55 protein-coding genes, 2 tRNA genes, 1 pseudogene and 1 riboswitch (2 of these 59 cut by a window edge) are annotated in these 55,151 nt (G+C 62.8%); of the genes and pseudogenes, 32 read left to right on the top strand and 26 right to left on the bottom strand.

The window, feature by feature from the left end:
- The 6 genes from ACZ9A3_RS00790 to ACZ9A3_RS00765 form a co-directional block, all read right to left on the bottom strand.
- Window positions 1–20, bottom strand: the start of a protein-coding gene (locus ACZ9A3_RS00790; protein WP_093387961.1) for a tetratricopeptide repeat-containing response regulator. It extends 1,588 nt beyond the left edge of the window; only the first 20 of its 1,608 coding nucleotides appear in the window; its start codon is at window positions 18–20; its stop codon lies beyond the left edge, outside the window.
- Window positions 21–255: 235 nt separating this feature from the next.
- On the bottom strand, window positions 256–2,976 hold the full coding sequence (locus ACZ9A3_RS00785) for a winged helix-turn-helix domain-containing protein (RefSeq protein WP_213602428.1): 2,721 nt from the start codon (window positions 2,974–2,976) through the stop codon (window positions 256–258).
- 205 nt (window positions 2,977–3,181) lie between these two features.
- Window positions 3,182–4,546 (bottom strand): DUF1329 domain-containing protein, encoded by a 1,365-nt coding sequence (locus ACZ9A3_RS00780; RefSeq protein WP_093388214.1) that lies wholly within the window; start codon window positions 4,544–4,546, stop codon window positions 3,182–3,184.
- A 27-nt stretch (window positions 4,547–4,573) separates the two neighbouring features.
- Entirely contained in the window at window positions 4,574–6,472 is a 1,899-nt protein-coding gene (locus ACZ9A3_RS00775; protein WP_045196041.1) for a DUF1302 domain-containing protein, read from the bottom strand.
- 334 nt (window positions 6,473–6,806) lie between these two features.
- Window positions 6,807–8,489: a fatty acid--CoA ligase gene (locus tag ACZ9A3_RS00770; protein ID WP_476252039.1), complete on the bottom strand. Its 1,683-nt coding sequence runs from the start codon at window positions 8,487–8,489 to the stop codon at window positions 6,807–6,809.
- Between the two features lie 129 nt (window positions 8,490–8,618).
- Window positions 8,619–9,248, bottom strand: a complete 630-nt coding sequence (locus ACZ9A3_RS00765) for a LysE family translocator (RefSeq protein WP_045196037.1) — start codon at window positions 9,246–9,248, stop codon at window positions 8,619–8,621.
- Window positions 9,249–9,395: 147 nt separating this feature from the next.
- Here ACZ9A3_RS00765 and ACZ9A3_RS00760 point away from each other — a divergent pair, with 147 nt between their 5' ends.
- From ACZ9A3_RS00760 to ACZ9A3_RS00740, 5 genes are all read left to right on the top strand, one after another.
- The gene (locus ACZ9A3_RS00760) at window positions 9,396–9,974 is read left to right on the top strand and encodes an NAD(P)H-dependent oxidoreductase (RefSeq protein ID WP_045196035.1); all 579 of its coding nucleotides are present in this window, start codon (window positions 9,396–9,398) and stop codon (window positions 9,972–9,974) included.
- A 12-nt stretch (window positions 9,975–9,986) separates the two neighbouring features.
- Window positions 9,987–10,355: a MerR family transcriptional regulator gene (locus ACZ9A3_RS00755; RefSeq protein ID WP_045196033.1), complete on the top strand. Its 369-nt coding sequence runs from the start codon at window positions 9,987–9,989 to the stop codon at window positions 10,353–10,355.
- A gap of 20 nt (window positions 10,356–10,375) precedes the next feature.
- A complete protein-coding gene (locus tag ACZ9A3_RS00750) occupies window positions 10,376–11,338 on the top strand; it encodes a 2-hydroxyacid dehydrogenase (RefSeq protein ID WP_045196031.1) in 963 nt (320 codons plus the stop codon).
- Window positions 11,339–11,389: 51 nt separating this feature from the next.
- Complete coding sequence (locus tag ACZ9A3_RS00745) at window positions 11,390–12,388, top strand: class I SAM-dependent methyltransferase (RefSeq protein ID WP_045196029.1); 999 nt, start codon at window positions 11,390–11,392, stop codon at window positions 12,386–12,388.
- Between the two features lie 38 nt (window positions 12,389–12,426).
- A riboswitch (yybP-ykoY riboswitch) is annotated at window positions 12,427–12,548 on the top strand.
- Between the two features lie 87 nt (window positions 12,549–12,635).
- Window positions 12,636–13,223 (top strand): TMEM165/GDT1 family protein, encoded by a 588-nt coding sequence (locus ACZ9A3_RS00740; protein ID WP_045196027.1) that lies wholly within the window; start codon window positions 12,636–12,638, stop codon window positions 13,221–13,223.
- Window positions 13,224–13,286: 63 nt separating this feature from the next.
- On the opposite strand, the gene ACZ9A3_RS00735 is transcribed toward ACZ9A3_RS00740, so the two are convergent.
- Window positions 13,287–14,102 (bottom strand): M48 family metallopeptidase, encoded by an 816-nt coding sequence (locus ACZ9A3_RS00735; protein ID WP_045196578.1) that lies wholly within the window; start codon window positions 14,100–14,102, stop codon window positions 13,287–13,289.
- Between the two features lie 155 nt (window positions 14,103–14,257).
- Here ACZ9A3_RS00735 and ACZ9A3_RS00730 point away from each other — a divergent pair.
- Window positions 14,258–15,544: pseudogene (locus tag ACZ9A3_RS00730) on the top strand (methyl-accepting chemotaxis protein); the annotation flags it as partial.
- Between the two features lie 12 nt (window positions 15,545–15,556).
- Window positions 15,557–16,399, top strand: a complete 843-nt coding sequence (locus ACZ9A3_RS00725) for a methyl-accepting chemotaxis protein (RefSeq protein ID WP_371128693.1) — start codon at window positions 15,557–15,559, stop codon at window positions 16,397–16,399.
- Window positions 16,400–16,457: 58 nt separating this feature from the next.
- Here the strand turns inward: ACZ9A3_RS00725 and ACZ9A3_RS00720 are convergent, their stop codons facing one another.
- From ACZ9A3_RS00720 to ACZ9A3_RS00710, 3 genes are read right to left on the bottom strand one after another with little or no spacing between them, the layout of a single operon-like run.
- A complete protein-coding gene (locus ACZ9A3_RS00720) occupies window positions 16,458–17,081 on the bottom strand; it encodes an SOS response-associated peptidase (RefSeq protein WP_045196024.1) in 624 nt (207 codons plus the stop codon).
- 12 nt (window positions 17,082–17,093) lie between these two features.
- Window positions 17,094–17,354, bottom strand: coding sequence for a putative signal transducing protein (locus ACZ9A3_RS00715; protein ID WP_038997143.1), 261 nt, complete (start codon window positions 17,352–17,354; stop codon window positions 17,094–17,096).
- A complete protein-coding gene (locus ACZ9A3_RS00710) occupies window positions 17,354–17,536 on the bottom strand; it encodes a CPXCG motif-containing cysteine-rich protein (RefSeq protein WP_045196022.1) in 183 nt (60 codons plus the stop codon). Before ACZ9A3_RS00710 ends, ACZ9A3_RS00715 begins: the two co-directional genes overlap by 1 nt.
- A 124-nt stretch (window positions 17,537–17,660) precedes the next feature.
- Here ACZ9A3_RS00710 and ACZ9A3_RS00705 point away from each other — a divergent pair, with 124 nt between their 5' ends.
- Complete coding sequence (locus ACZ9A3_RS00705) at window positions 17,661–18,824, top strand: 1-acyl-sn-glycerol-3-phosphate acyltransferase (RefSeq protein WP_045196020.1); 1,164 nt, start codon at window positions 17,661–17,663, stop codon at window positions 18,822–18,824.
- 48 nt (window positions 18,825–18,872) lie between these two features.
- On the opposite strand, the gene ACZ9A3_RS00700 is transcribed toward ACZ9A3_RS00705, so the two are convergent.
- A complete protein-coding gene (locus tag ACZ9A3_RS00700; protein ID WP_045196018.1) occupies window positions 18,873–19,133 on the bottom strand; it encodes a hypothetical protein in 261 nt (86 codons plus the stop codon).
- Window positions 19,134–19,302: 169 nt separating this feature from the next.
- Between ACZ9A3_RS00700 and ACZ9A3_RS00695 the strand changes: the two genes are divergently transcribed.
- Window positions 19,303–19,509, top strand: a complete 207-nt coding sequence (locus tag ACZ9A3_RS00695) for a hypothetical protein (RefSeq protein ID WP_045196016.1) — start codon at window positions 19,303–19,305, stop codon at window positions 19,507–19,509.
- 63 nt (window positions 19,510–19,572) lie between these two features.
- Here ACZ9A3_RS00695 and ACZ9A3_RS00690 read toward each other — a convergent pair whose 3' ends face one another.
- A complete protein-coding gene (locus tag ACZ9A3_RS00690; RefSeq protein ID WP_038997150.1) occupies window positions 19,573–20,157 on the bottom strand; it encodes a YajG family lipoprotein in 585 nt (194 codons plus the stop codon).
- 174 nt (window positions 20,158–20,331) lie between these two features.
- Here ACZ9A3_RS00690 and ACZ9A3_RS00685 point away from each other — a divergent pair, with 174 nt between their 5' ends.
- Both ACZ9A3_RS00685 and mqo read left to right on the top strand, forming a co-directional pair.
- Window positions 20,332–20,565 (top strand): hypothetical protein, encoded by a 234-nt coding sequence (locus tag ACZ9A3_RS00685; RefSeq protein ID WP_045196014.1) that lies wholly within the window; start codon window positions 20,332–20,334, stop codon window positions 20,563–20,565.
- Between the two features lie 605 nt (window positions 20,566–21,170).
- Entirely contained in the window at window positions 21,171–22,676 is a 1,506-nt protein-coding gene (gene mqo / locus ACZ9A3_RS00680; protein WP_045196012.1) for a malate dehydrogenase (quinone), read from the top strand.
- A 52-nt stretch (window positions 22,677–22,728) separates the two neighbouring features.
- On the opposite strand, the gene ACZ9A3_RS00675 is transcribed toward mqo, so the two are convergent.
- The 3 genes from ACZ9A3_RS00675 to ACZ9A3_RS00665 form a co-directional block, all read right to left on the bottom strand.
- Window positions 22,729–23,019, bottom strand: coding sequence for a PA4642 family protein (locus ACZ9A3_RS00675; RefSeq protein ID WP_045196010.1), 291 nt, complete (start codon window positions 23,017–23,019; stop codon window positions 22,729–22,731).
- 70 nt (window positions 23,020–23,089) lie between these two features.
- A complete protein-coding gene (locus ACZ9A3_RS00670) occupies window positions 23,090–23,557 on the bottom strand; it encodes a hypothetical protein (protein WP_476252038.1) in 468 nt (155 codons plus the stop codon).
- 86 nt (window positions 23,558–23,643) lie between these two features.
- Window positions 23,644–24,201, bottom strand: a complete 558-nt coding sequence (locus ACZ9A3_RS00665) for a hypoxanthine-guanine phosphoribosyltransferase (RefSeq protein ID WP_010225758.1) — start codon at window positions 24,199–24,201, stop codon at window positions 23,644–23,646.
- 164 nt (window positions 24,202–24,365) lie between these two features.
- Between ACZ9A3_RS00665 and upp the strand changes: the two genes are divergently transcribed.
- Entirely contained in the window at window positions 24,366–25,004 is a 639-nt protein-coding gene (gene upp / locus ACZ9A3_RS00660) for a uracil phosphoribosyltransferase (protein ID WP_045196006.1), read from the top strand.
- 2 nt (window positions 25,005–25,006) lie between these two features.
- Window positions 25,007–26,281, top strand: coding sequence for a uracil-xanthine permease family protein (locus tag ACZ9A3_RS00655; protein WP_093387948.1), 1,275 nt, complete (start codon window positions 25,007–25,009; stop codon window positions 26,279–26,281).
- 62 nt (window positions 26,282–26,343) lie between these two features.
- Here ACZ9A3_RS00655 and hemH read toward each other — a convergent pair whose 3' ends face one another.
- Together hemH and ACZ9A3_RS00645 are read right to left on the bottom strand one after the other, a co-directional pair.
- Complete coding sequence (hemH, locus tag ACZ9A3_RS00650) at window positions 26,344–27,357, bottom strand: ferrochelatase (protein ID WP_045196002.1); 1,014 nt, start codon at window positions 27,355–27,357, stop codon at window positions 26,344–26,346.
- Window positions 27,358–27,370: 13 nt separating this feature from the next.
- Window positions 27,371–28,276 (bottom strand): TIGR01777 family oxidoreductase, encoded by a 906-nt coding sequence (locus tag ACZ9A3_RS00645; RefSeq protein WP_476252037.1) that lies wholly within the window; start codon window positions 28,274–28,276, stop codon window positions 27,371–27,373.
- A gap of 186 nt (window positions 28,277–28,462) precedes the next feature.
- Here ACZ9A3_RS00645 and ACZ9A3_RS00640 point away from each other — a divergent pair, with 186 nt between their 5' ends.
- From ACZ9A3_RS00640 to ACZ9A3_RS00620, 5 genes are all read left to right on the top strand, one after another.
- Complete coding sequence (locus ACZ9A3_RS00640; RefSeq protein WP_045195999.1) at window positions 28,463–29,449, top strand: NAD(P)/FAD-dependent oxidoreductase; 987 nt, start codon at window positions 28,463–28,465, stop codon at window positions 29,447–29,449.
- Window positions 29,450–29,604: 155 nt separating this feature from the next.
- Window positions 29,605–30,573, top strand: coding sequence for a YbgA family protein (locus ACZ9A3_RS00635; RefSeq protein WP_258596397.1), 969 nt, complete (start codon window positions 29,605–29,607; stop codon window positions 30,571–30,573).
- A complete protein-coding gene (locus ACZ9A3_RS00630) occupies window positions 30,563–31,468 on the top strand; it encodes a MerR family transcriptional regulator (RefSeq protein ID WP_476252036.1) in 906 nt (301 codons plus the stop codon). The genes ACZ9A3_RS00635 and ACZ9A3_RS00630 overlap by 11 nt, the downstream gene beginning before the upstream one ends.
- A 9-nt stretch (window positions 31,469–31,477) precedes the next feature.
- Window positions 31,478–32,920 (top strand): deoxyribodipyrimidine photo-lyase, encoded by a 1,443-nt coding sequence (gene phrB / locus ACZ9A3_RS00625; RefSeq protein WP_213602457.1) that lies wholly within the window; start codon window positions 31,478–31,480, stop codon window positions 32,918–32,920.
- Window positions 32,917–33,639 (top strand): SDR family NAD(P)-dependent oxidoreductase, encoded by a 723-nt coding sequence (locus ACZ9A3_RS00620; RefSeq protein ID WP_045195990.1) that lies wholly within the window; start codon window positions 32,917–32,919, stop codon window positions 33,637–33,639. Before phrB ends, ACZ9A3_RS00620 begins: the two co-directional genes overlap by 4 nt.
- Window positions 33,640–33,663: 24 nt before the next feature.
- Here the strand turns inward: ACZ9A3_RS00620 and ACZ9A3_RS00615 are convergent, their stop codons facing one another.
- From ACZ9A3_RS00615 to hemA, 6 genes are all read right to left on the bottom strand, one after another.
- A complete protein-coding gene (locus tag ACZ9A3_RS00615; protein WP_093387937.1) occupies window positions 33,664–34,182 on the bottom strand; it encodes an acyloxyacyl hydrolase in 519 nt (172 codons plus the stop codon).
- A gap of 115 nt (window positions 34,183–34,297) precedes the next feature.
- On the bottom strand, window positions 34,298–35,098 hold the full coding sequence (murI, locus tag ACZ9A3_RS00610; RefSeq protein ID WP_093387934.1) for a glutamate racemase: 801 nt from the start codon (window positions 35,096–35,098) through the stop codon (window positions 34,298–34,300).
- The gene (locus tag ACZ9A3_RS00605; RefSeq protein WP_093387931.1) at window positions 35,091–35,846 is read right to left on the bottom strand and encodes a molybdopterin-synthase adenylyltransferase MoeB; all 756 of its coding nucleotides are present in this window, start codon (window positions 35,844–35,846) and stop codon (window positions 35,091–35,093) included. The genes murI and ACZ9A3_RS00605 overlap by 8 nt, the downstream gene beginning before the upstream one ends.
- Entirely contained in the window at window positions 35,840–36,670 is an 831-nt protein-coding gene (gene prmC / locus ACZ9A3_RS00600) for a peptide chain release factor N(5)-glutamine methyltransferase (protein ID WP_093387928.1), read from the bottom strand. The genes ACZ9A3_RS00605 and prmC overlap by 7 nt, the downstream gene beginning before the upstream one ends.
- Window positions 36,671–37,753 (bottom strand): peptide chain release factor 1, encoded by a 1,083-nt coding sequence (gene prfA, locus ACZ9A3_RS00595; protein ID WP_045195980.1) that lies wholly within the window; start codon window positions 37,751–37,753, stop codon window positions 36,671–36,673.
- Window positions 37,750–39,027 (bottom strand): glutamyl-tRNA reductase, encoded by a 1,278-nt coding sequence (gene hemA / locus ACZ9A3_RS00590; protein WP_045195978.1) that lies wholly within the window; start codon window positions 39,025–39,027, stop codon window positions 37,750–37,752. Before hemA ends, prfA begins: the two co-directional genes overlap by 4 nt.
- Window positions 39,028–39,203: 176 nt before the next feature.
- Between hemA and ACZ9A3_RS00585 the strand changes: the two genes are divergently transcribed.
- From ACZ9A3_RS00585 to ppk2, 9 genes are all read left to right on the top strand, one after another.
- Window positions 39,204–40,928 (top strand): tetratricopeptide repeat protein, encoded by a 1,725-nt coding sequence (locus ACZ9A3_RS00585; protein WP_213602459.1) that lies wholly within the window; start codon window positions 39,204–39,206, stop codon window positions 40,926–40,928.
- Window positions 40,929–40,932: 4 nt separating this feature from the next.
- Window positions 40,933–41,550 carry a lipoprotein insertase outer membrane protein LolB gene (gene lolB / locus ACZ9A3_RS00580; protein ID WP_045195974.1) on the top strand — a complete coding sequence of 206 codons (618 nt, stop codon included), beginning with the start codon at window positions 40,933–40,935 and terminating at the stop codon, window positions 41,548–41,550.
- Window positions 41,551–41,553: 3 nt separating this feature from the next.
- A complete protein-coding gene (gene ispE / locus ACZ9A3_RS00575) occupies window positions 41,554–42,405 on the top strand; it encodes a 4-(cytidine 5'-diphospho)-2-C-methyl-D-erythritol kinase (RefSeq protein ID WP_195885661.1) in 852 nt (283 codons plus the stop codon).
- 34 nt (window positions 42,406–42,439) lie between these two features.
- Window positions 42,440–42,514 (top strand) — tRNA-Gln (locus tag ACZ9A3_RS00570).
- Between the two features lie 48 nt (window positions 42,515–42,562).
- On the top strand, window positions 42,563–43,504 hold the full coding sequence (locus ACZ9A3_RS00565; protein WP_010225730.1) for a ribose-phosphate pyrophosphokinase: 942 nt from the start codon (window positions 42,563–42,565) through the stop codon (window positions 43,502–43,504).
- A 137-nt stretch (window positions 43,505–43,641) separates the two neighbouring features.
- Window positions 43,642–44,241, top strand: a complete 600-nt coding sequence (locus ACZ9A3_RS00560) for a 50S ribosomal protein L25/general stress protein Ctc (protein WP_045195970.1) — start codon at window positions 43,642–43,644, stop codon at window positions 44,239–44,241.
- Between the two features lie 77 nt (window positions 44,242–44,318).
- A complete protein-coding gene (pth, locus tag ACZ9A3_RS00555) occupies window positions 44,319–44,903 on the top strand; it encodes an aminoacyl-tRNA hydrolase (protein WP_038997179.1) in 585 nt (194 codons plus the stop codon).
- A gap of 21 nt (window positions 44,904–44,924) precedes the next feature.
- Entirely contained in the window at window positions 44,925–46,025 is a 1,101-nt protein-coding gene (gene ychF, locus ACZ9A3_RS00550) for a redox-regulated ATPase YchF (RefSeq protein WP_045195968.1), read from the top strand.
- 146 nt (window positions 46,026–46,171) lie between these two features.
- Entirely contained in the window at window positions 46,172–46,981 is an 810-nt protein-coding gene (gene ppk2 / locus ACZ9A3_RS00545) for a polyphosphate kinase 2 (protein ID WP_045195966.1), read from the top strand.
- A 13-nt stretch (window positions 46,982–46,994) separates the two neighbouring features.
- On the opposite strand, the gene ACZ9A3_RS00540 is transcribed toward ppk2, so the two are convergent.
- Window positions 46,995–48,164, bottom strand: a complete 1,170-nt coding sequence (locus ACZ9A3_RS00540) for an MFS transporter (RefSeq protein ID WP_093387925.1) — start codon at window positions 48,162–48,164, stop codon at window positions 46,995–46,997.
- 345 nt (window positions 48,165–48,509) lie between these two features.
- Complete coding sequence (locus ACZ9A3_RS00535) at window positions 48,510–49,727, bottom strand: MFS transporter (RefSeq protein WP_258596387.1); 1,218 nt, start codon at window positions 49,725–49,727, stop codon at window positions 48,510–48,512.
- Window positions 49,728–49,901: 174 nt separating this feature from the next.
- On the opposite strand from ACZ9A3_RS00535, the gene ACZ9A3_RS00530 reads away from it, so the two are divergent.
- The 4 genes from ACZ9A3_RS00530 to ACZ9A3_RS00515 all read left to right on the top strand — a co-directional run bounded on the left by ACZ9A3_RS00530 (window position 49,902) and on the right by ACZ9A3_RS00515 (window position 54,049).
- Window positions 49,902–50,423, top strand: coding sequence for an RNA polymerase sigma factor (locus ACZ9A3_RS00530; RefSeq protein ID WP_045195961.1), 522 nt, complete (start codon window positions 49,902–49,904; stop codon window positions 50,421–50,423).
- On the top strand, window positions 50,420–51,361 hold the full coding sequence (locus ACZ9A3_RS00525; protein WP_045195960.1) for a FecR family protein: 942 nt from the start codon (window positions 50,420–50,422) through the stop codon (window positions 51,359–51,361). The genes ACZ9A3_RS00530 and ACZ9A3_RS00525 overlap by 4 nt, the downstream gene beginning before the upstream one ends.
- 103 nt (window positions 51,362–51,464) lie before the next feature.
- The gene (locus ACZ9A3_RS00520; protein WP_476252035.1) at window positions 51,465–53,879 is read left to right on the top strand and encodes a TonB-dependent siderophore receptor; all 2,415 of its coding nucleotides are present in this window, start codon (window positions 51,465–51,467) and stop codon (window positions 53,877–53,879) included.
- Window positions 53,880–53,972: 93 nt separating this feature from the next.
- A tRNA-Met gene (locus ACZ9A3_RS00515) sits at window positions 53,973–54,049 on the top strand.
- Window positions 54,050–54,115: 66 nt separating this feature from the next.
- On the opposite strand, the gene ACZ9A3_RS00510 is transcribed toward ACZ9A3_RS00515, so the two are convergent.
- Window positions 54,116–54,730 carry a LysE family translocator gene (locus ACZ9A3_RS00510; protein WP_123564482.1) on the bottom strand — a complete coding sequence of 205 codons (615 nt, stop codon included), beginning with the start codon at window positions 54,728–54,730 and terminating at the stop codon, window positions 54,116–54,118.
- A 123-nt stretch (window positions 54,731–54,853) separates the two neighbouring features.
- On the opposite strand from ACZ9A3_RS00510, the gene ACZ9A3_RS00505 reads away from it, so the two are divergent.
- Window positions 54,854–55,151 carry the start of a LysR substrate-binding domain-containing protein gene (locus tag ACZ9A3_RS00505; protein WP_476252034.1) on the top strand. Its footprint extends 581 nt past the window's final position, so 298 of the gene's 879 nt are visible here — the first part of the coding sequence; the start codon lies at window positions 54,854–54,856; its stop codon lies beyond the right edge, outside the window.

Here is a 55,151-nt window from a genome sequence, read left to right as displayed (position 1 = left end):
TTTTGGCTGTAGACCTGCATCCACGAAACCTGTCATGGCAAATAAAAAAATAGACGCAGAGACACCTTCACGGACAGGCTCGGCTTCGCGGGTAGATTCGCTGCGGCGCTTAATCGGGCCGCACTCGCAGAGTATCGGCCACACAGGGCGATAGCTTGAGGCGTACAGAGCGCATATTTGCTGGACGCAAGTACCAGCAACGGAACAAATAATGGCATTGCGCCATCATCGAGGATGTTCACCGCCGAGTCAAAACTAGTGCAGCATGCCTAATGCCTTGGCCCGGGCCACCGCCTGGGTGCGTCGCTCGACGCCGAGCTTGCTGTTGATATGGCTGGCGTGGGTTTTCACCGTGTGCAGAGAGATGAACAGGCGCTCGCTGATTTCCTGGTTCGAGCAGCCCTGGGCGATCAGTTCGAGCACAGCCATTTCCCGGGCGCTCAAGGCCTCGCCGCTACCGCCCGCTTCAGTCGATTCAAGCGCGGGCAACAGCGCCAGCAAGCTGCTTTGCGCAGGCCCCTGGGGTTGCAGCAGCAACTGCTCGCGCAGCCATTGCGGGTGATCCTGCAACAGCCGCTGGAACGGCTGCAGGACGCCGCCGCGCGCGGAATCGAGCGCCAGCGCCAGCAGGCCGCGCGCCTGGGCTTCGTTGTTGTTGGCCAGCAGCAGCAACGTCCACTGGCACAGCGCAGTAACGCAAAGCATCTGCCCGCCACTGGCCTGGCCGCGCTCCACCAGTGCCTGCAAGCGCCTTGCGGCCTGTTCCAGGCGGCCCTGGGTGCGTTCGAGCAAGGCCTGCTGCAATTCGATATGCAGCGGCAGCAACGGGTGGAACTCCGGGGCGGCCGCCGCCTGCTCGCCCCCGTAGGTCTGGCCCAGGCGCAGCAGCCAGGATTCGGCCAGGTCGGTGCGCCCCTGGGCCAGCCACAGCTCGCATTTGACCAGGGTGATCATCGCCAGATAGAAAATCGGCGGCACGTCCCAGATGTGCATCAGCCGTTCGGCTTCAGCAAGCTCGGCAAAGGCTTCGGCAAAGCGCCCTTCACGGCCATCGAGCGAAGCGATCACGCAGTGGCCGATCAGTACGCTGATATCGCGACAGGCGCGCGCCTCGATCAACCCGGCCCGCAGGCGACTGCGGCCGGCCTCCGGTTGCAGCCGGGCCGCCAGCAGGTAGCCTTCGTACAGGGTCAGGCGTGCCCGCGCCGCGTACAACCGTTGCGCCGACAAACCCTGCAGGCGCTGCAGGCCCTGGCGCACTTCATCGAGGGCGCGCAACACCTCGCCACGGGCGTGCAGCACCCGTGCCCGGTCGTAATGGGCCAGGGCTTCGAACAACGGGTTGCCGACCCGCTGGGCCAGCTCCAGTGCTTCGCGATTCCAGCCACGGGCACGCCAGAAATCGGCATCGGCGATGGCCAGGTTGGACAACGTCGAGAGGCACACCAGGCGCTGCCCGTAACGCTTGAACGGCAAGCTGTGCAGCGCTTCGGAGCAATATTCGAGGGTACGCTGGCGGTCGCCGCGACCACGGGCGATCACCCCGCTGAGCGCCAGCCACTGAGCGAGCATGGATTTCTGTGCGGTGGCCGAAGGCGCCGGCAAGAAACGGCTCAGGTGGCTGGCCAGTTCTTCGGCGGCATCCAGCTGCCCGGCCAGGCCCAGGGCCCAGCTGTACAGCACGATCAACCGCGGTGTGCTGATCAGCAGGCTGTCGGGCAGGTCCATCTTCCAGCGCAGCAGCATGCCGACGTTCTGCTCGGCCAGCAGTTGCTCTTCGGAGAGGTTCTGCACCAGGTTGGCGGCCACGTCCAGGTGGCCGGCGCGCAAGGCCTGCTCAACGGCTTCATCGAGCAGGCCCTGGCCATGGAACCAGCGACAGGCACGCAAATGCAGGCTCGACAGCGGCAGGCTGGCCTGGCGGGTACGCAGCAGGTCGGAGAACAAATGGTGATAGCGAAACCACCGCCCATGTTCGTCCAGCGGCACCAGGAACACCTGGTGAGCCTGCAGGTAACGGAGAATCTCGGCGCTGTCGTGGCTTTCGCGCAGGGCATCGCAAAGCTCGGCGCAAAAGCGCTCCTGGCAGGCGGTGTCGTAGAGAAAGCCTTGCACTTCGGCGGGCAGCATCTCGATGACTTCTTCGAGCAGGTAGTCGCGAATCAGCCCCTCGCCACCGTGCAGGGCCTGGGGCAAGGCGCTGTCGGCACCGGCCTCGTTGGCCGCCAGCAGCCAGAAACGCAAGCCGGCGACCCAGCCATCGCTGCGCTGGATCAGGTTGTCCAGCGCCTGGCCGCGCAACACCGTCGGTTGCTGGCCCAGCACGGCGAGGGACTCATCGGTGGTCAGGCGCAGGTCCTGCTCGTTGAGTTCAAGCAACTGGCGCGACAGACGCAGGCGCGCCAGGTGCCAGTCCGGCCGCTGGCGGCTGGTGACCAGCAACACCAGGCCGGGCGGCAGGTGATTGAGGAAAAACTGCAGGCAGCGGTCAAGCACCGGCCCCTGGGCCAGGTGGTAGTCGTCGAGCACCAGTAGCAAGGGGTTGTGTGGCTGCAGGTGACGGGCCAGTTCATCGAGCAGGCCGTCGAGCCACTCTTCGAAGGCAAACGGCTGGTGCCGCTGGCGCATCTTCAGCAGGCCCAGGGCCTGGCCGCCGAGGGCCGGGCAGTATTGCTGCAAGCCTTCGAGCAGGCGCTCGAGGAAGCGCCCGGGGTCGTTGTCGCGCCGGCTCAAACCCAGCCAGAGGCTGCTCCAGTGGTTGGGCAGGCCCTGGCAGAACTCCACCGCCAACGAACTTTTACCGAAACCTGCCGGTGCATTGACCAGCAGCAAGCGCCCGCCGAGCCCCGCCTGCAAACGCTGACACAAGCGCGCCCGCGGCACATGGCCTTCGGGCAGCGGCGGGCGAAAGAAACGGCCCTCCAGGACGCTCATGGCCTGGCTGGCGAACCCTTGCGTACGGGACAGATCAGTCATGGCCGGCTCGTTTTTAGTTAGGGAATCGTCGGCAGTACGGATCAGCGCAGACTAGCGGGTTAAACAGCACATTTGAAGACAATTGCCGCGCTTTGCGGAAAAAAGACTACAACAAAAAACGACAAGGCTCAGCCGACACGGATGCGCAAACAGAAACGCCCCGGCAAGCCGGGGCGTTCTGGGAGATCACACGGAGGTTTGAAACTTAGCGCACACCTTCCTGGCGAAGCGCTGCAGGCTGGAAGTCAGCCTTGGAGGCAGTGAACCCGAAGTCGTAGGCTCGCTTTTCCTCGTTCTTCATGCCCAGGGCCAGGTAGCGACCGGACTGCAGGTCGTAGATGGCTTCCAGGGTGTACCACGGCACCTGGACGTTGTAGTAGTCCTGGGAGTGGGCTTCGGACACGCGCCACAGCTGGTTGCGACCGTCGTACTGGTCGATCACCGCCGCTTGCCAGGTGTCTTCGTCGATGTAGAAGTCACGCTTGGCGTAGATGTGGCGCTGGCCCGGTTTCAGGGTTGCGACCACATGCCATACCCGGCGCAGTTCGTATCGGGCGAGGTCCTGGTTGATGTGCCCGGCCTTGATGATGTCGGCGTACTTGAGCTTGGGATCGTCAAGCTTGTAGCTGTTGGAGGCAATGAACAGCTCTTTCTTGCCTTCCAGCTTCCAGTCGTAACGGTCCGGCGCGCCGTTGTACATGTCCAGGTTGTCGGAGGTGCGCAGGCCGTCGGCGGCGGTACCCGGGCCGTCGTAGGACACTTGTGGCGCTGCCCGTACCCGGCGCTGGCCGGCGTTGTAGACCCACGCCTTGCGCGGCTCCTTGACCTGGTCGAGGGTCTCGTGCACCAGCAGTACGGTACCGGCCAGGCGCGCTGGCGCCGTCACCTTCTGCTTGAAGTAGAACAGCACGTTGCCCGGGTTGGCCGGATCGTAATCTTTCATCCGGTCGCGGAAGACGAACTGGTCCTGGAAGTACACCAGGCTGAACGAGCCGTTCTGCTGCGGCGTGGCCTGGGTCACCAGGCGAGTCACGCTGCCGCCACGGTAGCGGGTGATGTGGTTCCAGATCACTTCGACGCCGCTTTTCGGAATCGGGAACGGCACGGCGGTGTCGAAGTTTTCCAGACCGTTGCCGCCGCCAACCAGGTTGGTGCTGGTGGCGTTCTTCTTGATCGCCGCGAACACCGCGTCCGGTACGGTAGCGCCCCGGTGGGTCGGGTACACCGGCATCTTGAAGGTGTCCGGATAGCGCTTGAACATGGCGACCTGGCCAGGGGACAGTTTGTCCTTGTACTGGTCGACGTTCTGCGCGGTGATGGTGAACTTCGGTTGTTCGCTGCCATAAGGGTCGGCAAGGAAACCCTTGCTATCGACGCTACCGGCACTTTTGGCAAGCGGCTTCCAGGCCGTGATCGAGCCGTCGGCGTTACCGGCCTTTTCAGCACCCATCGGCGTCAGGCTGGCGCCCAGCTTGGCCGCCTCGTCGGCGGAAACCGCCGCCATGACACTGGTCGCCAACAGGGACAGGCCCAGTACACCGGCTTGCAGCAGAGTCTTGGTTGTTTTCATCTTCATGGTCGTCCTGAATCCGAATTCTTAGAAGTTCACGCCGAAGCTGAGGGCGATGAAATCGCGGTCATCCACGGTGGTGTACTTGCCGTCGAAGAAGTTGGTGTACGACAGGCTGGTGGTGTAGGTGTTCTGGTACTCGGCATCCAGGCCCAGGCTGATCGCCTTGCGCCCTTCCTCGAAGTTGCTGCCAGGGCCTGGCGAGTAGCCAGACACGTCATGGGACCAGGCCACGCTCGGCTTGAGGTTGACCCCGGCGAATACATCCGGGTAGTCCCAGATGGCGCGCGCGCGGTAGCCCCAGGAAGTACTGGTGGTGTAACCGTCGTTCTCGCAGTTGCGGCTGCGGTTGGCGTCCGAAGCGCCAGGGCCTGCGCCGTTGATGGTGCCGGTGTTGATGATCGCCGAGCAGGTATCGAGATTGCCTGCCCCTGGGGTTGCCGGCAGCGGGCCTGGGCCGTAGACCGGGTCGCGGCCGTAACGCACATCGTGGGCGCTTTCCAGGCCGCCGACATGGGTCACGCCGACTTCACCCACCACGGTCAGGCGGCTGGCGCCCATGACCTGGTCGAAGAAGTGCGTCAGGGTGGTCTGGAACTGGGTGATTTCCTTGCGCCGGTAGCCGTTCAGGTCCTGGCCCGGCACCCCGTTGAGCAGCGAGGCGTTGGCCAGGGTGCCGCCAATCGGACGCACGCCGGCATACAGGATATCGGTGGTGTTGAGCTGCACCGGGGCGTTTGGCCGGTAGCTGATTTCACCGCTCCACGCCGTGCCGGTAGGCAGGGTGGTGGAGAAGCTCAGGCCGTACAGGCGGATGTCTTCCGGGTACTCGACAAAGTAGCTGGAGTTGCCGGCGACGATCAGCGGTGCCAACGGACGCAAGGCTGCGGGCAGCCCGGCCAGGCCGGCATAGACCCGCGGATCGGCACCGTGGGCGCTGAAGATCGGCGCACGGCTGTGGTAGTTCATGAAGTAGGCGCCGAACTCGGTGCCCAGCGGGTCGTACATGTAACGCAAGGCCACGCCGAACTGGCCGCTGTCTCGCGCATCGCGGTCAGGGCCACGGGCGACCCGCACACCTTCGCCATTGACGTCCACACCCTGGCTTGCGAGGAAGCCGCGGGCGGCCGCTGGCAACGCGTTGGCACTGTTGAGTACGCGCAGGTTATCGGTACAGCCGTCGGCAATGATGTCCGGCTGGGAGAAGAAGGTGCCGCAGTTGTCGACGACGGTCTGGTCCCATTCGAGCTGGTAGAAGGCTTCGCCCGAGAGATTGTCGGTCAGGCTCTGGGACACATAGAACATGTTGACCGGAATCAGGCCTTCCTTGATTTCGGCACCCGGACGGCGGAAGGCCGCCACGTCGATCGGGTTGATCGAGTTGATACCGTTACCGATGAAGGTACTTTCACCCCAGCTGACCACCTGCTTGCCCAGGCGCACCGAGCCCGGCTGATCGGCGATCGAGTAGTTGTGGTAGACGAAGGCGTCGAGGATCTGCCCGCCGGACGACTTGGCGCCCTCTTTGCGGTTGGTGTCGCTGATGTCCTTGAACTCGCGATGCTCATCCTTGAGTTCGAAGTCGTACCAGTACTTGCCACGGACGAATACCCCGGTATCGCCGTACTTGAGTTCCAGGTCGTGGATACCCTTGAAGATTTTCGAGAAGGTCTCACCGCGCTTGAAGTTCAGGTGGCCGTCATCGGAGGTCTGCGACAACCCCTTGCCGCCGTTGTTGACGCCGATCAGGTTCTTGTTCGGGCTGGCTGTCGACCAGCTCGCCCCCACCGACAGCGACGAGTCGAACGAGCCTTCGATTTCACCGATGTTGAAACTGACGCCGAATGCAGGACCGGCGAGCGTAGAAGCGAGGCTGACGGCCAGGGGCAGTTTCGCCCGGCGCCAGAACAGATTTGCTGATGTCATCGACGCTACTCCATGTACTTTATTTTTATGGCAGTGAGTCCTTTGCAGAAACGCATCGCTCGAGCGGTGTGAGCGCACCTTTTTGCTCAAACGAGTGGCTGGGCACATGCATGTGCGATCCCCCGTTCCTGAAAATCCCCTGAACCGACTATAGCCAGCAGGTTGAACTGCTTGATCCCTCTAAAGTGTGATTTGCATCCCAACCCCTCAGGCAGGGTCTGCATGACCGGCCACTACGCTGGCTGGGGGAAGAATGGCTTAATTTCGTCATTTGACAAGGCGCCCATGCGTCTGGCGTGCGGGTCGCGCCGCTTCAGGCGCGACCCGCCCGGCATTACAGGGTCGAGAGGAAGGTGCTGTTACTGGCTTGCCACTGGCTGATGTCCAGGCGAATGCGCTTCTTGTCGAGCTTGCCGACACTGGTCTTGGGAATTTCAGTAACAAGGGCGATCTGGCTGGGGATCGCCCACTTGTTGATGTGCCCCAGCTCCACGAATGGCTTGAGGTGTTCCTTGAGGACCTTGGCGTCGATGCTCTGGCCTTCGTGGATCACCAGCAGGGCAAACGGCCGCTCGCCCCACTGCGGGTCGGCGACACCGACCACCGCCACTTCGCGGATCGCCGGGTGGCGGCTGATCAGGTCTTCGAGCTCCAGTGACGAGATCCACTCGCCGCCGGTCTTGATCACGTCCTTGATGCGGTCACGGATATCGATCACGCCCATGCTGTCGAGGGTGGCGACGTCACCGGTGTGCAGCCAGCCGCCCTGCCAGAGTTCGGCGCCTTTCTCGGGCTCGCGGAAGTACCCCATGGTCAGCCACGGCGCGCGCAGCACCAGTTCGCCCTGGGTCTCGCCGTCGGCCGCCAGGAAGTTGCCGTTGCCATCGACAATCGCAGTTTCCACCAACGGCACCGGCACCCCGGCCTTGATCCGGTAGGTGATGCATTCGTCTTCGCTGCCAGCCAGCAGCTCGTCGTTGAGGTGAGCGCAGGACACCAGCGGGCAGGTCTCGGACATACCGTAAGCGGCGGTCAGCTGAATTCCGTGGGCCTTGGCCGCCTCGTACAGGGCGCGGTTCAGGGCACTGCCGCCAATGATGATTTTCCAGCCGCCGAAGTCCTGTTGCTGGGCACCCTTGGCATTGAGCAGCATCTGCAAGATGGTCGGTACGCAATGCGAGAAGGTCACCTTCTCGTTGCGCCACAGTTCGCAAAGCATCTCCGGCTCGTAGCGCCCGGGGTAGACCTGCTTGATGCCGAGCATGGTCGCCACGTAGGGAATGCCCCAGGCATGGACATGGAACATCGGCGTGATGGGCATGTACACATCATTGCTGCCGAGCAGGCGCACGCTGTCGATACTGCCGGTGACCGTCGCAGCCGCCAGAGTGTGCAGCACCAGTTGCCGGTGGGTGAAATACACCCCCTTGGGGTTACCGGTGGTACCGGTGGTGTAGAACGTGGTGGCAACCGAGTTCTCGTCGAAATCAGGGAAGTCATAGACCGGGCTGGCCGCCGCCAGCAATTGCTCGTACTCGCCGACCAGGTTCGGCAGGTCGGCGGTTTTCTGCTCGCCATCGGTCAGCAGCAGGGTTTTCTCCACCGTGGTCAGTTGCCCGGCGATGGCCTGGTAGAGGCCGACAAAGTCGCTGTTGACCAGCACGAAGCGGTCATCGGCGTGGTTCATGGTGTAAAGGATCTGCTCCGGCGACAGGCGCACGTTGATGGTGTGCACCACCGCGCCAATCATCGGAATGGCGAACATGCATTCGAGGTAGCGATGGCTGTCCCAGTCCATCACCGCCACGGTGTCACCAGCCTTGACCCCCGCTTCGGTGAGCACATTGGCCAGCCGCGCGATGCGCTCGTTGAGGGTCAGGTAGCTGTAGCGCAGCTGATCGCGGTAGACGATCTCGCGGGCTTTCTCGTAACGGCTGCCGGACAGCAGCAGGCGCTTGATCAACAGCGGAAACTGGTAAGCGTCCTCGGCAGGAGGAATGACGCGAGTCTGCAACATAGGAGTCCCTTTTCTAGAGTGCACAGGCTGGGCAAGACATGCCTTACTCTAGAACGCCTCCACAGCGGCCAAATCAGCCAAAGGAATGATTTGACCGCTGCAGGGATTAGTGGCGTTTGAACATCATTGTCAGTGCATTTCGGTGAAAGCGATCTTCACCCCCAGGGCAATCAGCACCGCGCCCATGGTGCGATCGAACCAGTGACCCATGCGCGCAAAGCCGGCGCGCACCCGCTGCTGGCTGAACAGCATGGCCACCAGGCAGAACCACAGGCCGGTGGCCACGGCCAGGTACAACCCGTAACCGGCCTGGATCGCCAGCGGCGTGTGCGGGTTGATGACCACGGTGAACAGCGACAGGAAAAACAGCGTCGCCTTGGGGTTCAGGCCATTGGTCATGAAGCCGGCGACAAAGGCCGCCCGCGGTGTGCGCTCGACCGTGGAGGCCTGCACGGCGTCGCTGCCAGGCGCGGCCGGGCGGGCGCGCAGGGCCTTGAAGCCGATGTACAGCAAGTAGGCGGCAGCCAGCCATTTCAGCGCATTGAACAGCATGATCGACTGCGACACGATCAGGCCGATACCCAGCAGCGAATAGCCGACATGCAGGAAAATCGCGGTACCGACGCCAAAGGCCGTCCAGGTACCGGCGCGCCGGCCGTGGGTAACGCTCTCGCGCACCACCACGGCGAAATCCGGGCCGGGGCTGGCCACCGCCAGCAGGTGGATCAACGCGACAGTCAGAAATTCGGCCCAGTACATGGGGGCTCCTTGCGGCAAAAGGTCAAACGGGGGCAACACACTACGCCCTCGCAGACCTTTGAAACAATCCCTGTGGGTGCTGGCGCCTTGACTCTCCCCCTTGGGGCAGGCGTTAGCCTCAGCGCTTTGCCCCTGGAACTGCCTTCGATGAGCAAACGAATCCTGGTGATACTCGGCCACCCTTCGCGTAACAGTTTCTGCGCAGCACTGAGCGACAGCTACATCAGCAGTGCCCGCGACAAAGGCCACGAAGTCTGCCTGCTGGAGCTCGGCGAGCTGGCCTTCGACCCGATCCTGCGCGAGGGTTATCAACAGGTACAAGCTTTGGAGCCCGACCTGCTGCACGCCCAGCAGCTGATCAGCTGGGCCGAGCACCTGGTGCTGGTCTTCCCGGTCTGGTGGGGCGGGATTCCGGCGCTGCTCAAGGGCTTTCTCGATCGCATCCTGCTGCCCGGCTTTGCCTTCAAGTACCGCAACAACTCGCCCTTCCCCGAACAGTTGCTCAAAGGCCGCAGCGCCGACCTGCTGGTGAGCATGGACACCCCGCCCTGGTACTACCGCTGGGTCTACCGCATGCCGGCGCTGCAGCAGATGCGCCGCACGACCCTGGGCTTCTGTGGAATCAGGACGCAAAAGACGTTAACGTTTGGCCCCATCATCAGCTCGAGCGCAGGCCAGCGCGATGCCTGGCTGCAGCAGGCGCGCAGGCTGGCTCACCGGCACTAACAAGGACGTTCGATGTACATCGGCAAAGCCGCGCAGCTGTCCGGGGCAACCATCAAAAGCATTCGCCATTATGAGCGCATCGGCCTGCTGCCGGCGCCCAGGCGCCAGGGCCGTTATCGCCTGTATGACCAACACAGCGTCGCCCTGCTGAGCCTGATCAAGTGCGCGCAAAAGCTCGGCTTCAGTCTCAAGGAGATGCAAGCGCTGGTGAGTGATGATCAGGCCGGCTTGCCGATCGAGCGGGTGCGCCAGGCGATTGCCGGCAAAAGCGCCCAGCTGCAGGCGCAGATCCAGGCACTGCAGCAGCAACAGCAAGGCCTGCTTGAACTGCAAAGCAGCCTTGAGCACAGCCATTACGATTGCTTCGCCTACAACGCTTGAGCCCTTACTGGAGCCACCCTATGTCCATCTCCCGTCGCGCCGTGTTTCTCGACCATAGCTCCCTGGACCTCGGTGACCTGGCGCTGGATCGCCTCAAGGCCTGTTTCGATGAGCTGCAGCTCTATCCGGCCAGCGCCCCCGGGCAGGTCGCCGAACGCCTGCAGGGCGCCAGCGTGGCGATCAGCAACAAGGTCATGATCGACGCCGCCACCCTCGCCGCCTGCCCCGAGCTGAAGCTGATTCTGGTGGCCGCCACAGGCACCAACAATGTCGACCTGCAGGCCGCCCGCGCCCAGGGCGTGGTGGTCAGCAACTGCCAGGGCTACGGCACGCCGTCGGTGGCCCAGCACACCCTGGCTTTGCTGTTGGCCCTGGCCACGCGCCTGAGCGACTATCAAAAGGCTGTCGCCAACGGCCAGTGGGGCCAGGCCAAACAGTTCTGCCTGCTGGACTTCCCCATCGTCGAGCTGGAGGGCAAGACCCTCGGCCTGCTCGGCCATGGCGAGCTGGGTGGCGCCGTAGCACGCCTGGCCGAAGCCTTCGGCATGCGCGTACTGCTTGGCCAGTTGCCCGGGCGCCCGCCCCGCGAAGACCGTATTGCGCTGGATGAGCTGCTGCCGCAGGTCGACGCGCTGACCCTGCACTGCCCGCTCAACGAGCACACCCGCAACCTGATCGGCGCCCGCCAACTGGCCCTGCTCAAGCCCGGCGCCTTTGTGATCAACACCGCCCGCGGCGGCCTGATCGACGAGCAGGCCCTGGCCGATGCCCTGCGCGCCGGCCACCTGGGCGGCGCGGCTACCGACGTGCTGAGTGTCGAACCACCGGTCAACGGCAACCCGCTGCTGGCGGCCGATATCCCGCGGCTGATCGTCACCCCGCACAGCGCCTGGGGCGCGGTCGAGTCACGCCAGCGTATCGTTGAGCAATTGAGCGAGAACGCCGAGGCGTTTTTTGCCGGCAGCCCGCGCCGCCAGGTCTAAGCCCGGCCAGGCTCTGGTAAACTGCGCCACTTTTTTCAGGAGTCGCCGTCCATGGACCCGCGCAGTGAAGTGTTGCTTCGTCAGGCCGATCTTTTCCAGGGCTCGCTGTTGCTGGCCGGTTTGCCTGCCGACGACCTGCTCGGCAAGTTGCCTGCGGCCCATGGCTGGAGCTGGCACGCCGGCGACCAGGCGGCGCTCGAGGCACGCTTCGCCGGGCGCAGCCACTTCGATGTAAACGCACCGGCCCAGGCTTTCGACGCCGCCGTGCTGTTCTTGCCCAAATCCCGGGACCTGGCCAATTACCTGCTCAACGCCCTGGCCTCGCGCCTGGCCGGTCGCCAGCTGTACCTGGTCGGCGAGAAACGCGGCGGCATCGAAGGCGCGGCCAAACAACTGCACGCCTTCGGCAAGCCGCGCAAACTCGACAGCGCCCGCCATTGCCAGCTGTGGCAGGTCACCGTCGAGCACGCCCCTGAAGCCAGGCCGCTGGAAAGCCTGGCCGAGCATTTCCAGCTGGAGCTGGCCGATGGCCCGCTGCAGATCGTCAGCCTGCCGGGCGTATTCAGCCATGGGCGCCTGGATCGCGGCAGCGCCCTGCTGCTGGAAAACCTCGACCAGCTGCCAACCGGCCACGTGCTGGATTTTGGCTGTGGCGCGGGTGTTCTCGGGGCGGCGATCAAACGCCGTTATCCGCAAAACCGCATCACCCTGCTTGATGTCGACGCCTTTGCCGTGGCCAGCAGCCGCCTGACCCTGGCCGCCAATGGTCTGGAAGGTGAGGTGATCTGCGGCGACGGCATCGATGCCGCGCCGCGCGAGCTGGACGTAATCATCAGCAACCCGCCGTTCCACACAGGTGTTCACACCAATTACCAGGCCTCGGAAAACCTGCTGCGAAAATCGGCCGATCATCTGAAAAAAGGTGGCGAAATGCGCTTGGTGGCAAATAGCTTCCTGCGCTACCAGCCGCTGATCGAAGCGGCCCTGGGCAACTGCCGGATCCGCGACGAGGGCCAAGGCTTTCGCATCTACCAGGCAACACGCGGTTAAAAAGAGCGCTTGCCGAAACGGATTTGCCTAGGCAGAATCCGCTCCGTCCTAGGGGAGTAGTCTCCCGCGAGCACCCAGCTCGCCCGGTACGCGTCAACATACTTGGTCCACAGACCATGGCGCGTGCGACCCACGGTCCGCACAGACGGACCCAGGGTTTGACAAGACCTATGACACGAACACCTTACCCGGGGCGGGAAGGCTGTACGTGTCATAGCCGTGTCGACCCGCCCCCGTAGGAATCCTGATGCTGGAATCATTGCTCGTCCCCACCGCGATCGTGGCCCTCGCCGAAATTGGCGACAAAACCCAATTGCTCGCGCTGATCCTTGCCGCGCGCTTTCGCAAGCCCTGGCCGATCATCGCCGGTATCATTGCCGCTACCCTGGCCAACCATGCCGCGGCCGGTGCCGTCGGCGCCTGGTTCAGCACCTTCTTCTCCGCCGCCACCCTGCACTGGATTCTCGCCGCAAGCTTTGCCGCCACGGCACTGTGGACGCTGATCCCGGACAAGATGGACGATGACGAAGCCAGCACCGCACGGCGCTTCGGCCCGTTCCTGACCACCCTGATCGCGTTCTTCATCGCGGAAATCGGCGACAAGACCCAGGTCGCCACGGTGATGCTGGCGGCGCAGTATCCGCACCTGATCATGGTCATTATCGGTACCACCCTGGGCATGCTGATTGCCAACGTGCCGGTGGTATTGGCGGGTAATTTTGCTGCAGAGAAACTGCCACTGACCCTGATCCGCCGCCTGGCGTCGGCTGCATTCTTCGTCCTGGCCGCGGTGGCGGTGTATTCGGCGATGCAGGTCAGTGGCTGGATCGGCTGAATACAATCGCAGGTCAAGCCCGCTCCTACAGTGGCCTGTGGGAGCGGGCATGACCTGCGATTTTTACTTGCGGGCCTGCTCGTACAACGGCATCACCTTCGGAATCGCCGCCTGCAACGAAGCCTGACGGCTGGCCGACGCCGGGTGAGTGCTCATGAACTCCGGCTGCGAGCCACCCGAGGCCTGGGCCATCTTGTCCCACAAGCTGATCGCCGCATTCGGGTTGTAGCCGGCGCGGGCGGCCAGTTCCAGGCCGATCAGGTCGGCTTCGTTCTCGTTGGCGCGGCTGTTGGGCAGGGTCATGCTGTACTGAACCACCGTGTCGGCGATCGCCATGCTGTCCTGGCCCAGGCCCAGCAGGGCACCGGCGCCTTGGCGAGCCATCTGCACGCCATAGGCCTTGGACATCGCCTCACGACCATGCTCACGCAGGGCGTGGGCGATTTCATGACCCATGACCGCAGCGAGCTCGTCGTCGGTCAGCTTGAGTTTTTCGATCAGGCCGCTGTAGACGAAGATCTTGCCACCCGGGCCGCAGTTGGCGTTGAGCTCGTCGCTCTTGATCAGGTTGACTTCCCAGTTCCACTGCGCCGAGTCCGGGCGGAACTGCGGGGCCTGGGCAATCAGGCGGTCAGCGATCAATTGCACGCGCTTGGCGTTGTTGCTGGTCTTGTCGAGTACACCCTTGCTGGATGCCTCGCCCAGGGTTTGCTGGTAGGACTGGGCATACATCTGGTTGACCTCATCGGTCGACAGCATGCTGAACATGTATTGCTTACGCTCGACACCCACGGCGCCGCCGCTGGTGGTGTTCACCGCCTGGCAGCCAGCGAGCAGGACGCTGGCGCTCAATGCACCGATTACAAATGACTTACGCATGAAAACACTCCCTTCGAACATGCCGCGTATCCTAGGCCGACTCCGTTGAGCCCGCCATATCCCTGACGAAGAATTCTCCAGACGGTGCTCATGCTTTCGCCCGGCCGGGCCGATAACGCAAGGCAGACGCCTTTCCTTGCGCTTGGAGCCCCCTCATGAAGTTCCGGTCGATCCAGTTTTCCGTCGCCGCCCTGGCCGGCGCCATTGTCCTGAGCATTGTCGCCGCCCTGGTGCTGTACGCCGTGTATTCCGGCGAACGTACCCAGGAGCTGGTGCAAAGCCGCACCCAGCAGCAATTCGAGGCGGTGATCGAGCAGCGCCTGACCGCCCTGGCGCGGACCCAGGTCAGCGAGATCCAGCGCGGCCTGGAAGCACCGCTACTGATTGCCAGGGGCCTGACTACCAGCAACGCCATGCTCGGCATGCAGGACGCCAGCGGCAATCCGCTGCTGAAGATCGAGCGCCAGCAAATGATCGCCCTGCTCAAGCAGACAGCACTGACCAACCCACTGATCCTCGGCACCTACCTGGGCTGGGAAAGTAACGCCCTGGACCACGACGACGCGCGCTTCGTCGGCACCTCGATCACCGGTATCGACAGCGCCAGCGGGCGCTTTCTGCCCTGGTGGTTCCGCAACGAAGACGGCAGCCTGGGCCTGGACAAACTGGCCGACGTCAACGACCAGACCGTCCTCGCCACCGGCGTGCGCGCCAGTGAGTACTACCTGTGCCCGCGAGAATCAAAGAAAGCCTGCGTGATCGACCCGGCACCTTACAAGGTAGGCGACAAAGTGGTGATGCTCGCCTCGTTCGTCGAGCCGATCATGATCGACGGCACGTTCCAGGGCATTGCCGGCGCCGACCTGTCGGTGAACTTCATCCAGGAACTGCTCAATACCGCCGATCGCCAGCTCTATGACGGTGCCGGCGAGCTGGCACTGGTGTCCGGCAACGGCCGCCTGGTGGCCTTTACCAAAGACCCGGGCAAATTCGGCGAGAAAGCCAGCGACGTCCTCGACGCCAATGCCGCCGCCACCCTGGCGCAACTGAGCGGCGAGAACCTGCACTACGAAGTCGACCAGGGCGCAGGCCGCATCGAGCTGTACTTGCCGTTCAAGATCGCCAATACCGACGCGCGCTGGACCCTGCTGCTGGAACTGCCGATCAGCGCGGTGATGGCCGATGTGCAGAAGTTGCAAAGCGACCTCAGCGACCAGCGCCGCACCGACATCACCGGCATGACCGTGGTCGGCCTGGGTATCGCCGCCCTTGGCCTGCTGGTGATCTGGCTGCTGGCCCACGGCATTGCCCGGCCACTGCGGCAAATGGTGGCGATGCTCGATGACATCGCCCAGGGCGAAGGCGACCTGACCCGCCGCCTGAGCAGCGACCGCGCCGACGAACTGGGCTCGATCGCCAAGGGCTTCAACACCTTCCTGAGCAAGCTGCAGGCGATGATCAGCCAGGTGGTGGCCTCGGTGCAGAAGGTCAGCGACTCCTCCGAACACACCGCCGACATCGCCATTCGCACCAACCAGGGTGTACACAAACAAATGGCCGAGATCGATCTGGTGGCCACCGCCGTGCACGAAATGACCGCTACCGCCCAGGACGTCGCGCGCAACGCCACCCATGCCGCCCAGGCCGCCAGCAATGCTGACCAGGCCGCACATCAGGGCCTGGCGATCGTGCGCGATACTTCCAGTTCGATCAGCGCCCTGGCCGAGGAAATCGGCCGAGCAGTGGGTGTGGTGCAGAACCTGGCGCGCGACAGCGAAAACATCAATGCCATCCTCACCGCCATCCGCGCGATTGCCGAGCAGACCAACCTGCTGGCGCTTAACGCTGCCATCGAGGCCGCTCGCGCCGGTGAGCAGGGCCGTGGTTTTGCCGTGGTCGCTGATGAAGTGCGCAACCTGGCGCAGAAAACCCAGCAGGCCACCGAAGAAATCCAGCAGATGATCCAGCAACTGCAGCAAGGTACCCGCGATGTGGTGCGGGTCATGGAAGACAGCCAGGGCAAGACCGACGACAGCGTGCAGCAAGCCGCGCGCGCTGCCCAGGCGCTGGAAAGCATTACCCAGGCAGTGTCGGTGATCAACGACATGAACACGCAGATTGCCAGTGCTGCCGAAGAGCAGAGCGCGGTGGCCGAAGACATCAACCGTAACGTGATCAATATTGGCCAGGTGGCCAACGAGGTGGCTGGCGGGGCGGATGAGTCGAGTACCGCCAGCGCCGAGCTGACCAAGCTGGCCGAGCAACAGCGGCGCTTGATCAATCAGTTCAGGGTGTAAAGCCAGCCCCCACAGAGCAAAGGGTCAGCTGAGGGAGCGGGCTTGACCCGCGATGCTTTTAAGCCGGGGTCAGACACTCCGGCCCATTGAGCTTGGGATCATTGACCATATTGGCCAGCACCCGCTCACGCAGCGGCGCCTGGCCGCCCGCCAGCAGCTCGTACAAGCGCGCCGGCGGGGTTTCGGGATCGAGCCAGGCAGCCTGCCCGGCCTCATCGAGAATCAGCGGCCGGCGCTGGTTCAGCGCCGCCTGGGTTACCACCGCGGTACTCAGCCAGACCTGATCCTGCACCGGATACGCCTCCCAGATCGCTGCAAAAAACAACGACGAGCCCTCCCCCGGCGTCAGCCAGTACGGCCGCTTGCGCTGGGTGCCGCGCCATTCGTAAAAGCCGTTGGCCGGTAGCAGACAGCGACGCAGGCGAAACGCCTCACGGAACATCGGCTGTTCGGCCAGGGTTTCGGCGCGGGCGTGGGCCGGGGTGCGCGACAAGTCGGTGAGCCAGGCCGGGGTCAGGCCCCAGCGTGCCCGCGCCAGCTCCAGCTGGCCACCCTCGAGGCGGCGCTGGATCAGCACCGAGGCGCCGGGGGAGATATTCCATTGCGCTTGCTGGTCACTGGGAAATCCCGGCAGGGCAGCAAAGGCGGGAGACCAGCGAAACAGCGCATAACGTCCACACATGAGGGCAAAAACCTAGCAAATCAGGGTTCCGGGGATGTTCTCCGGTTCGTCGCCGGCAAGTGGCTGGGCGCTATTGTACGCGGCGATCAGCTCGCGTGCGCAGGCAGCCTGCTCATCGGCCACCGCCAAACCGAGCAAACCGTGCATCGGCAGGTCGCCCATGGCGCCCATCAGGTCGCGGCCGACCAGGTGCACTGTGATGCCTTCGCTGGCGAGCATGCCGATGAGCATTTGTGCTTCGAGCAGGCTTTCAGGGTCGTAGATTCGCTGCATCAGTCATTCTCACCATAAACGTCCAGCATCCATTCCTCGCCATGTACCTGCAGCACGAAACGGATCGGCTTGCAGCACACCTGACAGTCTTCGATGTACTCCTGATCACCGCCCGACAGGTCCACTGTCGTCTCGACTTCTTCACCACAATAAGGACAATCGTAAAGCGCTGTCTCCAGCATCGCGGCCTCCCGAGTGACTTGTGCGTATAATTGCCGGTCTATTTACAGGCCCTGAGTGTGTCTGAGCCGTTTTTCAGACCCCGGCCCTACCTATTACCCTAGCCGTTTCCAACAAGAGAGCATGATGGGCGAATTCGATGCCATCCGACCGTACGACGACGCTGAAGTCCCTGCCGTTCTGGCACGGCTGCTCAGCGACCCGGCATTCCTCGATATCCTCACCCACTTCCGCTTCCCGCGCATGGCCGGGGCCTTCGGCTGGCTGCTCAAGCCGCTGATCGCCCGGCGCCTGCGCAAAGAGTTTGCCGGGGTCACCTGCGTTTCGACCCTGCAGGACAAAGTCGAGTACTACGTCGACCATACCATCGAGCGGGCAACCGACGGCGTGACCTACACCGGCGTCGAGCAGCTCAAGGCCGGTACCGCCTACCTGTTCCTGGCCAACCACCGCGACATCGTCATGGACCCGGCCTTCGTCAACTATGCCGTGTACCACGCCGGCCTGCCGACCCCGCGCATCGCCATCGGCGACAACCTGCTGCAAAAACCGTTCGTCAGCGACATGATGCGCCTGAACAAGAGCTTCATCGTGCACCGCTCGATCACCGGCCGGCGGGAAAAGCTCGCGGCTTACCAGCTGCTGTCGGCCTACATCAACCACTCGATCCGCAACGACGGCCAGTCGATCTGGATCGCCCAGGCCGAAGGCCGGGCCAAGGATGGTGATGACCGTACCGATTCGGCAATCCTGAAAATGTTCCACATGAGCCGCAAGGACGAGCCGTTCGGCGCCGTGATCCAGTCGCTGAACCTGAGCCCGGTGTCGATCAGCTACGAGTACGACCCCTGCGACCAGGCCAAGGCCCGCGAGCTGTACATTCGCGCCACCACCGGCACCTACAGCAAGGCGCCGGGTGAAGACGACATCAGCATCGCCCAGGGCATCACCGGCTACAAAGGCCGCGTGCACATCAACTTTGCCCCGCCGGTGACGGAGTTCGTCGAGGACACCAAGCAACTGGCAGCAGAGATTGACCGGCAGATTCTGGCCGGCTACCGGTTGTTCCCGGTGCATTACCTGGCCTATGCGCAGTGGGCCGATGCCGACCCGGCGCTGGAGGTGCCAGCAGCGGCCAAGGTGTTTGCGGCCGATGAACTGGCCCGCGCCCAGGCCGAATGGCAGCGCCGCCTGGACGCCTGCCCGGCCGAACAGCGGCCGTACCTGGTGCAGCAGTATGCGATGCCGGTACGCAATCAGTACCGGGTCAAGGCGGGGTTGGCGTTGTAAATTTATCGCGGGTCAAGCCCGCTCCCACAATTAACTTGGGAGCAGGCTTCACACCCAGGTGCTGAACCAGGACAACAGCAAGGCCAGCGCCAGGAAGGCAAAGCCAAGAATGTAGTAGAAGCGGTTGATGCGCAGGCTCATGCCATCGATCACCGCTTCATCGCCAGCCAGGCCCGCCAGGGTTTGCGCCGCGCGGCGGCGGGCACTGTGCAGCAGCAGGCCGCCCGGGCAGGTCAGCAGCAGGGCCAGCAGATTGATCAGCTTGGCCGGATGGGCGGCAAACAGCCCCCAGATCACTTGCAACGACATCGCAAAACCTCAAAAGAAGTACATCGATACTTTCGACTCGGCGGGCATTCTACCCAAGCGCCGTGCCCTTGCCTGTGCTTTGCGACAAATGACGATTAATTCCCGGCGTCACACGCTCGTCATCAAGACACGCCACTCTGTTGGCCGTCGCCACTTACCGGAGCTTGTCATGCTGCACGCCGAAAACCAGGACCGCCTCTACCTGATCGCCCAGAGCGATGAGCAGCAGGCGTTGATCGACGGCCTGGCGTTCAACGTCCAGGACCGCCAATGGCTGGTGTACTGCGCCCTGGGCGGGCATGCCCATGAAGACCTGCCCGAGGTCGACGGCCCTACCGGCATCAGCGTGCTGGACTTCTACGTCGAAGCCGCCTGAACCTGCAAAAACACAAAAGCCCGATGCCTGCCATGCAGACATCGGGCTTTTTGCTGGTGAGGCTTATTCGCCGAGGATCTGGCCGATGGCCTGGTCCTTGAACAGGCGGGTCAGCGCATCGCTGAGCACATCACCCACCAGCTTGGTGTTGGTTTCCTGGTTCGGCGCCATGCCGAAGCGCTGGTCCAGCGACGCGCCGTAGCGGCCGCTGTAGCGACGGTTGGCGTTGGCCACGTCAGCCTTGAAGGTTGCGCCGATGGTGGCTTCGGTCACGTACATGCCTTCTTTGGGCGACTGGTACTTGAGCTCGGCCAGGGTCACGGTCAGCTGCGGCGCGTTGTAGGCGTTCGGCGTCGGGGTAAAGCCCAGCAGGCGCACAGCTGCTTCGGCCTGGGCCTGCAGTTTTGGCAGGATGTCGTTGCCGGTCACGGTGATGGCGCTGGTTTCAGGGTACAGGCCGCCACGGGTGCCGAGGGTTTGCGAAGCGCGACCATCGACCACCTTGACCACCACTGGCTGGCCATGACCGACCGGCGCCAGCTGGGCGTTGAGTTTCGGTTGCGGGCTGAGTTGTTGCGGGCTGTGGGCACAACCGGCCAGGGTCAGACTGGTCACCGCGATCAAACCGAACAACAAACGTTGCAACATGCTCATCTCTCCAGAATAGGCAGCAAAGGCCGCCAGTATAACCAGCACGGGGCAGCCCAGCTATCGGCGTGCCATTAGTGAATAAGACAGGCATCCCCGGGCCCGGTTCGCTGTCACAATCGTTTCATCACTGCCCGGTTATCCTAGGCTCAGTTCTTCACAGGGATACCCGCCATGTCCTCGCTCCTGGCCCTGCTGTTCAAACGCAACCCGCAACGCTGCTTCGCCCGCCTCGACGCCCACGGCCTTTGCCAGGCCTTCAAGCAGTGCGCGCAGGCCCCGGCGACCAGTGGCTGGGTGGAAATCAGCGAAATTCGCCTGGCCTGGCTCAACCGTCCGCTGCCCGCCAGCGCCCGTGTTTCAAAGCGTGTCAGTGGAAACTGGCTGCAACGCAGCCTCGCCGCCTGAGTTTTGCCTCAATAAAAGTCGCTAATAAAGAGCTTTTCTGCCCGCGACATCGCTATAATCTCCCCCCGATTATAAGGACGTCTCCTGATCGGGCCTCGCAGTACCGCCAATGCCCAGCATTGCGCATCCCCCGCACCGCCCACAGAGAGCCTTCCACACAGGTCTTGCACCAGCCAGTGTGCCTGCGTCATCCGGCCATCTGCTCTGCCTGAACCTGCCGGGTCTGCCATCGCGCAGCCCATTTTGAGGTTCACGTCTCCAAAAGAGCGTGAAAAAACGGGTTTTCACAACTTCACGAGAGTGTGGCGAGCAATGAACAGTCTGGCATGTGCAAAAGCACCTAAAGTGTCCCGAACAGCCCTGAACAGCTGGCAACAGCGCTCATTTGCAATGGGTGCCTGAAACCGGTCCATAACGCACGACGGATACCTTGACCATAAGTCGAATTGCCGCACCGGCTGTAAAATGCGTTCATAGGCAACGCAAAGCCCGGTTGGTGGTGTCCGCTGAAGTTGCAAAAACTGCGAATAATCGGACATGGCGATCCTGGCAAGCCAGGGATCCTATGCTGTCAATTTGGTGCTGAAGATTTTGGAGACGCGTTAATGGCGCAGAACGAAGCAGTCGATGTAGTACTGGTAGGGGCAGGCATCATGAGTGCCACCCTGGCCGTACTGCTCAAGGAACTCGACCCGGCGATCAAGCTGGAAGTCGTCGAGTTGATGGATTCGGGTGCCGCGGAAAGTTCCAACCCGTGGAACAACGCCGGGACCGGCCATGCCGGGCTGTGTGAACTGAACTACACGCCACAGGCCGCCGACGGCAGCATCGATATCAAGAAAGCGGTGCATATCAATACCCAGTTCGAGGTGTCCCGGCAGTTCTGGGCCTACCTGAGCAAAAAGGGTGCGTTCAGCTCGCCGCGGGCGTTCATCAACCCCGTGCCGCACCTGAGCTACGTCGAGGGCGAGAAGGGCATCAGCTTCCTCAAGAAGCGTTTCGAGATGCTCAAGCAGCACCACGCCTTCAGCGAAATGGAGTACACCGAAGACAAGGCGGTGATGAACGAGTGGATGCCGCTGATGATGCCGGGTCGCCCTGCCGACCAGCAGATCGCCGCCACCCGCGTCATGAAAGGCACCGACGTCAACTTCGGCGCGCTGACCAACAAGCTGCTCAAGCACCTGGCCAACGCCCCCGAAGCACAGGTCAAGTACTGCAAGAAAGTCACCGGCCTGCGCCGTAACGGCAGCGGCTGGACCGTCAGCATCAAGGACGTCAACAGCGGCAGCAGCCGTGAAGTCGATGCCCGCTTCGTGTTCCTCGGCGCCGGTGGCGCGGCCCTGCCGCTGCTGCAACTGTCGGGTATCGAAGAGAGCAAGGGCTTTGGCGGCTTCCCGGTCAGCGGCCAGTGGCTGCGTTGCGACAACCCGGAAGTGGTCAAGCGCCACCAGGCCAAGGTCTACAGCCAGGCCGCGGTAGGTTCGCCACCGATGTCGGTGCCGCACCTGGATACCCGCGTGGTCGACGGCAAGACCTCGCTGCTGTTCGGCCCGTACGCAGGCTTCACCACCAAGTTCCTCAAGCACGGCTCGTTCCTCGACCTGCCGCTGTCGGTACGCATGGGCAACATCGGCCCGATGCTGGCCGTGGCCCGCGACAACATGGACCTGACCAAGTACCTGGTCAGCGAAGTGATGCAGTCGATGGAGCAGCGCCTGGATTCACTGCGCCGCTTCTACCCCGAGGCCAAGGCCGAGGACTGGCGTCTGGAAGTGGCTGGCCAGCGCGTGCAGATCATCAAGAAAGACCCGAAAAAAGGCGGCATTCTGCAGTTCGGTACCGAACTGGTTGCAGCCAAGGACGGCTCCCTGGCCGCCCTGCTCGGTGCTTCCCCTGGTGCTTCGGTAACCGTGTCGATCATGCTGGATCTGATCGAGCGCTGCTTCCCCGAGCAAGCCAAGGGCGCCTGGGCGGCCAAGCTCAAGGAAATTTTCCCGGCCCGGGAAAAGGTCTTGGCCACCGACGCTGCCCTGTACCACAAGATCAGTGCGTACAACGACGAGGCCCTGGGCCTGGTCGAAAGCAGCCCGGCGCAGAGCTACGCATAATCTGCCGGCATAAAAAAACGCCCTTCGGGGCGTTTTTTTATGGGCGCTGGTATCAGCCGCGAGCCTTGTCGATGATCTCGGTGTACTCGGGCGCATTGCGCTGATCCGCGATGGCTTCGACGAAGGTCTTACCGTGCTCGTCCTTGCCGTCCAGGTCATAACCAGCCTCGACGAAGAAGCCGACATAGCGCTCGAAGTCATCGACGCGCAGGCCGCGGTAGCCCTTGATCAGCTTGTGATGCGAAGGCGAAGTTACGCCATCGGCCGGCTCGTATTGCAGGAACGACTTAATGTAGTCATCACTGATCTCATCACCAATCACTTGCTTCTTGTCTTTACGCATTGCCGACTCCAACTGAACCATCACGGACATTTTCACGGGCCGGCAGTTTACCCCCGGGCAACGCCGGCACTCAACGCGCGCGTACGCTTCCGGTATGCAGATCGGCCCAGATGTGACCGTTGGGGTAGCTGAGGAACTGCACATAGACGGTATCGTTGCGCAGCAGGTCGAGCATCACCCGGTACTGGGCCAGCGGGTAGTTGAGTGTGAGGGTTTTGCTTTTGTCGTCGAACACCGGCTTTTTCAGGCTTTTGCTTTCGGCATCGAAGCTGACCAGTACCTGGCTGATGGTCGTGCCCTTGCTCAGCGGCTTGCCCTTGAGGCGCAGAATCAACGGTGAGGTGACCGGAATCGGTTGCTGGTTGGACTGGCGCTGGTTGCCCACTACCACCGAATAGCTGGTGACCTGCAGCAACTGCTGCGAATCGGCAACTTCCTTACGCAGCCCGAGGTCGTCGGGCGGCAGGAACTGGCTGTGCAGGGGCGCCGCGGCCAGCGGCATGCTCAGCAGGAACAGCAGGGGGAAAATCGCACGCATGTCAGGCTCCTTGGGGGCAGCCTGGCACTCTAGCATGGGGTAAGGCAAACGGGGCAAGCCGGGTCGACCGGCCCCGCCTGTGGACCTCAGAGACCCTTTACAGCGTAGATACCGTTAGCGTTGCGCCAGTAGCCTTTGTAGTCCATGCCATAACCGAACACATAGCGGTCAACACAGCTCAAGCCGCAGAAGTCGGCCTTGAGGTCGGCGCTGGCCTTGCGGTCGTGGTCCTTGTCGATCAGCACGGCAGTGTGCACGGCGCGGGCACCGGCATGCTTGCAGAAATCGATGATTGCGCTGAGGGTATGACCTTCGTCAAGAATGTCGTCGATGATCAGCACGTCACGATCGATAAACGAGACTTCCGGCTTGGCCTTCCAGAACAGGTCGCCGCCGCTGGTCTGGTTGCGGTAGCGGGTGGCGTGCAGGTAGGACGATTCCAGCGGGAATTGCAGATGGGTCAGCAGTTTGCCGGCGAAGATCAGGCCGCCGTTCATCACACAGAACACTACCGGGTTGCTGTCGGCCAGCACCTCGGTGATTTGCGCGCCCACGCGGGCGATGGCGGCCTCGACTTCGGCTTCGGTGTGCAGGCAGTCAGCCTCGCGCATGACTTGACGGATGTGCTCGAGATCGGCGGACATGGCGCTCTCCAAGGGGCGGCAATTGAGAAAAGCGGGCAAAGGTACGCATCCCGTCGCATCAGATCAAGCATTTCTGGACTAACGTCCAGTAAGTCTGAGGACATGCATGGCTGAATAGATTAATCTAGCGCGGTTTTTTTGCCCGCCCCCCGGAGCTTTTCCCTATGCCTACCCGTGAGATCCGCCATCCGCTGATCCGCCACAAGCTCGGCCTGATGCGCCGCGCCGACATCAGCACCAAGAACTTTCGCGAGCTCGCCCAGGAAGTCGGCACGCTCCTGACCTACGAAGCAACCAAAGACCTGCCGCTGGAAAGCTACGAAATCGACGGCTGGTGCGGCAAGGTCCAGGTCGAGAAGATCGCCGGCAAGAAGATTACTGTAGTACCGATCCTGCGCGCCGGCATCGGCATGCTCGACGGCGTGCTCAGCCTGATCCCGGGCGCCAAGGTCAGCGCCGTGGGCGTGGCCCGCAACGAGGAGACCCTCGAAGCGCACACCTACCTGGAAAAACTCGCCCCGGAGATCAACGAGCGCCTGGCGCTGATTATCGACCCGATGCTGGCCACCGGCGCCTCGATGGTCGCCACCATCGACCTGCTGAAAAAGGCCGGCTGCAAGGACATCCGCGCGATGGTCCTGGTTGCCGCCCCCGAAGGCATCGCCGTGGTCGAGAAAGCCCACCCGGATGTGCAGATCTACACCGCCTCGATCGACCAGTGCCTGAACGAGCACGGCTACATCATCCCGGGCCTGGGCGATGCCGGTGACAAGATCTTCGGTACCAAGCAGAAGGACGCCTGAACATGCAGGATGAGTTCAACGACCCGCTCTGGCGCCAGGTCGTCTCCGGCGCGCAGATGCTCTTCGTCGCCTTTGGCGCGCTGGTATTGATGCCGCTGATTACCGGCCTCGACCCCAACGTCGCGCTGTTCACGGCGGGTTTGGGAACTCTGCTGTTTCAGATAGTGACCGGCCGTCAGGTGCCGGTATTCCTGGCCTCGAGTTTCGCTTTCATCACTCCGATCATCCTCGCCAAGGGCCAGTTCGGCCTGGCCGAGACCATGGGCGGGGTCATGGCGGCGGGCTTCGTCTACACCTTCCTCGGCCTTGCGGTAAAAATCAAAGGCACCGGCTTTATCGACCGCCTGCTGCCACCGGTGGTGATCGGCCCGGTGATCATCTCGATCGGCCTGGCAATGGCGCCGATTGCCGCCAACATGGCCATGGGCAAGGCCGGTGACGGCGCCGAGCTGCTGCCGTACGGCACCGCGATGATGATCTCCATGCCGGCGCTGCTGACCACCCTGATCGTCGCGGTGTTCGGCAAGGGTATCTTCCGCCTGGTGCCGATCATTGCCGGGGTGCTGGTGGGCTTTGCCCTGTCGTTCTACTTTGGCGTGGTCGACACCGCCAAGATCGCCGCCGCGCCCTGGCTGGCGCTGCCGCACTTCACCGCGCCAGCGTTCAACTGGCAGGCGATCCTGTTCATCGTACCGGTGGCCCTGGCGCCGGCGATCGAGCACATCGGCGGGGTGATTGCGGTGGGCAGCGTGACCGGCCGCGACTACCTGAAAAAACCTGGCCTGCACCGCACCCTGCTCGGTGACGGCATCGCCACTACCACTGCCGGCCTGTTCGGCGGGCCGCCCAACACCACCTACGCCGAAGTGACCGGCGCGGTGATGCTGACCAAGAACTACAACCCGAAGATCATGACTTGGGCGGCAATCTTTGCCATCACCCTGGCCTTCATCGGCAAGTTCGGCGCGCTGCTGCAGAGCATTCCGGTGCCGGTAATGGGCGGCATCCTCTGCCTGCTGTTCGGCTCGATCGCGGCGGTGGGCATGAACACCATGATCCGCCACAAGATCGATCTCAGCGAAGCGCGCAACCTGGTGATCGTGTCGGTAACCCTGGTGTTCGGTATCGGCGGCGTGCTGATCGGTAGCGGCACAGGCCCCGATGACTGGGGCCTGAAGGGCATCGCCCTGTGCGCGGTGGTGGCTATTGCCTTGAACCTGCTGCTGCCGGGTAACGACAGCTGGAAGAACAAGGCGCTGGACGATCAGTTGCCTTGATCTGAAGGTCTAGCCCCCTCCCAAGCAGTCTGTGGGAGCGGGCTAGACCCGCGATGAGGCCCTCAAGCCTCTTCGCACATCCCCTTCAACGCCTGCACCCACTGCGGGTGATCATTCAGGCACGGCACCAGCACCAGCTCTTCGCCGCCGGCCTCGACAAACTGCTCGCGCCCGCGGTCACCGATCTCTTCCAGGGTCTCGATGCAATCGGCGACAAACGCCGGGCACATTACCAGCAGCTTTTTCACCCCTGACTTGCCCAGCTCGTCCAACCGCGTTTCGGTGTACGGCTCGATCCACTTCGCCCGCCCCAGCCTTGACTGGAACGACACCGACCACTTGCCGTCGGGGATGCCCATCTTCTGCGCGAACGCCTGGGCGGTGCGCAGGCACTGGCCGCGATAGCAGACCGCAAGCACCTCGGGCGAAGCGGTGCGGCAGCAATCGGCGTCCTGGAAACAATGCTTGCCGGTGGGGTCGAGTTTTTTCAGGTGTCGCTCGGGCAGGCCATGGAAGCTGAGCAGCAGGTGATCGTAATCCTCCTGCAAGTATGGCTGCGCGCTGGCTACCAGGGCGTCGATGTATTCCGGCTTGTCGTAGAACGGCTGCAGAATCGCCATCTCGAGCGGCAGCTTGTGCTCGCCAATCACCTGTTTCGCCTGCTCGATGACCGTGGTCACGGTGCTGTCGGCAAACTGCGGGTACAGCGGCGCCAAGGTGACCTTCTTCACGCCCTGGCTGGCCAGGCGCGTCAGCACCGTCGGCAACGAAGGCTCGCCGTAGCGCATGGCGATTTCCACCGGGCCGTGGCTCCACTGCTCGCGCATTGCGGCCTGCAGGCGGCGGGTCAGCACCACCAGCGGCGAACCCTCGTCCCACCAGATCGAGGCATAGGCATGGGCCGATTGCTCCGGGCGCTTGATCAGGATCAGCGACACCAGCAGCCGCCGCACCGGCCACGGCAGGTCGATGACATAGGGGTCCATGAGAAACTGATTGAGGTACCGGCGCACGTCGGCGACAGAGGTGGAGGCCGGTGAACCCAGGTTGACCAGCAGCAAAGCGTGATCGGTCATGCAACGTCCTATTTCAGAGGCGCCTGGACAGTTCATCCAGGGCCGATTGCAGATCATTGAAGCGGAAGGTAAAACCGGCCGCCAGCAAACGTACCGGCCGCGCCCGTTGCCCGCCCAGTAGCAAGGTCGACAATTCGCCCAGCCCGGCCTTGAGCAGCAGCGCCGGCATCGGCATCAATGCCGGGCGGTGCAGGGCCCGGCCCAGACGCCTGGCGAACTCGCGGTTGCGCACCGGCTCCGGGGCGCAGGCATTATAAGGACCGCAGGCATCCTTGTGCTGCAAGAGAAAATCAATCAGGGCGATCTGGTCGTGTATATGGATCCACGGCATCCACTGCCGACCGTCGCCGATAGGCCCGCCCAGCCCGAGTTTGAACGGCAGGCGCAGGCGCGACAAAAAGCCGCCCTCGCTCGCCAGCACCAGCCCGGTACGCACCAGCACCACGCGAATCCCCAGCGGTTGCGCGGCCATGGCGGTTTCTTCCCAGGCGATGCACAGCTGGCTGGCGAAATCCTCCTTGACCGGCTGCGAAGCCTCGGTGAGTTCGCGCTCGCCACCATCGCCATACCAGCCTACCGCCGAACCCGAGATCAGTAGCTCGGGGCGCTGCTGACGCTTCTCCAACCAGGCCAGCAATTGCTCGGTCAAAGTGATACGACTGGCCCAGAGCAAGGCGCGACGGCTGGAGCTCCAGGGCCGGTCGGCAATCGGTGCGCCGGCCAGATTGATCACCGCGTCCACGCCGTCGTCATCGGCCAGCTCATCGAGCCGGGCTATGCCACGCACCCCGGAGCCACACAACTTGCCCACCTGTTCAGGGCGCCGACTCCATACCGTCAGCCGATGTCCCTGGGCCAGCCAGTGCTGACACAGGTGTTGGCCGATCAACCCGGTACCGCCGGTCAGCAATATATGCATGGCTGTGTCCTCGCATGGCGCGCCAGTGGTCTATTTTTAACAACAAGGCACTTTTTTGACCGATCGCTCTCGGATAAACATAGGCCAACCTGTGGTAACGAGCGGAATCATCTTATACAGGATTCGTGCATTGTACAGGTTTGCCGGGCAGCGTAGTCTGCAACCATTAGGTTCGAAGAGGCCATCATGACTGTACCTATTGCCATCATCGGGGCCGGTATCGCCGGCCTGTCCGCCGCCCAGGCGTTGCAAAAGGCCGGGCAGACCGTTCATTTGTTCGACAAGGGCCACGGCAGCGGCGGACGCATGGCCAGCAAACGCAGCGATGCCGGCGCCCTTGATCTCGGCGCCCAGTACTTCACGGCCCGCGACCGGCGCTTTGTCGACCAGTTGCAGCAATGGGTAGCGGCCGGTTGGGCGGCCGAATGGAAGCCGCAGCTGTATCACTATCAGGATGGCGTACTGAGCCCCTCCCCCGACGAGCAGACGCGCTGGGTTGGCGTGCCGCGCATGAGCGCCATCACCCGCGGCCTGCTCAAGGATGTCACGGTAAACTTCAGCTGCCGTATTGCCGAAGTCTATCGCGGCCAGAAGTACTGGCACCTGCAGGACACCGACGGCTGCAGCCACGGGCCGTTCAGCCGGGTGGTAGTCGCCGTGCCGGCGCCTCAGGCCACCCAGTTGCTCAGTGCTGCGCCCAAGCTGGCCGCCACTGCCGCCGGCGTGCAGATGGACCCGACCTGGGCCATCGCCCTGGCGTTCGACACCCCGCTCGACACCCCGATGCAAGGCTGCTTCGTACAAGGCAGCGCCCTCGACTGGCTGGCGCGCAACCGGAGCAAACCCGGGCGCGACGAACACATGGACACCTGGGTGTTGCATGCCACTTCCAGCTGGAGCAAGCAGCACATCGACCTGCCCAAGGAGGCGGTGATCGAGCAACTGTGGGGCGATTTCGCCGAGCTGGTCGGCTGCGTGGTGCCCGCCCCGAACTTCTCCCTCGCCCACCGCTGGCTGTATGCCCGCCCGGCCAGCAATCACGAATGGGGCGCCCTGGCCGACGCTGACCTGGGCCTGTATGCCTGTGGCGACTGGTGCCTGTCGGGCCGGGTCGAAGGCGCTTGGCTCAGCGGCCAGGAAGCGGCCCGTCGGCTGCTTGAGCATCTGGAGTAACAGCTGCCGGGGCTGCTCCTGTTCAGCCCCGCCTGACATTTTCGACATCCTGCACAAAAGTTGTACAAGTGGTTTGACTTGCACAGGTTTGCCCCTATGATGGGATTTACCTGTACATAAAACTTTATTTGTACAATATTTTTCAGGATCTGTTCATGAACGCTCGTGACCTGCCGCGCAAGCCCCGCATTGCTGTCAGCGCCTGCCTGATCGGCCAGGAAGTGCGTTTCAACGGCGGCCACAAAGCCTCGCGCCTGTGCAACGAGGTCCTCAGCGAACACTTCGATTTGGTCCCGGTTTGCCCAGAAGTCGCCATCGGCCTGGGCGTGCCACGTGCACCCATCCGCCTGGTAGGTGATCCTGCCGACCCGCAGGCCGTGTGCAGCCGCGACCCCGGCTTGGATCTGTCCGGCCCGTTGCGCGCTTACGGGCAGCAGATGGCCAAGGATCTCGACGATATTTGCGGCTACATCTTCATGCACAAATCCCCCTCCTGCGGCCTGGAGCGAGTCAAGGTCTATCAGGCCAATGGCTATCCAGCGCCCGAGGGCGGCCGCGGGTTGTTCGCCGCCGCCTTCTGTGAGCAGCGTCCCGATTTACCGGTGGAAGAAGATGGCAGGCTCTGTGATCCGGTGCTGCGCGAGAACTTCATCACCCGGGTATATGCCTACGCCGACTGGCAGCAGCTGATCGCCGCTGGCGTCAGCCGCGGCGCCCTGATCGCGTTTCATTCCCGCTACAAGTACCAGCTGATGGCGCACAACCCGCAGCAGTACAAAGTCCTGGGCAAGCTGTTGGGCAGCATGGGCCGCGACGACGATCCCGAGTTGCTCGCCCCGCGTTACTTCAGCCAGTTGATCCAGGCCCTGAGCCGCTGCGCCAGCCGTGGCACCCACAGCAATGTACTGTTGCACCTGAGCGGTTACCTGCGCGATGCCTTGAGCCGCGCCGACAAGCAGGAAATCCAGCAACTGATCAGCCAGTACCATGCCGGCGTGGTGCCGCTGGTGGTGCCGCTGACCCTGCTCAAGCATCATTTGCGCAAGCATCCCGACCCCTACCTGGCGCAGCAGGTGTACTTGCAACCGCACCCGGAAAACCTGAGCCTGCGCAATGCCATCTGAAGCCTTGTTGCCGATCCGCGAGGTGACGCGCCTGACCGGTATCAACCCGGTCACCCTGCGTGCGTGGGAGCGTCGTTACGGCTTGATCGTGCCGCAACGCACCGGCAAGGGGCATCGCCTCTACAGCCAGGAAGACGTCCAGCGTATCCAGCAGATCCTCACCTGGCTTGACCGGGGCGCGGCGGTCAGCCAGGTCAAAGCCTTGCTGCAAGCCAGCCCGGGGGAGTCACCGTCGCCGGCCGGCAGCGACTGGCAGGCCCTGCGCGAGCAACTCAAGGAAGCCATCGCCGCCCTCGCCGAGCGCCGGCTTGAGCAGCAGGTGAACCAGGCCATGGCCCTGTACCCGGCGGCAACCCTCTGTGAACAGCTGTTGATGCCGCTGCTTGCCGACCTCGAACTGCGCTGGCAGGGCCAATTCGCCACTGGCCTTGAGCAGGTGTTCTTTTTCTCGTGGCTACGCAGCAAGCTCGGGGCACGGGTCTATCACAACAACCATCAGCTCGGCGGCGCCCCCTTGCTGCTGGTAAACGGCTCTGACCTGGCCTTCGACCCACGGCTGTGGCTGACGGCCTGGCTGGCCAGCAATGCCGGTTACCCGGTGCAGGTCTTCGACTGGCCACCACCGGGCAACGAGCTGAGCCTGGCGGTCGCCCAGTTGCGGCCATGGGCGTTGCTGCTGAGCATCGACAAGTCGCTGGACATCGCCCGCTTACAAAGAAACCTGGCCGACATCGAAATTCCGAAACTCCTGTGCGGCCGCGCAGTCAGCATTCATAAGCATGCCCTGCAAGCCTGGACGGACGAGACGCTGTTTGTCCTCGATTCGCCCCAGGCGGCGCTTCAGTGCCTGCGCCAACTCAGGGGCGAACAGCCTGAATTTCACCTTCAAGGGTAACCAAACAGCATGCAACTGATCTGGCTGCGCAGCGACCTGCGCGTAATTGACAACACTGCACTGGCAGCAGCCTGCGAACGCGGCCCGACCCTGGCAGTATGGCTGCTCAGCCCTGGGCAGTGGCAGGCCCATGACGATGCGCCGTGCAAGGTCGACTTCTGGTTGCGCAATCTGCAAAGCCTGCGTGCGGCACTGGCGCAGTTGAACATCCCCCTGCTGATCCGCTACGCCGACACCTGGCAGCAGGCACCGCAGGTCTTGCTGCAGCTGTGCCAGGAGCATCAGGTGCAGGCGCTGCACTTCAACGAGGAATATGGCGTTAATGAAAGCGCCCGCGACCAGGCGGTGCAGGCTGCCCTGGGCGAGCACGGTATTGCCGCGCACGGCTATCTTGACCAGTTACTGTTCCGCCCAGGCAGCATCCTGACCCGCAGCGCCAGCTACTTTCAGGTCTTCAGCCAGTTTCGCAAAGTTTGTTACGAACGCCTGCACCTGGGCGTGCCACCCTTGGTCAACCCAATCAGGGCGCAAGCGCCGACGGCTGTTGCCAGCGATCCGGTTCCCGTTGAGGTAGCCGGTTTCCCACACCCTGCGCAGGCCTTGCGCGAGCTCTGGCCTGCCGGTGAAGAAGAAGCACAGCAGCGTCTGCAACGCTTTATCGACGAATGCGCCGAGGACTACCAGAATCAGCGCGACCTCCCCGCCGTCGCCGGCACCAGCCAGCTGTCAGCCTACCTGGCCGCCGGGGTGATATCGCCGCGTCAGTGCCTGCATGCCGCGCTGAACCACAACTTCGGCGAGTTCGACAGTGGCAACCGCGGCCTGGTGACCTGGATCAACGAGCTGCTCTGGCGCGAGTTCTACAAACACATCCTGGTGGGCTATCCACGGGTCTCGATGCACCGTGCCTTCCGCCCGGAAACCGAGGCCCTGCCCTGGCGCCATGCACCGGAGGAACTCAAGGCCTGGCAGCAAGGACAGACCGGCATCCCGATCATCGATGCGGCCATGCGCCAATTGCTTGCCACCGGCTGGATGCACAACCGCCTGCGCATGATCGTTGCCATGTTCCTGACCAAGAACCTGCTGATCGACTGGCGCGAGGGCGAGCGCTTTTTCATGCGCCACCTGATTGATGGCGACCTGGCCGCCAACAACGGCGGCTGGCAGTGGAGTGCTTCGACCGGCACCGACGCAGCGCCCTATTTCCGCATTTTCAACCCTGTGAGCCAGTCTCAGCGTTTCGATAGCGCAGGGCATTTCATTCGGCAATGGCTGCCTGAGCTTGCCGACCTGGATGAAAAAAAAATCCACAATCCCGTGCCAGCTGGCGATCTTTTTGCTACTAATCATTATCCACAGCCTATTGTGGACCTCGGTAGCAGTCGCCAACGTGCGTTGAATGCATTCAGGAATTTACCCACGCGGCAGGAAGAGAGGGCAGTCATGTGAGCGAACCCATCGCGCGCAAGGTGTGGGTCACCGGCGCAAGCAGCGGCCTGGGCCTGGCGCTGGTGCAACAACTGCTTGAGCAGGGCTGGAAAGTCGCTGCCAGCGGACGTCCTTCGCCCGAGCTCAAGGGCCTTTCGCAGCTCAACCCCGAGCAGTTGCTTTTGCTTGACGGCAATCTCGATGATGGCACGCAGGCCGCACACGCTGGCCAGCAACTCCAGGCCCACTGGGGCGCCCTCGATTGCCTGCTGGTGAATGCCGGCACCTGCGATTACCTGGACCCTGGCCTGCCGCCGACGGCCATTTTCGAAGCCATCGCCAGCAGCAACCTGAGCGCTTCGGTTCATTGCTTGAACGTGGCAGTGCCGCTGCTGGAAAAAGGCCAGGCGCCACAGGTGCTGGCTGTGCTCAGCCGCTATTCGGCGCTGCAACTCTACGAGCCCAGCCAGCCGGCAACCCCGGACAACAACCTGACACAAGTGTTTCGCGCTGAGCGTCAGAAGCTCGAGAGCAAAGGCATCGCCTTGACCGTGGTCGCACCGCAGGCGTTGAAAACGCCACTGCTGGCGGTTCAGGTCCGACCTGAACAATGGACGCCGGAAACTGCTGCCGATGTGATCATCCAGCGTTTGCCAGAGCGCGCCCCCGAGCTACTGCTCGAAGCCCTCAACCTCAACAGCCTCTGGCCACTGCCCGAACTACCTGCAAGCCCTGTGTAAAACACAGGGCTGTGCTCTTTCAGGTTAGAGCGGCATGCGATAGTGCAACGCGTAACTTTCTACCCCATCGTTGGGCGTTTGCAGCCCGGCGTTGGAGTAGTGGATCGCCCGCACGCCGACTTCATGCCCGCCGGCAAAGCGCAAACCAAAGCCGATGCGATCTTCGAACTGGAACGAAGAGCCGAGTTTGTTGCTTTCAACTTCGGTACTGGAGAATGCGGCCACACCAATACCGGCTTCGATATAGGGTTTGACCGACTCACCGGCGAACTCGTAAACGAACACCGGCGCAAACGACAGGCTGTGGTTACTCGACTTCTCGTCGCCATCCCAATAGGTGTAGGCACCGTCCCAATAGCCGGTGATACGGCCTACGCTGGTTTGCCACCAACTGACATCCCAGTTCGATTGCAGGCCGAGGCGATAGGTCATGGTCGAGTCGCCGGTCTGCCCGACCGAGAACGACACGTCCGCTGCTTGAGTTGTGAAAGATTGCCCCAGGGTAACGGCTGCAAGAGCAGCCAAGCAAAGCAGTTTCTTCATGAGAAACGTCCTTTTTCCTAATGCTGTTGTTGGTTTTTCTGTCTCACCAGACAATAAATAGAAATCGGCAGCGTTGCGTTAGTTCAGTCAATGTTGAGTGCTTTTCACACTTTTTTTACATTGGAAAGCTTCGCACACTGTCAGATTTATTCCACAACATTGGAAGGATCTTTCGCAAATGTTCAGGGCTGGCACTGGTCCAGAATTGCGCATCGCGCGCCGGTCCTGCAGCCAGCAATTCACCCTCGCCCAACAGGCGCTGCAATTGCCGGGCAACGGCGGCGCCAGTATCGATGATCGCCACCGAGGCGGGGATCATTTGCGCCAGCAGAGGCTTGAGGAAGGGGTAATGGGTGCAGCCCAGGATCAGGGTATCGCAGCCGGCGTCGAGCAAGGGCTTTACATACCCCTGGAGCATCTCACGCACCACCGGGCTGCTCAGGTCGCCAGCCTCGATGCACTCCACCAGGCCCGGGCAAGGCTGGGTGACGACGCGAATGTCGTTGGCAAAGCGATCGAGCAAGGCAACGAACTTGGCGCTTTGCAGGGTGCCGGTGGTGGCCAGCACGCCGACCACACCGCTGCGGGTCGCGGCAGCGGCGGGTTTGACCGCAGGCTCCATACCGACGATCGGCCAGTGCGGATACTGTTCGCGTAAATCTGCCACCGCCGCCACGGTGGCGGTGTTGCAAGCCAGGACCATGGCCTTGGCGCCTTGCTCGCGGAAGAACTCGGCGACCATGCGACAGCGCTGGCGGATGAACGCCGGCGACTTCTCGCCATAGGGGATGTAGCCGCAGTCGCCGACGTACAGCAGCGACTCGTCGGGCAGCAGGCGCTGGATCTCGGCCAGTACCGACAGGCCGCCGACTCCGGAATCGAAAACGCCGACCGGCGCCGCCGCAGCGTCAGCCATGATGCTCGCCACACACGCTGCAGCCCGGGTCGCGCTTGACCCGCAGCTCACGGAAGCGGCTGCCAAGGGCGTCGATCAACAGCAAGCGCCCCACCAGCGGCTCGCCGAAACCGGCCAGCAGCTTCAGCGCCTCAAGTGCTTGCAGGCTGCCAACCAGCCCCACCAGCGGGCCCAACACGCCGGCTTCGCTGCAGGTCAGTTCGGCTTCGCTGCCGTGCCCGTACAGGCAGTGGTAGCAGGGGCTTAGCGGGTTACGCGGGTCGAACACCGACAACTGCCCTTCCAGGCGAATCGCCGCGCCGCTGACCAGCGGTTTGCCGTGGGCGACGCAGGCAGCATTGACCGCTTCGCGGGTAGTGAAGTTGTCCGAGCAATCGAGCACCAGGTCCACGGCCTTGACCGCTTCAGCCAGGGAGTCCTCATCCAGCGCGCGGCGATGCGCTTTGAGGGTGATTTGCGGGTTGATCGCGGTGAGCCGGGCAAGCGCCGAATCAACCTTGCTCAGGCCTACCGACGCACTGTCGTGCAAGACCTGGCGCTGCAGGTTGGTGACATCCACCGTATCGAAGTCGGCCAGGTGCAATTCGCCAACCCCGGCGGCCGCCAGGTACAGCGCCACTGGCGAGCCGAGACCGCCGAGGCCGACGATCAGCGCCTTGCTGTTTTTCAGCCGCAGCTGACCGTCGATATCCACCTGCGCCAGGAGGATCTGCCGGCTGTAGCGCAACAGCTCCTGGTCGCTCAGCACGACAGCCGCCCCAGGGTGATGCGCTCGTGGCCGTTGAGGTCGAGGCGGCTTTCGATCTGCTCGAAATCATGCCTGGCCAGCAGCTCGCGCACGGCGGCGGCCTGGTCGTAACCGTGTTCGAGCAGCAGCCAGCCAGCCGGCGCCAGGTGCGCCGGCGCCTGGCTGACGATGCAGCGCAGGTCGTCCAGGCCGTCTTCGCCGGAGACCAGCGCGCTGCTGGGCTCAAAGCGCACGTCACCGGCCACCAGGTGCGGGTCGGCGGCGGCAATGTACGGCGGGTTGCTGATGATCAGGTCAAAGCGCTCGCCAGCCAAGGCATCGAACCAGTGGCTGCTGCGCACGTTGACGTTGTTCAGTTGCAGGCGCTGGCGGTTGCGCTCGGCCAGGGCCACGGCTTCGAGCACGCGGTCGACCGCGGTGACCTGCCACAACGGGCGCTCACTGGCCAGGGCCAGGGCAATCGCCCCGGTGCCGGTGCCCAGGTCGAGCAGCTTGACCGCACTACCCGGCAGCAACTGCAGGGCGGTTTCCACCAGCAGCTCGGTTTCCGGACGCGGGATCAAGGTATGCGGGGCCACTTCCAGGTCGAGGTTCCAGAACCCCTGCTGACCCAGAATGTAGGCCACCGGCTCACCGGCGCGGCGGCGCTGCAGGAAGTCGGCAAAGGTCAACGCCGCTTCGCTGCTGACAATCCGCTCCGGCCAGGTGTGCAGGTAGCTGCGCGACTTGCCGATGGCCGCCGCCAACAGCAGTTCGATATCCAGACGCGCGGTCGGCGAATCCGGCAGCTCCGCACCGCGGAGCAAGCTGGCAATAATCGTCATTTACTCACCCAGTGCCGCCAGTTGATCCGCCTGGTACTCGGCCAGCAACGGCTCGATTACCGCGTCGACCCCACCGGCCAGAACGTCATCCAGGGAATACAGGGTCAGGTTGATGCGGTGATCGGTCACCCGCCCCTGTGGATAGTTGTAGGTACGAATTCGTTCGGAACGGTCACCCGAGCCGACCAGCAGCTTGCGCTCGCTGGCCATGGCATTCTGCGCCGCGCTGGTCTGGATGTCGTTGAGCTTGGCCGACAGCCAGGACATCGCCCGGGCACGGTTCTTGTGCTGGGAACGTTCTTCCTGGCACTCGACGACAATGCCGGTGGGCAAGTGGGTGATGCGGATTGCCGAGTCAGTCTTGTTAATGTGCTGACCACCGGCACCGGAGGCACGGTAGGTGTCGACACGCAGGTCCGCCGGGTTGATCTCGATCGCCACCTGCTCGTCCGGCTCCGGCAGCACCGCCACGGTGCAGGCCGAGGTGTGAATGCGGCCCTGGGATTCGGTCTCGGGTACACGCTGGACGCGGTGGGCACCGGACTCGAATTTCAACTTGCCGTAGACGCTGTCGCCTTCGACCCGGGCAATGATTTCCTTGTAGCCGCCGTGTTCGCCCTCGTTCTCCGAGAGAATTTCCAGGCGCCAGCCGCGCTTTTCGGCATAGCGCGAATACATGCGGAACAGGTCGCCGGAAAAGATCGCCGCCTCGTCACCACCGGTACCGGCGCGGATTTCCAGGAACACGTTGCGCCCGTCGTTGGGGTCCTTGGGCAGCAACATGCGCTGCAGCTGGTTTTCCAGCTGCGCCAGTTGCTCCTTGGCTTCGCGCACTTCTTCCACGGCCATTTCGCGCAGGTCCGGGTCGCTGTCCTTGAGCAGCGCCTGGGCGCCGGCCAGATCATCCTGGACCTTGCGCCACTGGGCGTAGGCGACGGCGACCGGCTCGACTTCAGCGTATTCACGGGAATAGGCGCGAAAGCGCGTCTGGTCGCAAATGACCTCGGCATCGCCCAGCAGGGCGGTCAGTTCCTCGAAACGGTCCTGGAGCGTGTCCAGTTTATTCAGCAGCGACGCTTTCATTGCGGGGTTTTATCCGTCGAACCCTCGGAGAGGGCAAAGAGTTCCTGGGCCATGGCCAGCGCATCGAGGCGGCCTTCGGCAGAGAGCTTTTTCAGTTGCACGCTGGGCGCATGCAGCAGCTTGTTGGTCAGGCCACGGGCCAGTTGCACCAGCACCTCATCGGCACTGGCGCCATTGGCCAGCAGGCGCTGGGCCTTTTGCAGCTCTTCGTCGCGCAGGCGCTCGCTCTGCTGACGGTAAGCCTTGAGTACATCCACCGCGGCCAGCTCGCGCAGGCGCAGCATGAAATCTTCGGCGCCCACCGAGACCAGCTCTTCAGCGGCCTGGGCAGCACCCTGGCGGCTCTTGAGGTTCTCGGCGACCACTTCGTGCAGGTCATCGACGGTGTACAGGTAAACGTCATCGAGCTCGCCCACCTGTGGCTCGATATCGCGCGGCACGGCGATGTCGACCATGAAGATCGGCTTGTGCCGGCGCTGCTTCAGGGCGCTTTCCACCGCACCCTTGCCGAGGATCGGCAACTGGCTGGCGGTGGAGCTGATGACGATATCGCTGTTGACCAGCTCCTGGGGAATGTCGGCCAGCAGCACCGCATGGGCGCCGAACTGCTCGGCCAGGGTGCTGGCGCGCTCCAGGGTGCGGTTGGCGACGACGATGCGCCGCACACCCTGCTCGTGCAGATGGCGGGCGACCAGGGTGATGGTTTCACCGGCGCCGATCAGTAGCGCCTGGCTGCGGCCCAGGTCGCTGAAGATCTGCTTGGCCAGGCTCACGGCGGCAAAGGCCACCGACACCGGGTTTTCGCCGATGGCGGTATCGGTACGCACCTGCTTGGCAGCGCTGAAGGTCGCCTGGAACAGCCGCCCGAGCAGCGGGCCGATGGTTCCGGCTTCGCGCGCCACGGCATAGGCCGACTTCATCTGGCCGAGGATCTGCGGCTCGCCCAGCACCAGCGAGTCGAGCCCGGAGGCCACCCGCATCATGTGCCGCACGGCATCGTGATCTTCATGGATGTAGGCGCTGGCGCGCAGTTCATCCAGGCTCAGTTGATGATATTCGGCCAGCCAGCGCAGGATGCTCTCTGCAGCCAGGTGGTCCTGCTCTATATAAAGCTCGCTGCGGTTGCAGGTCGAAAGGATCGCGGCTTCGCGGCTGGCGGTCAGTCGGCAGAGCTGCTGCAAGGCGTCCACCAGCTGCTCAGGGGTAAACGCCACGCGCTCGCGTACGTCTACCGAGGCAGTCTTATGGTTGATACCGAGGGCAAGAAAGGCCATGCAAGGTCGCTGATTGTGACGAGAAGCCGATAATTGTCCTACTTCGCAGAGCGCAGAACAACCACCGCTCGCTATTGTCTCTATAGTCTACCCCTACCGAGACCTTCGCTTATGGGTTTGCCCCGGCGCTTGTGTCATGATGATCCGACCGCTGGTAAGCCGCCCAAATCCCGATTATGAATAGATCCTACGCGTTGCTCCTTGCCCTTGCCTTGCTCCAGGGCTGCCAGACCCTGGCTCCGGATTCCCCGGATGCCAAGGCGCCTGCAGATGCCGCCCCGGTACAACCGGCCAAGCCCACCGTCTACGGATCGTTCAGCCAGGACACCGTGTACAGCCTGCTGACCGCAGAACTTGCCGGCCAGCGCGATCGTTTCGATATCGCCCTGGACAATTACGTCAGCCAGGCAATCAAGACTCAGGACCCGGGTATTTCCGAACGCGCCTACCGCATCGCCGAATACCTGGGCGCCGACCAGGCCGCGCTCGACACCTCGTTGATCTGGGCGAAAAACGACCCCGGCAACCTCGACTCCCAGCGCGCCGCCGCCATCCAGCTGGCTCGCAGCGGTCGCTATGACGAGTCCATGGTCTACATGGAAAAGGTCCTTCAGGGCCAGGGCGACACCCACTTCGACTTCCTCGCCCTGTCGGCACTGGAAACCGACCCGGACACCCGCACCGGCCTGCAAAACAGTTTCGATCGTCTGTTGGTGAAGTACCCTGACAACGGTCAGCTGGTGTTCGGCAAGGCCCTGCTGCTGCAACAGGATGGCAAGGCCCAGGCGGCCCTCGACCTGCTCGAAGAACACCCGCCCGAAGCCGGCGAGATTGCCCCGGTGCTGCTGCGCGCGCGCCTGCTGCAAGGCCTGGACCGCGGCAAAGAGGCCCTGCCGCTGCTGCAGAAAACCATTCGCCAGTACCCGGACGACAAACGCCTGCGCCTGACCTACGCGCGCATGCTGGTCGAGCAGGATCGCCTGGCCGATGCCAAGGCCGAGTTTGTCAGCCTGGTCCAGCAATACCCGGACGACGATGAACTGCGTTACTCGCTGGCCCTGGTCAGCCTGGAAACCAAGGACTGGGACGAAGGCGCCGGCTACCTCGAAGAGCTGATCGCCCGCGACAGCCATGTCGATGCCGCGCACCTGAACCTGGGGCGCATCCATGAAGAACGCAACGACCCCGAAAGCGCCCTCAACGAGTACGCCCTGGTCGGCCCCGGCAACGACTATCTGCCAGCGCAACTGCGCCAGGCCGACATCCTCATTGCCAACGGCCGCAGCGCCGAGGCCTCGCGGCGCCTGGCCGCAGCCCGCGAAGCCCAGCCCGACTACGCCATCCAGCTGTACCTGATCGAAGCCGAAGCCCTGGGCAACAACGACAAGGACGCCCAGGCCGAGCAGGTGCTGCAGCAAGCGATCAAGCAGTACCCGGACGACCTCAACCTGCTGTACACCCGGGCCATGCTGGCGGAAAAACGCAACGACCTGGCGCAGATGGAAAAAGACCTGCGCAGCATCATCAGCCGCGAGCCGGAAAACGCCATGGCCCTCAACGCCCTGGGCTACACCCTGGCTGACCGCACCAGCCGCTATGCCGAAGCCAAGACCCTGATCGACAAGGCGCACCAGATCACCCCGGACGATCCGGCGGTGCTCGACAGCCTCGGCTGGGTCAACTACCGCATGGGCAACCTCGACGAAGCCGAGCGCCTGCTGCGCCAGGCCATCGAGCGTTTCCCCGATCACGAAGTCGCTGCCCACCTGGGTGAAGTGCTCTGGGCCAACGGCAAGCGCCGCGAAGCCCGCCAGGTCTGGGCCAAAGGTTTCGAAGCCCAGCCCGACAGCCCTATCCTGCGCAAGACCGTCCTGCGCCTGACCGGATCCGAGACTCTATAAGCCTATGTTTTTGCGCCACTGCATCACCTTCTGCCTGATTGCCCTGCTTGCCGGTTGTGCCGGCTTCGGCTCCCGTGAGGCCCTGCGGGGCGAAGGCAACCCCCAGCTGTGGCGCGAGCACAAGCAACAGCTGAGCACCCTCGATGGCTGGCAGATCAACGGCAAGGTCGGCATCCGCGCGCCGAAAGACTCCGGCAGCGGCACGCTGTTCTGGCTGCAGCGCCAGGACTACTACGACATCCGCCTGTCCGGCCCGCTCGGCCGCGGCGCTGCACGCCTGACCGGGCGCCCCGGCGGCGTCACCCTCGAGGTCGCCAACCAGGGCCGCTTCGAGGCGCAAAGCCCGGAAGCCCTGCTGGCCGAACAACTGGGCTGGGAGCTGCCGGTGTCGCACCTGGTCTGGTGGATTCGCGGCCTGCCCGCCCCCGACAGCAAGAGCCAGCTGACCCTCGACGGCGACAGCCGCCTGGCCAGCCTCAAGCAGGACGGCTGGGACGTGCAATACCTGAGCTACGCCGAACAGAACGGCTACTGGCTGCCCGAGCGGATCAAGCTGCACGGGCAAAACCTCGACGTGACCCTGGTGGTCAAAGACTGGCAACCACGGCAACTGGGCCACTGATCAATGAACACTGCAACCCTGACCCTGCCGGCCCCGGCCAAGCTCAACCTGATGCTGCACATTCTTGGCCGCCGCGCCGATGGCTACCATGAGCTGGAAACCCTGTTCCAGTTTCTCGAGCATGCCGACGAGCTGTCTTTCGCCCTGCGCGAAGACGGTGAAGTGCGCCTGCACAGCGAGATCGACAACGTCCCCCATGAAAGCAACCTGATCGTCAAGGCCGCGCGCAAGCTCAAGGCCCTGACCGGCTGCGACAAGGGCGTGGATATCTGGCTGAAAAAAATCCTGCCCATGGGCGGCGGCATTGGCGGCGGCAGCTCCGACGCCGCCACTACCCTGCTCGGCCTCAACCATTTATGGCAACTGGGCTTGAGCGAAGACCAGCTGGCTGAACTGGGCCTGAGCCTGGGCGCCGACGTGCCGGTTTTCGTCCGCGGCCATGCGGCGTTCGCCGAGGGCGTGGGCGAGAAGCTGACCCCGGTCGACCCCGAAGAGCCCTGGTATGTCGTGCTGGTCCCGCAAGTATTTGTTAGCACAGCAGAAATTTTTTCAGATCCGCTGTTGACACGTGATTCCTTGCCCCTTAAGATGCGCCCCGTTCCCAAGGGAAACAGTCGAAATGACTGCCAACCGGTGGTAGAGCAGCGTTACCCAGAGGTACGCAATTCATTGAATTTGTTAAACGAATTCACTGAGGCTCGGCTTACCGGAACTGGAAGTTGTGTGTTTGGGGCCTTCCCAAACAAAGCTGAAGCTGATAAAGTTTTGGCCCTTCTTGCAGAGACCCAAACAGGGTTTGTAGCTAAGGGAAGCAACGTTTCGATGTTGCATCGCACGCTGCAGAGTCTGCTCTAGGAATCGAGCACCAGGTGCTCGCAGCAACAGATACAGGGGCGTCGCCAAGCGGTAAGGCAGCAGGTTTTGATCCTGCCATGCGTTGGTTCGAATCCAGCCGCCCCTGCCATTTTCCTTATACTCATCCAGGTATACCCTCAGCCTTCAGGTACTGCGCGTGTCCAAGATGATGGTCTTTACGGGGAACGCTAACCCCGATCTGGCTCGGCGTGTCGTACGTCAGCTGCATATCCCACTGGGTGATGTTTCTGTCGGCAAATTCTCCGACGGCGAAATCAGCACTGAGATTAATGAAAATGTTCGTGGTAAGGACGTTTTCATCATTCAGCCGACTTGCGCGCCAACCAACGATAACCTGATGGAACTGGTAGTGATGGCCGATGCCTTCCGCCGCTCCTCAGCTTCCCGAATCACTGCCGTGATTCCTTACTTCGGATATGCCCGCCAGGATCGCCGTCCGCGTTCGGCGCGTGTTGCTATCAGCGCCAAAGTCGTCGCTGACATGCTCACCGTCGTCGGTATCGACCGTGTTCTCACTGTCGACCTGCACGCTGACCAGATCCAGGGTTTCTTCGATATTCCGGTAGATAACATCTACGGCTCCCCCGTTCTGGTGGATGACATCGAAGACCAGCGTTTCGAGAACCTCATGATCGTGTCCCCGGACATCGGCGGCGTCGTGCGTGCACGTGCTGTTGCCAAGTCCCTGGGTGTCGATCTGGGTATCATCGACAAACGCCGTGAAAAGGCCAATCACTCCGAAGTGATGCATATCATCGGCGACGTCGAAGGACGTACCTGTATTCTCGTCGACGACATGGTCGACACCGCCGGCACCCTGTGCCACGCGGCCAAGGCCCTGAAAGAACACGGCGCTGCCAAGGTTTACGCCTACTGCACGCACCCTGTCCTCTCGGGTCGGGCGATCGAGAATATCGAGAACTCCGTGCTGGACGCACTGGTGGTGACCAACACCATCCCGCTGTCCGCTGCAGCACAAGCCTGTGACCGTATCCGCCAACTGGATATTGCACCGGTTGTTGCCGAGGCGGTTCGCCGCATCAGCAATGAAGAATCGATCAGCGCGATGTTCCGCTGAGGGTTTTCCCTCGCGAACCTCTCGTTGACGAAAAGCGCCCCGCCCCAACACCTGTTGTTGGGGCGGGGCTTTTTTGCCCACCCCGTTTGGCGCTGGTCGCAAACGCCTGCGGGAGATGGCTATTTTGGAGATACAAAATGACTGATTTCACTCTGAACGCCCAAGCGCGTACCGACCTGGGGAAAGGTGCGAGCCGCCGCCTGCGTCGTCTCGCCGCCCAGATCCCTGCCGTTGTTTACGGTGGTGACAAAGAAGCTCAATCCCTGACCATCGTGGCCAAGGAAATCGCCAAACTGTTCGAAAACGAAGCTGCCTACAGCCACGTTATCGAGCTGAACATCGACGGCAAGAAAGAAAACGTCGTTGTCAAAGCGATGCAGCGTCACCCAGCCAAGCAGTTCATCCTGCACGCTGACTTCGTCCGCGTTGTTGCTGGCCAGAAACTGACCGCCAAAGTACCTGTGCACTTCGTCAACGAAGAAGCTCCGGTCAAGAAAGGCGGCGAGATCTCCCACGTTGTCAACGAGATCGAAGTTTCCTGCGAAGCCAAAGACCTGCCTGAGTTCATCGAAGTCGACCTGGCCAACGCCGAAGTCGGCGCGATCATCCACCTGTCGGACCTCAAAGCTCCGAAAGGCGTCGAGTTCGTCGCTCTGGCTCACGGTAACGACCTGGCTGTTGCCAACGTTCACGCTCCGCGTGTTGCGCCTGAAGCTGCAGAAGGCGCTGCCGAGTAATCTACTCAGCACGCCGGCGTTGACCGGGTTACAGTGCCCCGCACTGTAACCCACAACTCCAAGGAAGAGCCCCTGACGTGACCGCCATCCAACTGATCGTCGGCCTGGGAAACCCCGGCCCCGAATACGAACAGACCCGGCATAACGCAGGGGCTCTTTTCGTAGAACGCATTGCCAGCGCCCAGCGCGTCAACCTGACCGCTGACCGCAAGTATTTCGGCCTGACGGCTAAATTCAGCCATCAGGGCAACGACGTTCGTCTGCTGATCCCGACCACCTACATGAACCGCAGCGGCCAGGCCGTTGCTGCACTGGCGAATTTTTTCCGCATCCCGCCAGATGCCATCCTGGTGGCCCACGACGAACTCGACCTGCCTCCCGGCGTCGCCAAGCTCAAAAAGGGCGGCGGCCATGGCGGGCACAACGGGCTGCGCGACATCATCGCCCAGCTCGGCAACCAGAATGACTTTCACCGTCTGCGGCTTGGCATCGGCCACCCGGGTGACAGCAGCAGGGTCTCCGGTTTCGTCCTCGGCAAGGCGCCACGCGCCGAGCAGGAGAAGCTGGACGCCAGTATCGATTTTGCCCTCGGCGTGCTGCCGGACATCCTCGCCGGCGACTGGACGCGTGCGATGAGAGAGCTGCACAGCCAAAAGGCCTGACTCCACGAAGAGGGATTCACCATGGGTTTCAATTGCGGCATCGTCGGCCTGCCCAACGTCGGCAAGTCCACCCTGTTCAACGCCCTGACCAAATCCGGCATCGCCGCCGAGAACTTCCCGTTCTGCACCATCGAGCCGAACAGCGGCATCGTGCCGATGCCCGATGCACGCCTGGACGCGCTGGCGGCCATCGTCAAGCCGAACCGCGTGCTGCCGACCACCATGGAATTCGTCGACATCGCCGGCCTGGTTGCCGGTGCCTCGAAAGGTGAAGGCCTGGGCAACAAGTTCCTCGCCAACATCCGCGAGACCGACGCCATCGCCCACGTGGTGCGCTGCTTCGAAGACGAGAACGTGATTCACGTCTCCAACAGCGTCAACCCCAAGCGCGACATCGAGATCATCGACCTGGAACTGATCTTCGCCGACCTCGACAGCTGCGAGAAGCAACTGCAGAAGGTTGCGCGCAACGCCAAGGGTGGTGACAAGGACGCCCTGGCGCAGAAAGCCATCCTCGAAAAACTGATCCCGCACTTCACCGAAGGCAAGCCTGCGCGCAGCCTGATGAAGAACATGGCAGACGACGAGAAGGCCCTGATCCGCGGCTTCCACCTGCTGACCAGCAAGCCTGTGATGTACATCGCCAACGTTGCCGAAGACGGTTTCGACAACAACCCGCACCTGGACGTGGTCAAGGCCATTGCCGAAGAAGAAGGTGCGATCGTGGTGCCGGTGTGCAACAAGATCGAAGCCGAGATCGCCGAGCTCGACGACGGTGAAGAGAAGGACATGTTCCTCGAAGCCCTGGGCCTCGAAGAGCCAGGCCTGAACCGCGTGATCCGCGCCGGTTACTCGCTGCTCAACCTGCAGACCTACTTCACTGCCGGCGTGCAGGAAGTCCGCGCCTGGACCGTGCGCGTCGGCGCCACCGCCCCGCAGGCGGCCGGCGTGATCCACACCGACTTCGAGAAAGGCTTCATCCGTGCCGAAGTGGTCGCCTACGACGACTTCATCCAGTACAAGGGTGAAAGCGGCGCGAAAGAAGCCGGTAAATGGCGTCTGGAAGGCAAGGACTACATCGTCAAGGACGGTGACGTGATGCACTTCCGCTTCAACGTCTGACCCGCTGCCAGCAGCCCGAAACCCCTTGAGGTCATGCCTCAAGGGGTTTTTCTTTGCCTGCGCCATGAGCAAACGCGGGCCAATACCTGGATCTATACTCAAAGCCGCATTCAAACGGCTCTTGTCCACAGATCAGGTATCGGCGCATGGCTAAGAAAAAGGAAAAGCAAGACAGCAGCGAACGCCTCCCCCGTAAAGAATACGAGCAAGCCCTCAAGGCCCTGCACATCGAGCTGGTCAAGTTGCAGCAGTGGGTGGTGGCCAAGGGTTTGAAGGTCTGTATTGTCTTCGAAGGCCGCGACGGCGCCGGCAAGGGCGGCACCATCAAGGCCATCACCGAGCGCGTCAGCCCGCGGGTGTTTCGCGTGGTGGCGCTGCCAGCACCGACCGAACGGGAAAAAAGCCAGATGTACGCCCAGCGCTACATACAGCACATGCCCTCGGCCGGCGAAGTGGTGATCTTCGACCGCAGCTGGTACAACCGCGCCGGCGTCGAGCGGGTGATGGGCTTTTGTACCGAAGAGCAGTCCAGCAAGTTCCTGTCAGTGGTGCCATCGTTCGAGAAGATGCTGGTCGAGTCCGGCATCGTGCTGGTCAAGTACTGGCTGGAAGTCAGCCCTCAAGAGCAGGAGCGGCGCCTTAAGGAGCGCATCACCGATGGCCGCAAGATCTGGAAGCTGACGCCGATGGACCTCAAGTCCTTCACCCGCTGGGACGACTACACCCGCGCCCGCGATGACATGTTCGCCGCCTCCGACACCTCCTGGGCCCCCTGGTATGTGGCGGTTTCCGAAGACAAGCGGCGGGTGCGCCTGAACATCATCAGCCACTTTCTCAAGCAGGTGCCCTACGAGGACATCACCCACAAACAGAAGATCGAGCTGCCCAAGCGCGGCAAGATCGGCCGCTACAAAAGCACCCGCTACACCTCGCGCATGGTGCCAGAGCGCTTCTGAAGCGCCAAGCGTGCTAGGCAGCGCCCTGCCCGGCACGCTGGGCGCGGAAGGCCCGGCGCCGGGCGCTGCGGGCGAATACCACGAACAGCGCGGCCATGGCCGTCAGCGCCATAGGCAGGCCATGGGGAGCGACGTCCATGGCCGCACCACTGAGCAGCGGCCCGAGCAGGCTGCCGACGCCCCAGAGCAGGCCGACGCTGGCGTTGGCAGTGACCAGGTCCTGGCCCTTGAACTGCTGGCCGATCAGCACCAACGCCAGGGTATAGACCCCACCGGCCACCGCGCCGAGCACCACCAAGGCCGGCCACAGCAGCCATTGCATACCGATCAGCCATGGCAGCGCCAGGCCGATCAGCATCGCCACCACACCGCACACCAGGTGTACGGTGGTGCGCTCGCAGCGGTCGGCCAACCAGCCGATCGGCAACTGGAAGAGCATGTCGCCGGTAAGAATCACCGTCACCATCAACGCTGCGACGCCCACGGCGTAGGCATGGTTGGTGGCATACACCGGCAGCAGCGAAAGGATCACCGCGTCGAAGAACGAGAAGAACAGCACGCCCATGCACAAGGCCGGCGCCACGCGGAAAAAGCCCGCCAGGGAAAAGCTCTTGCCGCCCTCCTCGCCATGCTCGACGTGGTCATTGGGCACCGTCAGCACGATGCACAGCAGCGCCAGGCCATAGCAACCTGTCACCACCGTGGTCACCCAGGTGCTCTGCGCGCCGAGCAGCGCCAGCATCGCCGGGCCGAGCATCTGGAAGCCGGTAAAGGCGGTGGCGTACAGGGCCATGATCTTGCCGCGGTTGTGTTCCGGGCTCAGCTCGTTGACCCACGACTCGCCGAGAATGATGGCAATGCCCATGCCGATCCCCAGCGCCAGGCGCAACAGGGCAAGCAGGTAGAGCGAGGAGAAGCCCCATTCGAGCAGGCCGATGCTCAAGGTGCACAGGCCGAAACACAGCAGGTAGATGGTGCGCCGGGTCAGGTGCCGGCAGCAGGCATCGACCATGAACGCCGAGAGCATCATCCCCGCCGCCGGAATGGCCGAGACGATACCGATCTGCAAGGTACTGGCACCTGCGTCGAGCAAACGCAGCGACACCAATGGCAAACTCGCCCCGAGGCTGAAACCGACTACCGAAACCGCAAACAACAAGCCCAGCAACAAACGCGTATTCATCACCACTCCGAACTCACCGGCGCAAAGCACCACATCGCACCTGCGCAGGCGCATACATGACCGTAATAAGATTTGCATACAGGCGCGCCAGCCACGGCAGAACGCCGGGCATGCAGCTGCCAGGTCAGGAGGTGGGGCGGTGAGGCGAGAAGGTAAAGGCGAACAGCACACTGCGCCGACGCTTGAGGACGGTATCGCTCGGCCAGTCGCAGCAGCGGGTCAGGACGACCGGCTGGCGATGCGCGAATGTGTGGCTGAAGCGGCTCATACGTCGGTTACACCGTAAAGGATGGGCGGCACTCTAGGAGAACCCGTGCCACCCGTCAATAGCCCGTCCTTGAGCCTTCAGCGCTTGCCGGTGGACGGCAGCAGGATCGCCAGCAGGCCGAACAGCGGCAGGAACGAGCACAGGCTGTAGACGTACTCGATGCCCTTGAGGTCGGCCAGATAACCCAGCGCCGCCGCGCCGATGCCGCCAAAACCGAACATCAGGCCGAAGAAGATCCCGGCGATCATGCCGACGTTACCCGGCACCAGCTCCTGGGCGTAGACGACGATGGCCGAGAATGCCGAGGCGAGAATGAAGCCGATGATCACGCTGAGCACGCTGGTCCAGAACAGGTCGGCATAAGGCAGCATCAGGGTGAACGGCGCAACGCCGAGGATCGAGAACCAGATCACCGCCTTGCGCCCGATGCGGTCACCGATCGGGCCGCCAAAGAAGGTCCCGGCCGCTACCGCGCCGAGGAACAGGAACAGGTACAGCTGCGAGCTGGCCACCGACAGGTCGAACTTCTCGATCAGGTAGAAGGTGAAGTAGCTGGTGAGGCTGGACATGTAGAAGTACTTGGAAAACACCAGCAGCCCCAGCACCACCAGGGCGCCGATCACCCGCTGGCGGGAAAGGCCATGGGTGGCGCGCTGGCCCTGCTTGGCCTTGAACAGGTTGAGGTGTTCCTTGTACCAGCGGCTCAGGCCGTAGGTGACCAGCACGGCGCAGACCGCGAACAGGCCGAACCAGGCCACATTGCCCTGGCCGAAGGGAATGATGATCGCCGCCGCCAGTAACGGGCCGAAAGCGGAGCCGGCGTTGCCGCCGACCTGGAAGGTCGACTGCGCCAGGCCAAAGCGCCCACCGGAGGCCAGCCGGGCGATACGCGAGGTTTCCGGGTGGAAGGTCGACGAACCGATACCCACCAGCGCCGCCGCCAGCAGAATCATCGGGAAACTGCCGACATACGCAAGCATGACGATCCCCACCAGGGTGCACAGGGTGCCCAGCGGCAACAGGTTCGGCATCGGCTTGCGGTCGGTGTAAAAGCCGACCCAGGGCTGCAGCAGCGACGCAGTGATCTGGAAGGTCAGGGTGATCAGCCCGATCTGGGTAAAGGTCAGGCCGTAGTTGGCCTTGAGCAGCGGATAGATCGACGGCAGCACGGCCTGGATCAGGTCGTTGATCAGGTGCGCCAGGGCACAGGCGGCGATGATACGCATCACCAGCGGGCTGCTCTGGGCAGTTGCGGTGCTGGCGGGTGACGTTGACGAGGCAGTGCTCACAGCCATGACAAAAGCTTCCATCCGGGGGGCGGGATCCAATTATCCAGAAATCGTTAGCAAGCGCACTATTCTTTTCGACCAACGTGCTTTTGACGTGCTTGTTAATAATTCTCAATAACGTTAGCATCGGCTGCGTTTTTACAGACTCCACTGCCTGCCTATTCGAGGCCCGCATACGCCATGTCCGACGACCAGGACAACCGCAGCCTGTCGCTGCTCTATCAGCATCACCGCAGTGAACTGCTGGCCTTCCTGACCCGCCGCGTGCGCTGCCGGGAAACCGCCCGCGACCTGCTCCAGGATGCCTTTGTGCGGCTGATGCACAGCGAGCGTGGCGAGGTTGGCAACCTGCGGGCCTTTCTGTACCGCATCGCCAACAACCTGAGCATCGACCATGCTCGGCGCAACCAGGTACGTGGGGTCAATGACGAGCAGGCGCTGGAGCATCTGCTCAACGAAACCTCACCCGAGCGCAGTGCCGTGGCCGGAAATACCCTTGACCATCTTGAACGCCTGATCGACGGCCTGCCCTCGCCGACCCGCGAGGTATTTTTACTCGCCCGGGTCGAGCAATTGAGCTACAAGGACATCGGCGCGCGCCTGGGACTCGACCCGCGTGCGGTCGAGCGTCATTTGAACAAAGCCCTGAGCCATTGCGCCGCGGCTGCCCTGCATAACCGAAACAAGACTGACCAGCCATGAACCCATCGCCAAATTCTGCCCATCCGAACGAGCCTGGCGACCGCGAACAGCAAGCCCTGGACTGGTTTACCCGGCTGCGCGCCCACGATGTTCCGCGGGAGCAACGCCAGGCCTTTGAACGCTGGCGCCTGGACCCCGAGAATGCCCGCACCTTTGCCGAGGTCGAGCTGTTCTGGCAACAACTGGAGATGCCCGCGCGTCGCCTGCACAAGGTCAAACGGGGTACGGCCCCACGCTCCTGGGGGGGCTGGGCGGTGGCGGCGAGCATCCTGCTGATCAGCGGCCTGGTGATGTTGCAGTTGCCATTGCTGCAGCGCTTGAACAGCGATGTCGCCACCGCGGTTGGCGAACGCCGGCAGATCCAGCTGGCCGATGGCTCACGGCTGACCCTCGACAGCGCCAGCGCCGTCGATATCGACCTGCGCGGGCCGGTGCGCACGCTGCGCCTGGTGCAAGGGCAGATGTTCATTGAAGTGACCCACGATGGCCGGCCCTTCGTGGTCGATGTCGACGAGGCCCAGGTACAGGTGCTGGGTACGCGCTTCTCGGTCAGCCGCGGCCGCGATCACGATGAAGTAGTGCTGCTCAAAGGCAAGGTCGAGGTCAGCAGCGCCGGCGACAAACGCATGCTCGCCCCTGGTGAACGTGTGACGCTCAGCGGCAGCCGCCTGGACCAGGTCGAGAAGGTCGATGCCGAACGCCTGCTGGCCTGGCGCGAGGGGCAGTTGCGGGTGCGTGAGGTGCCCTTGCGCCGGGTGCTCGAACAGCTTGCCGAGTACCAGGGCAGCCGCCTGCTGTACATCGATGAACAGGTCGGCCGGCGCCCGGTCAGTGGCAGCTTTAACCTCGACCAGGCCGCCACTGCCATCGATGCCCTGGCGCGCACTCAGAACCTCAACGTGAGCAACCTGGCCGGGCAATGGATCATCGTCCGCTAAGCCGGTGAAAATATATTTCCCAGGCATTCGGTAATTGTCTTTGCTGCTGCGTCACACCTCCACATAAGAAGCATTATCGTTTGTATTCTCTGGGGGAGGACACATGCAGTACCCACGCGATTTCCGATTCAGCCGTCAGCCACTGGCCCGCGCCATCCTTGCCGCCAGCCTGTTTTCCACAACCCTGGGCCTGCCGCTGCAGGCCGCCGAGTCTGCCCAGACCCAGGCCCAGGCGCTAGATTTCAACATCCCCGCGCAAGCCTTGGCCGATGCCCTGGACCAGTTCAGCGCCCAAAGCGGGCTGCAGGTGATCTACGACGCCAACCAGCTGGCCGGGCGCTCGTCACCGGGGGTCAAGGGCCGCATGAGCCCGACCCAGGCACTGCAGGCCCTGACTGCCGGCAGCAGCGCACGCCTGAGCCAACCCAACGCCAGCAGCTTTGTCATCGATTTACCGATGGAACTGGGCAGCGCCCTGCAACTGGATGCCATGAGCATTTCCGGCAAGGCACCGGGCTCGACCACTGAAGGCACCGGGCTTTACACCACCTACTCGTCCAGCAGCTCGACGCGCTTGAACCTGACACCCCAGGAAACCCCGCAGTCGCTGACCGTCATGACTCGCCAGCGCCTGGATGACCAGCGCCTGACCAATCTCAGCGATGCCCTCGAAGCGACCCCCGGGGTGATCGTCGTGCGCGACGGCCTGGGCGCCGAGACCGACAGCTACTACTCGCGCGGCTTCGTCATCCAGAACTACGAGATCGACGGCGTGCCGACCGTCACGCGGATGGACAACTACACCCAGAGCATGGCGATGTACGACCGCATCGAGATCGTCCGCGGCGCCAGCGGCCTGATCAGCGGCATGGGCAACCCGTCGGCGACCATCAACCTGATCCGCAAGCGCCCGACCGCCGAGGGCCAGGCCAGCGTCACCGGCTCGGCCGGCACCTGGGACCGCTATGGCACCGGCTTCGATGTTTCCGGGCCGCTGACCGAAAGCGGCAATGTGCGCGGCCGCCTGGTTGCCGACTACAAGACTGAAGGCGCCTGGGTCGACCGTTACAAGCTGGAGAGCCAGCTGCTGTATGGCATCACCGAGTTCGACCTGAGCGAAGATACCCTGCTGACCATGGGCTTCAGCTACCAGCGCACCGACGTCGACTCGCCGCTGCGCACCGGCCTGCCAACCCGCTTCAGCACGGGTGAGCGCAGCAATCTCAAGCGCTCGATCAACATGGCTCCGGACTGGTCGTACAACGACCACGAACAGACCAGCTATTTCGCCTCGGTGGAGCAGCAACTGGGCAACGGCTGGAGCGGCAAGATCGAGTACAGCCATTCCGAAAACAAGTTCGACGAAGTGTTCGGCTTTCTCATGGGCGAGCTGCAGCCCGACGGCAGCGGCCTGAGCCAGTTGCCGGTGCGCTTTTCCGGCACCCCGCGCCAGGACAACCTGGACCTGTACCTGACCGGCCCGTTCAGCCTGTTCGGCCGCGAACACGAACTGATCGGCGGCGTAACCCTGTCCAAGTACAACGAAAACGTACCGAGCTGGGGCGGCTGGCGCTACGACTACAACGCAACGCCAGGTGCGTCGGTGGAGAACATCTTCGACTGGGACGGCAAGCAGCCCAAGCCGGACTGGAGCATCAGTGGCAAATCGTCAATGGAAGAAACCCAGTATGCCGCCTACCTCACCTCGCGCCTGCACCTGACCGACGACCTCAACCTGATTCTCGGCAGCCGGGTCATCGACTGGAAGCGTGACACCGAGGACCGCCCGTACGGCGGTGAGAAGACCGAGGTCAACCGTAAAGAGACCGGTGTGTTCATCCCTTATGCCGGGGTGGTCTACGACCTTGATGAAACCTGGGCGCTGTACGCCAGCTACACCAAAATCTTCAACCCGCAAGCCTCCTGGGTCACCGACGAGAACAACAAGCCGCTCGACCCGATGCAAGGCGTCGGCTACGAGCTGGGCGTCAAGGGCAGCCATTTCGACGGCAAGCTGAACTCCAGCCTGGCGCTGTTCAAGCTCGAACAGGACAACCTGGCGATCTGGGTGCACGACAACGTCTACGACGCCAAGCAGGACACCACCTCCAAAGGCCTGGAAATGGAGCTCAATGGCGAGCTGGCCGAAGGCTGGCAGGCGTCGGCGGGCTACACCTACACCCTGACCACCGACAACCAGGATGAGCGCATTGCCACCGTGTATCCGCGCCACAGCCTCAAGACCTTCACCAGCTACCGCCTGCCGGGCATGCTCGACAAAGTCACCGTGGGTGGCGGGGTCAACTGGCAAAGCAAGGTCGGCACCGACCTGCACAGCTTCGACCAGGGCAGCTACGCGCTGGTCAACCTGATGGCGCGCTACAACATCAGCGAAAACCTCAGCGCCACGGTCAACCTCAACAACGTCTTCGACCGCGAGTACTACTCGATGGCGTCGTCGTACGGCAACTACGGGGCGCCGCGTAACCTGATGACCACGTTCAAATACGACTTCTGAGCCGGTTTACGGCTAAGCGGTTGATCGCGCGTTAATTTTTTTGAAAAAGAGTGTTGACACAAATCCGTTTCAGGCGAATAATGCGCGCCACTTGGCTACATAGCTCAGTTGGTTAGAGCATAGCATTCATAATGCTGGGGTCCGGGGTTCAAGTCCCTGTGTAGCCACCAAGTACTAAAAAGGGCTTACCGCAAGGTAAGCCCTTTTTTCTTGCCTGCGATTTTTACCCTGCCCGCTTAGCGCACATTGGCGAACACTACCGCCAGCCCCAAGCCGATCAAGGCCACACCAATCACCCGGTCAACCAGACGCTGGCGCTCGAGCATGGCCCGGCGCAACACCGCACTTGAGAAAAACACCGCCACCAGGCTGAACCACAACCAGTGGGCGAGCGACATGAACGCGCCATAGCCGAAGTTGACCGCCAGCGAACTGCCCGGCTGCACCACCTGGGTATAGGCACTGACCACAAAGAGCATGGTCTTGGGGTTCAGGGCGTTGGTCAGAAAGCCCGAACGAAATGCCGCCAGCACGCCGAGCTGACTGGCGCTGGTGCCGTCCAGGGAAATCCGCGTGGTGTTGGTCAGCGACTTGTAACCCAGGTAAATCAGGTACCCCGCCCCCAGCACCTTCATCGCCAAAAACAGCGCCGGGCTCTGGCTGATGATCACCGCGATGCCCAGCACCGTGTACAGCACATGCACCTGCACCCCCAGGGCGATGCCCATTGCCGCCGCCAGGCCGGCGCGGCGGCCAAAGGCGTAGCTGCTGCGGGTCACCATGGCAAAGTCGGCGCCCGGGCTGATCACCGCCAGCACGGTAAACAGGGCAACGGCTATGAGTTCATTCACGTAAAGCTCCTCGATCTGCTAGGACAATGCACAGATAGCTCTGCACGCCGCCATTATCGAAAGCTTCGGGTAAGGCCAAAAGCGATTTATAGTGAGGCAAATCCGCTAGTTTTTCTCACAGATATGAAACTGCCTGCGCTGTCCGCCTTTCGCTATTTCGATGTTGCCGCGCAAACCCAGAGCTTTGTGCGCGCCGCCGAGCTGCTCAATGTCACCCACGGTGCGGTGAGCCGACAGGTGCGCCTGCTGGAAGAAACGCTGGGCGTGCAACTGTTCGAGCGGCGCAACCGGGCGATCTTTCTCACCGCCGCCGGCCGCGCCCTGCACGGCACCACGCTGTCGGTGTTCGAGCAACTGGAAGGCGCGGTGTACCGCCTGCAGCAACAGGCGCGGGAGAACGTGCTGGTGCTGTCGTGCGAGC

It is taken from the genome of Pseudomonas sp. TE4620 (assembly GCF_056279045.1).
This window is presented reverse-complemented; position numbering and strand designations above follow the sequence as displayed.

Bases quoted from the DNA above. Each gene is read 5' to 3' on its own strand.
- upp (WP_045196006.1), top strand. From the start codon at position 24,366: ATGCCTACCCGTGAGATCCGCCATCCGCTGATCCGCCACAAGCTCGGC.
- ispE (WP_195885661.1), top strand. From the start codon at position 41,554: ATGAACACTGCAACCCTGACCCTGCCGGCCCCGGCCAAGCTCAACCTG.
- ACZ9A3_RS00540 (WP_093387925.1), bottom strand. From the start codon at position 48,164: ATGAATACGCGTTTGTTGCTGGGCTTGTTGTTTGCGGTTTCGGTAGTC.
- ACZ9A3_RS00735 (WP_045196578.1), bottom strand. From the start codon at position 14,102: ATGCGTAAGTCATTTGTAATCGGTGCATTGAGCGCCAGCGTCCTGCTC.
- ACZ9A3_RS00585 (WP_213602459.1), top strand. From the start codon at position 39,204: ATGAATAGATCCTACGCGTTGCTCCTTGCCCTTGCCTTGCTCCAGGGC.
- ACZ9A3_RS00530 (WP_045195961.1), top strand. From the start codon at position 49,902: ATGTCCGACGACCAGGACAACCGCAGCCTGTCGCTGCTCTATCAGCAT.
- prmC (WP_093387928.1), bottom strand. From the start codon at position 36,670: ATGACGATTATTGCCAGCTTGCTCCGCGGTGCGGAGCTGCCGGATTCG.
- prfA (WP_045195980.1), bottom strand. From the start codon at position 37,753: ATGAAAGCGTCGCTGCTGAATAAACTGGACACGCTCCAGGACCGTTTC.
- ACZ9A3_RS00630 (WP_476252036.1), top strand. From the start codon at position 30,563: ATGCCATCTGAAGCCTTGTTGCCGATCCGCGAGGTGACGCGCCTGACC.
- ACZ9A3_RS00670 (WP_476252038.1), bottom strand. From the start codon at position 23,557: ATGCGTGCGATTTTCCCCCTGCTGTTCCTGCTGAGCATGCCGCTGGCC.
- ACZ9A3_RS00525 (WP_045195960.1), top strand. From the start codon at position 50,420: ATGAACCCATCGCCAAATTCTGCCCATCCGAACGAGCCTGGCGACCGC.
- mqo (WP_045196012.1), top strand. From the start codon at position 21,171: ATGGCGCAGAACGAAGCAGTCGATGTAGTACTGGTAGGGGCAGGCATC.
- phrB (WP_213602457.1), top strand. From the start codon at position 31,478: ATGCAACTGATCTGGCTGCGCAGCGACCTGCGCGTAATTGACAACACT.
- hemA (WP_045195978.1), bottom strand. From the start codon at position 39,027: ATGGCCTTTCTTGCCCTCGGTATCAACCATAAGACTGCCTCGGTAGAC.
- ychF (WP_045195968.1), top strand. From the start codon at position 44,925: ATGGGTTTCAATTGCGGCATCGTCGGCCTGCCCAACGTCGGCAAGTCC.
- ACZ9A3_RS00675 (WP_045196010.1), bottom strand. From the start codon at position 23,019: ATGCGTAAAGACAAGAAGCAAGTGATTGGTGATGAGATCAGTGATGAC.
- ACZ9A3_RS00655 (WP_093387948.1), top strand. From the start codon at position 25,007: ATGCAGGATGAGTTCAACGACCCGCTCTGGCGCCAGGTCGTCTCCGGC.
- ACZ9A3_RS00770 (WP_476252039.1), bottom strand. From the start codon at position 8,489: ATGTTGCAGACTCGCGTCATTCCTCCTGCCGAGGACGCTTACCAGTTT.
- ACZ9A3_RS00715 (WP_038997143.1), bottom strand. From the start codon at position 17,354: ATGCAGCGAATCTACGACCCTGAAAGCCTGCTCGAAGCACAAATGCTC.
- ACZ9A3_RS00615 (WP_093387937.1), bottom strand. From the start codon at position 34,182: ATGAAGAAACTGCTTTGCTTGGCTGCTCTTGCAGCCGTTACCCTGGGG.
- ACZ9A3_RS00765 (WP_045196037.1), bottom strand. From the start codon at position 9,248: ATGTACTGGGCCGAATTTCTGACTGTCGCGTTGATCCACCTGCTGGCG.
- lolB (WP_045195974.1), top strand. From the start codon at position 40,933: ATGTTTTTGCGCCACTGCATCACCTTCTGCCTGATTGCCCTGCTTGCC.
- murI (WP_093387934.1), bottom strand. From the start codon at position 35,098: ATGGCTGACGCTGCGGCGGCGCCGGTCGGCGTTTTCGATTCCGGAGTC.
- ACZ9A3_RS00785 (WP_213602428.1), bottom strand. From the start codon at position 2,976: ATGACTGATCTGTCCCGTACGCAAGGGTTCGCCAGCCAGGCCATGAGC.
- ACZ9A3_RS00780 (WP_093388214.1), bottom strand. From the start codon at position 4,546: ATGAAAACAACCAAGACTCTGCTGCAAGCCGGTGTACTGGGCCTGTCC.
- ACZ9A3_RS00635 (WP_258596397.1), top strand. From the start codon at position 29,605: ATGAACGCTCGTGACCTGCCGCGCAAGCCCCGCATTGCTGTCAGCGCC.
- ACZ9A3_RS00690 (WP_038997150.1), bottom strand. From the start codon at position 20,157: ATGTTGCAACGTTTGTTGTTCGGTTTGATCGCGGTGACCAGTCTGACC.
- ACZ9A3_RS00740 (WP_045196027.1), top strand. From the start codon at position 12,636: ATGCTGGAATCATTGCTCGTCCCCACCGCGATCGTGGCCCTCGCCGAA.
- ACZ9A3_RS00560 (WP_045195970.1), top strand. From the start codon at position 43,642: ATGACTGATTTCACTCTGAACGCCCAAGCGCGTACCGACCTGGGGAAA.
- ACZ9A3_RS00750 (WP_045196031.1), top strand. From the start codon at position 10,376: ATGTCCATCTCCCGTCGCGCCGTGTTTCTCGACCATAGCTCCCTGGAC.
- ACZ9A3_RS00755 (WP_045196033.1), top strand. From the start codon at position 9,987: ATGTACATCGGCAAAGCCGCGCAGCTGTCCGGGGCAACCATCAAAAGC.
- ACZ9A3_RS00710 (WP_045196022.1), bottom strand. From the start codon at position 17,536: ATGCTGGAGACAGCGCTTTACGATTGTCCTTATTGTGGTGAAGAAGTC.
- ACZ9A3_RS00520 (WP_476252035.1), top strand. From the start codon at position 51,465: ATGCAGTACCCACGCGATTTCCGATTCAGCCGTCAGCCACTGGCCCGC.
- ACZ9A3_RS00705 (WP_045196020.1), top strand. From the start codon at position 17,661: ATGGGCGAATTCGATGCCATCCGACCGTACGACGACGCTGAAGTCCCT.
- ACZ9A3_RS00745 (WP_045196029.1), top strand. From the start codon at position 11,390: ATGGACCCGCGCAGTGAAGTGTTGCTTCGTCAGGCCGATCTTTTCCAG.
- ACZ9A3_RS00640 (WP_045195999.1), top strand. From the start codon at position 28,463: ATGACTGTACCTATTGCCATCATCGGGGCCGGTATCGCCGGCCTGTCC.
- ppk2 (WP_045195966.1), top strand. From the start codon at position 46,172: ATGGCTAAGAAAAAGGAAAAGCAAGACAGCAGCGAACGCCTCCCCCGT.
- ACZ9A3_RS00685 (WP_045196014.1), top strand. From the start codon at position 20,332: ATGTCCTCGCTCCTGGCCCTGCTGTTCAAACGCAACCCGCAACGCTGC.
- ACZ9A3_RS00535 (WP_258596387.1), bottom strand. From the start codon at position 49,727: ATGGCTGTGAGCACTGCCTCGTCAACGTCACCCGCCAGCACCGCAACT.
- ACZ9A3_RS00645 (WP_476252037.1), bottom strand. From the start codon at position 28,276: ATGCATATATTGCTGACCGGCGGTACCGGGTTGATCGGCCAACACCTG.
- ACZ9A3_RS00725 (WP_371128693.1), top strand. From the start codon at position 15,557: ATGATCAGCCAGGTGGTGGCCTCGGTGCAGAAGGTCAGCGACTCCTCC.
- hemH (WP_045196002.1), bottom strand. From the start codon at position 27,357: ATGACCGATCACGCTTTGCTGCTGGTCAACCTGGGTTCACCGGCCTCC.
- ACZ9A3_RS00665 (WP_010225758.1), bottom strand. From the start codon at position 24,201: ATGTCCGCCGATCTCGAGCACATCCGTCAAGTCATGCGCGAGGCTGAC.
- ACZ9A3_RS00775 (WP_045196041.1), bottom strand. From the start codon at position 6,472: ATGACATCAGCAAATCTGTTCTGGCGCCGGGCGAAACTGCCCCTGGCC.
- ACZ9A3_RS00700 (WP_045196018.1), bottom strand. From the start codon at position 19,133: ATGTCGTTGCAAGTGATCTGGGGGCTGTTTGCCGCCCATCCGGCCAAG.
- ACZ9A3_RS00720 (WP_045196024.1), bottom strand. From the start codon at position 17,081: ATGTGTGGACGTTATGCGCTGTTTCGCTGGTCTCCCGCCTTTGCTGCC.
- ACZ9A3_RS00760 (WP_045196035.1), top strand. From the start codon at position 9,396: ATGAGCAAACGAATCCTGGTGATACTCGGCCACCCTTCGCGTAACAGT.
- ACZ9A3_RS00695 (WP_045196016.1), top strand. From the start codon at position 19,303: ATGCTGCACGCCGAAAACCAGGACCGCCTCTACCTGATCGCCCAGAGC.